Annotated in this window: 48 protein-coding genes and 1 tRNA gene (1 of these 49 running past the window's edge); 11 read left to right on the forward strand and 38 right to left on the reverse strand. The window is 44.3% G+C overall.

The features are described from left to right. Positions 1–93: 93 nt before the first annotated feature. Complete coding sequence (locus ITG09_11600; protein ID UPR51339.1) at positions 94–969, forward strand: LysR family transcriptional regulator; 876 nt, start codon at positions 94–96, stop codon at positions 967–969. 79 nt (positions 970–1048) lie between these two features. On the opposite strand, the gene purF is transcribed toward ITG09_11600, so the two are convergent. From purF to fabB, 10 genes are all read right to left on the reverse strand, one after another. Then, entirely contained in the window at positions 1049–2563 is a 1515-nt protein-coding gene (gene purF / locus ITG09_11605; GenBank protein ID UPR51340.1) for an amidophosphoribosyltransferase, read from the reverse strand. A 34-nt stretch (positions 2564–2597) separates the two neighbouring features. Beyond that, positions 2598–3089 carry a CvpA family protein gene (locus ITG09_11610; GenBank protein UPR51341.1) on the reverse strand — a complete coding sequence of 164 codons (492 nt, stop codon included), beginning with the start codon at positions 3087–3089 and terminating at the stop codon, positions 2598–2600. A 61-nt stretch (positions 3090–3150) separates the two neighbouring features. Then, positions 3151–3723: an SPOR domain-containing protein gene (locus ITG09_11615; GenBank protein ID UPR51342.1), complete on the reverse strand. Its 573-nt coding sequence runs from the start codon at positions 3721–3723 to the stop codon at positions 3151–3153. Next, positions 3724–4986, reverse strand: coding sequence for a bifunctional tetrahydrofolate synthase/dihydrofolate synthase (folC, locus tag ITG09_11620; GenBank protein UPR51343.1), 1263 nt, complete (start codon positions 4984–4986; stop codon positions 3724–3726). 42 nt (positions 4987–5028) lie between these two features. Next, positions 5029–5955: an acetyl-CoA carboxylase carboxyltransferase subunit beta gene (locus tag ITG09_11625; GenBank protein UPR51344.1), complete on the reverse strand. Its 927-nt coding sequence runs from the start codon at positions 5953–5955 to the stop codon at positions 5029–5031. A gap of 176 nt (positions 5956–6131) precedes the next feature. Beyond that, complete coding sequence (gene truA / locus ITG09_11630) at positions 6132–6926, reverse strand: tRNA pseudouridine(38-40) synthase TruA (protein ID UPR51345.1); 795 nt, start codon at positions 6924–6926, stop codon at positions 6132–6134. Between the two features lie 194 nt (positions 6927–7120). Next, positions 7121–11932, reverse strand: a complete 4812-nt coding sequence (locus ITG09_11635; protein UPR51346.1) for an ATPase — start codon at positions 11930–11932, stop codon at positions 7121–7123. Between the two features lie 207 nt (positions 11933–12139). After that, positions 12140–13153: an aspartate-semialdehyde dehydrogenase gene (locus ITG09_11640; protein UPR51347.1), complete on the reverse strand. Its 1014-nt coding sequence runs from the start codon at positions 13151–13153 to the stop codon at positions 12140–12142. Positions 13154–13165: 12 nt separating this feature from the next. Continuing rightward, positions 13166–14299 (reverse strand): 4-phosphoerythronate dehydrogenase, encoded by a 1134-nt coding sequence (locus ITG09_11645; GenBank protein UPR51348.1) that lies wholly within the window; start codon positions 14297–14299, stop codon positions 13166–13168. 466 nt (positions 14300–14765) lie between these two features. Further along, positions 14766–15977: a beta-ketoacyl-ACP synthase I gene (fabB, locus tag ITG09_11650; protein UPR51349.1), complete on the reverse strand. Its 1212-nt coding sequence runs from the start codon at positions 15975–15977 to the stop codon at positions 14766–14768. A 128-nt stretch (positions 15978–16105) separates the two neighbouring features. Here fabB and mnmC point away from each other — a divergent pair, with 128 nt between their 5' ends. Continuing rightward, the gene (gene mnmC / locus ITG09_11655) at positions 16106–18190 is read left to right on the forward strand and encodes a bifunctional tRNA (5-methylaminomethyl-2-thiouridine)(34)-methyltransferase MnmD/FAD-dependent 5-carboxymethylaminomethyl-2-thiouridine(34) oxidoreductase MnmC (GenBank protein UPR51350.1); all 2085 of its coding nucleotides are present in this window, start codon (positions 16106–16108) and stop codon (positions 18188–18190) included. Between the two features lie 140 nt (positions 18191–18330). Here the strand turns inward: mnmC and ITG09_11660 are convergent, their stop codons facing one another. The 3 genes from ITG09_11660 to ITG09_11670 all read right to left on the reverse strand — a co-directional run bounded on the left by ITG09_11660 (position 18331) and on the right by ITG09_11670 (position 19831). Beyond that, the gene (locus tag ITG09_11660; GenBank protein ID UPR51351.1) at positions 18331–18852 is read right to left on the reverse strand and encodes an NAD(P)H-dependent oxidoreductase; all 522 of its coding nucleotides are present in this window, start codon (positions 18850–18852) and stop codon (positions 18331–18333) included. Positions 18853–19027: 175 nt separating this feature from the next. After that, positions 19028–19291, reverse strand: a complete 264-nt coding sequence (locus ITG09_11665) for a YfcL family protein (protein ID UPR51352.1) — start codon at positions 19289–19291, stop codon at positions 19028–19030. 9 nt (positions 19292–19300) lie between these two features. Then, a complete protein-coding gene (locus tag ITG09_11670; protein UPR53634.1) occupies positions 19301–19831 on the reverse strand; it encodes an elongation factor P hydroxylase in 531 nt (176 codons plus the stop codon). Between the two features lie 299 nt (positions 19832–20130). Between ITG09_11670 and ITG09_11675 the strand changes: the two genes are divergently transcribed. Next, on the forward strand, positions 20131–20754 hold the full coding sequence (locus tag ITG09_11675; GenBank protein UPR51353.1) for a trimeric intracellular cation channel family protein: 624 nt from the start codon (positions 20131–20133) through the stop codon (positions 20752–20754). 108 nt (positions 20755–20862) lie between these two features. On the opposite strand, the gene aroC is transcribed toward ITG09_11675, so the two are convergent. The 6 genes from aroC to ITG09_11705 form a co-directional block, all read right to left on the reverse strand. Next, positions 20863–21948, reverse strand: coding sequence for a chorismate synthase (aroC, locus tag ITG09_11680; GenBank protein UPR51354.1), 1086 nt, complete (start codon positions 21946–21948; stop codon positions 20863–20865). 240 nt (positions 21949–22188) lie between these two features. Continuing rightward, positions 22189–24369, reverse strand: coding sequence for a hypothetical protein (locus ITG09_11685; protein ID UPR51355.1), 2181 nt, complete (start codon positions 24367–24369; stop codon positions 22189–22191). Positions 24370–24535: 166 nt separating this feature from the next. Beyond that, positions 24536–24841 (reverse strand): hypothetical protein, encoded by a 306-nt coding sequence (locus ITG09_11690; GenBank protein ID UPR51356.1) that lies wholly within the window; start codon positions 24839–24841, stop codon positions 24536–24538. 14 nt (positions 24842–24855) lie between these two features. Continuing rightward, positions 24856–25131 (reverse strand): hypothetical protein, encoded by a 276-nt coding sequence (locus tag ITG09_11695; GenBank protein ID UPR51357.1) that lies wholly within the window; start codon positions 25129–25131, stop codon positions 24856–24858. A gap of 12 nt (positions 25132–25143) precedes the next feature. After that, positions 25144–26493: a serine/threonine protein kinase gene (locus ITG09_11700; protein ID UPR51358.1), complete on the reverse strand. Its 1350-nt coding sequence runs from the start codon at positions 26491–26493 to the stop codon at positions 25144–25146. Positions 26494–26723: 230 nt separating this feature from the next. After that, positions 26724–26800: transfer RNA gene (locus tag ITG09_11705), tRNA-Arg, on the reverse strand. Between the two features lie 211 nt (positions 26801–27011). Here ITG09_11705 and folD point away from each other — a divergent pair. Beyond that, positions 27012–27869: a bifunctional methylenetetrahydrofolate dehydrogenase/methenyltetrahydrofolate cyclohydrolase FolD gene (gene folD, locus ITG09_11710; protein UPR51359.1), complete on the forward strand. Its 858-nt coding sequence runs from the start codon at positions 27012–27014 to the stop codon at positions 27867–27869. 120 nt (positions 27870–27989) lie between these two features. Here folD and ITG09_11715 read toward each other — a convergent pair whose 3' ends face one another. The 5 genes from ITG09_11715 to ITG09_11735 all read right to left on the reverse strand — a co-directional run bounded on the left by ITG09_11715 (position 27990) and on the right by ITG09_11735 (position 33787). Next, positions 27990–29804, reverse strand: a complete 1815-nt coding sequence (locus tag ITG09_11715) for a sodium:proton antiporter (protein ID UPR51360.1) — start codon at positions 29802–29804, stop codon at positions 27990–27992. 184 nt (positions 29805–29988) lie between these two features. Then, positions 29989–31188: a NupC/NupG family nucleoside CNT transporter gene (locus tag ITG09_11720; protein ID UPR51361.1), complete on the reverse strand. Its 1200-nt coding sequence runs from the start codon at positions 31186–31188 to the stop codon at positions 29989–29991. A gap of 205 nt (positions 31189–31393) precedes the next feature. Beyond that, positions 31394–32314 (reverse strand): LysR family transcriptional regulator, encoded by a 921-nt coding sequence (locus ITG09_11725; protein ID UPR53635.1) that lies wholly within the window; start codon positions 32312–32314, stop codon positions 31394–31396. Between the two features lie 153 nt (positions 32315–32467). Further along, positions 32468–33466: a lytic murein transglycosylase gene (locus ITG09_11730; protein ID UPR51362.1), complete on the reverse strand. Its 999-nt coding sequence runs from the start codon at positions 33464–33466 to the stop codon at positions 32468–32470. A 30-nt stretch (positions 33467–33496) separates the two neighbouring features. Next, complete coding sequence (locus ITG09_11735; protein UPR51363.1) at positions 33497–33787, reverse strand: YcgL domain-containing protein; 291 nt, start codon at positions 33785–33787, stop codon at positions 33497–33499. A 220-nt stretch (positions 33788–34007) separates the two neighbouring features. Here ITG09_11735 and minC point away from each other — a divergent pair, with 220 nt between their 5' ends. The 3 genes from minC to minE are packed head-to-tail and all read left to right on the forward strand — an operon-like array spanning position 34008 to position 35774. Further along, complete coding sequence (minC, locus tag ITG09_11740) at positions 34008–34670, forward strand: septum site-determining protein MinC (GenBank protein ID UPR51364.1); 663 nt, start codon at positions 34008–34010, stop codon at positions 34668–34670. A 21-nt stretch (positions 34671–34691) separates the two neighbouring features. Further along, on the forward strand, positions 34692–35504 hold the full coding sequence (gene minD / locus ITG09_11745) for a septum site-determining protein MinD (GenBank protein ID UPR51365.1): 813 nt from the start codon (positions 34692–34694) through the stop codon (positions 35502–35504). 6 nt (positions 35505–35510) lie between these two features. Then, a complete protein-coding gene (gene minE / locus ITG09_11750) occupies positions 35511–35774 on the forward strand; it encodes a cell division topological specificity factor MinE (protein ID UPR51366.1) in 264 nt (87 codons plus the stop codon). Between the two features lie 128 nt (positions 35775–35902). Here minE and rnd read toward each other — a convergent pair whose 3' ends face one another. The 8 genes from rnd to ITG09_11790 form a co-directional block, all read right to left on the reverse strand. Next, a complete protein-coding gene (rnd, locus tag ITG09_11755; protein ID UPR51367.1) occupies positions 35903–37021 on the reverse strand; it encodes a ribonuclease D in 1119 nt (372 codons plus the stop codon). A 143-nt stretch (positions 37022–37164) separates the two neighbouring features. Beyond that, positions 37165–38859 (reverse strand): long-chain-fatty-acid--CoA ligase FadD, encoded by a 1695-nt coding sequence (gene fadD / locus ITG09_11760; protein ID UPR51368.1) that lies wholly within the window; start codon positions 38857–38859, stop codon positions 37165–37167. A 106-nt stretch (positions 38860–38965) separates the two neighbouring features. After that, positions 38966–39817: an alpha/beta hydrolase gene (locus ITG09_11765; protein UPR53636.1), complete on the reverse strand. Its 852-nt coding sequence runs from the start codon at positions 39815–39817 to the stop codon at positions 38966–38968. Between the two features lie 49 nt (positions 39818–39866). After that, positions 39867–40427: a Slp family lipoprotein gene (locus tag ITG09_11770; GenBank protein ID UPR51369.1), complete on the reverse strand. Its 561-nt coding sequence runs from the start codon at positions 40425–40427 to the stop codon at positions 39867–39869. Positions 40428–40462: 35 nt separating this feature from the next. Continuing rightward, positions 40463–40768 (reverse strand): chromosome partitioning protein ParA, encoded by a 306-nt coding sequence (locus tag ITG09_11775; protein ID UPR51370.1) that lies wholly within the window; start codon positions 40766–40768, stop codon positions 40463–40465. Positions 40769–40840: 72 nt separating this feature from the next. After that, complete coding sequence (tsaB, locus tag ITG09_11780) at positions 40841–41542, reverse strand: tRNA (adenosine(37)-N6)-threonylcarbamoyltransferase complex dimerization subunit type 1 TsaB (protein UPR51371.1); 702 nt, start codon at positions 41540–41542, stop codon at positions 40841–40843. Between the two features lie 59 nt (positions 41543–41601). Continuing rightward, positions 41602–43530: an ATP-dependent DNA helicase gene (locus ITG09_11785; protein UPR51372.1), complete on the reverse strand. Its 1929-nt coding sequence runs from the start codon at positions 43528–43530 to the stop codon at positions 41602–41604. Positions 43531–43690: 160 nt separating this feature from the next. Then, positions 43691–43891 (reverse strand): hypothetical protein, encoded by a 201-nt coding sequence (locus ITG09_11790; GenBank protein ID UPR51373.1) that lies wholly within the window; start codon positions 43889–43891, stop codon positions 43691–43693. Between the two features lie 283 nt (positions 43892–44174). On the opposite strand from ITG09_11790, the gene purU reads away from it, so the two are divergent. Next, a complete protein-coding gene (gene purU, locus ITG09_11795; GenBank protein UPR51374.1) occupies positions 44175–45008 on the forward strand; it encodes a formyltetrahydrofolate deformylase in 834 nt (277 codons plus the stop codon). A gap of 316 nt (positions 45009–45324) precedes the next feature. Here purU and ITG09_11800 read toward each other — a convergent pair whose 3' ends face one another. Continuing rightward, entirely contained in the window at positions 45325–45921 is a 597-nt protein-coding gene (locus ITG09_11800) for a VOC family protein (protein UPR51375.1), read from the reverse strand. A 349-nt stretch (positions 45922–46270) separates the two neighbouring features. On the opposite strand from ITG09_11800, the gene argS reads away from it, so the two are divergent. Together argS and ITG09_11810 are read left to right on the forward strand one after the other, a co-directional pair. Beyond that, entirely contained in the window at positions 46271–48004 is a 1734-nt protein-coding gene (gene argS / locus ITG09_11805; GenBank protein ID UPR51376.1) for an arginine--tRNA ligase, read from the forward strand. Positions 48005–48110: 106 nt separating this feature from the next. Beyond that, the gene (locus tag ITG09_11810) at positions 48111–48539 is read left to right on the forward strand and encodes an HIT domain-containing protein (GenBank protein ID UPR51377.1); all 429 of its coding nucleotides are present in this window, start codon (positions 48111–48113) and stop codon (positions 48537–48539) included. A 137-nt stretch (positions 48540–48676) separates the two neighbouring features. On the opposite strand, the gene ITG09_11815 is transcribed toward ITG09_11810, so the two are convergent. The 3 genes from ITG09_11815 to ITG09_11825 are packed head-to-tail and all read right to left on the reverse strand — an operon-like array spanning position 48677 to position 51399. Continuing rightward, positions 48677–48907 (reverse strand): iron transporter FeoC, encoded by a 231-nt coding sequence (locus tag ITG09_11815; protein ID UPR51378.1) that lies wholly within the window; start codon positions 48905–48907, stop codon positions 48677–48679. After that, the gene (gene feoB / locus ITG09_11820; GenBank protein UPR51379.1) at positions 48904–51177 is read right to left on the reverse strand and encodes a Fe(2+) transporter permease subunit FeoB; all 2274 of its coding nucleotides are present in this window, start codon (positions 51175–51177) and stop codon (positions 48904–48906) included. The genes ITG09_11815 and feoB overlap by 4 nt, the downstream gene beginning before the upstream one ends. After that, positions 51178–51399: a ferrous iron transport protein A gene (locus ITG09_11825; protein UPR51380.1), complete on the reverse strand. Its 222-nt coding sequence runs from the start codon at positions 51397–51399 to the stop codon at positions 51178–51180. It lies immediately after the preceding gene. Between the two features lie 537 nt (positions 51400–51936). On the opposite strand from ITG09_11825, the gene ITG09_11830 reads away from it, so the two are divergent. Continuing rightward, a protein-coding gene (locus tag ITG09_11830; protein ID UPR51381.1) for an IS3 family transposase occupies positions 51937–53111 on the forward strand; the annotation gives its coding sequence in 2 pieces (ribosomal slippage) (positions 51937–52222 and positions 52222–53111; 1176 coding nt in all). Between the two features lie 173 nt (positions 53112–53284). Here ITG09_11830 and ITG09_11835 read toward each other — a convergent pair. Together ITG09_11835 and znuA are read right to left on the reverse strand one after the other, a co-directional pair. Then, positions 53285–56668: a helix-turn-helix domain-containing protein gene (locus tag ITG09_11835; protein UPR51382.1), complete on the reverse strand. Its 3384-nt coding sequence runs from the start codon at positions 56666–56668 to the stop codon at positions 53285–53287. Between the two features lie 246 nt (positions 56669–56914). Further along, positions 56915–57671 carry the 3' portion of a zinc ABC transporter substrate-binding protein ZnuA gene (gene znuA, locus ITG09_11840; GenBank protein UPR51383.1) on the reverse strand. The gene runs 134 nt beyond the window's last position, so the window shows 757 of its 891 coding nt (coding positions 135–891); its start codon lies off the right edge, out of view; it ends in the stop codon at positions 56915–56917.

Consider the following 57671-nt stretch of genomic DNA (forward strand, 5'->3'; position numbering starts at 1 on the left):
TGGTAAATAGTGCAACGAGTTGACGTAACGCAAACATTGATCTCACTGTTACGTATAAATTAGATGAGATTGTAAACAAATGTGTCTGGATTTATGAAATTAGATGATTTAAACCTCTTTCGACTCGTCGTTGAAAATGGGAGCTACACCGCAACATCGCGCAAGACTATGATTCCGGTTGCGACCATCACACGACGCATCCAAGCCTTAGAAGATTCTTTGAACCTTAGGCTTCTTAATAGACACGCGCGTAAACTTTCTTTAACAGAGGCCGGCGAACGTTTCTTCAATGAATGCTCTCCGCTGTTGCAACGTCTCTCTTCTACTGCAGAAGAGTTAACTGACGTGTGCAAAGGCGCTTCCGGTAAGATTCGTATTACGGCACCCTCAAACCTGACCAAGCGCATGATGATGCCAATGTTCAGTGAATTCATGACTCAATACCCTGATATCAATATTGAGCTGATGATGAACAACCAAGCGGATCAGCTGGATCCAACTGAGTGGGACGTCATTTTCAGAGTCGGTCCACAACGTGACTCAAGCCTAATCGCTCGCAAAATCAGTGAAGTCAAAGATATTCTTATCGCCAGCCCTGAGTACTTAGCGAAGAACCCAGCTCCAAGCCATGCTGAAGAGCTAGCAAACCATTCACTACTCAAAGGCTACCCGCTGATTAAGTGGCAGCTGAGTAATTCGAATGAAGAGACTGTGGTAAATAGCGAGAAAGGTCGTTTCAATGCGAATGCGCTTAATGTCGTGAGACAAGCCTGTTCTGAAGGCCTAGGTATCACCCTAATGCCTGATGTAATGATCCGTGAATACATTGAAGATGGCAGCTTAGTGCAGGTCTTAGAAGACTGGAGTGCTAACCCTCGTGATATTTACATGCTTTATAACCACAAAGACCACCTGCCAGAGAAGGTTAGATTGTTTATCGATTTTGTGATCGCATACCACATTCACTAAGATTCAATCCCCCTTCTCTATAAACAAAAAAACCAGAGCCGATGCTCTGGTTTTTTATTACTCATGTTTTATGAGTACGCTAAGCGCCTTCGTTATGTAACTCTAGGTTAGCAAGATCTTGTTGAATCTCACGCTCAACCTTTGAATCGTCATTACGTAAAGAGTCTAGGAAATCCAGGTACGCTTGGTCGATATCGCCTGTTACATACTCGCCGTTGAATACTGAAGTATCAAAACGAGAGATGTCTTGATTACCCATACCTACAGCAGAGATTAAGTCTGGTAGCGTTTGGAAGATCAAAGCATCTGCGCCAATCTGTTTACAAATCGTTTCGTTGTCACGGCCATGAGCAATAAGCTCAGTCGCGCTTGGCATATCGATGCCGTAAACGTTCGGGAAACGAACCTCAGGAGCAGCAGAAACCATGAAGACTTTACTTGCACCAGAATCACGAGCCATCTCAATAATCTGCTCTGATGTTGTACCACGAACAATCGAGTCATCAACCAATAGAACGTTCTTACCTTTAAACTCAGAACGAATCGCGTTGAGTTTACGGCGAACCGACTTCTTACGTTGTTGCTGACCAGGCATAATAAACGTGCGACCAACGTAGCGGTTTTTCACGAAACCTTGACGATATGGCTTATCAATTGCTTGAGCAATTCGTAGCGCGATATCATTTGATGTTTCAGGAATTGGAATAACCACGTCAATGTCTAGGTCTGCGTACTCTTCTTTAATACGCTTACCTAGCATCTCACCCATCTCAACGCGAGCGCTGTAAACCGAGATTTTGTCGATGAATGAATCAGGACGAGCAAAATAAACAAATTCAAAAATACATGGGTTTAGTTGTGGGTTGTCTGCACATTGTTTAGTGAAAAGCTCACCATCGAATGTTGCGTAGATAGCTTCACCAGGAGCAACGTCGCGCATAAAATCAAAACCAACAGCGTCTAACGCTACTGACTCAGACGCAACCATGTACTCTGTTTTACCTTCAACTTCACGCTTGCCAAGACACAGTGGACGAATGCCATGTGGGTCACGGAATGCGATCATACCGTGGCCGATGATCATTGCCGTTACTGCGTAAGCACCACGAATCGTGCGGTGTACATTAGATACAGCACGGAAAACATCATCAGAAGTCACGTTACCTTTAACGGTATCGATCTCATGAGCCAATACGTTCAGTAGAACTTCAGAGTCAGACGTTGTGTTTACATGACGACGGTCTTTTTCGAACAACTTCTCACGAACTTCGTTTGCGTTCGTTAGGTTGCCGTTGTGAGCCAATGTGATGCCAAAAGGCGAGTTTACGTAGAAAGGCTGAGCTTCCGACGCGCTTGAGCTACCTGCTGTCGGGTAACGAACATGGCCAATACCAACGTTACCTTGGAGGCGTTGCATGTGTTTTGCTTCAAAAACATCTTTTACTAAACCGTTCGCCTTACGTAGACGGAAACGATTGCTTTCTATGGTACAAATACCAGCGGCATCTTGGCCACGATGCTGCAATACCGTTAAAGCGTCATAAATAGACTGGTTTACAGGTGTTGAACCCACGATTCCAACAATACCACACATGTCCTAATCCTCGATTTTTCGACATTAACTGGCGCTAGAGCGCGCCAGATAAGAAACTAGATGTTGCTTGTAAATGCTCGAAGAATGGCGCAATGATTCGGCTAAACTCCGGAACCAACTGCGAATTCTCCCACCACTCAGAACTTGGGAATGCAGTAAACGCATCCATGAAAAACAACACTGCTGAGACAATCAGAACACCACGTAAACCGCCAAAGACGACACCAAGGATTCTGTCTGTACCCGACAGGCCTGTTTTCTGAACTAGTTGACCGATGACATAGTTAACTAAGGCACCAACAACTAACGTTGCAACAAACAATGCTGCTATCGCAGTTCCGTTTCGAAACATCTCATCTTCGATATTGGTGAAGTACATCGCTAATTTAGCGTAGTACTGGCTAGCAATGAAAAATGCTCCAAACCAAATTACGAGTGACAAGGCTTCTTTAGCGAAACCACGAACTAAACTGATCACGGCAGAGAAGCCGATCACGCCTAAAATGACAAAATCTAACCAATTCATGAATTCTTCATCTTAAGTTGGCGCGCATTTTAACAGAAAAAATGCTGACGCAAACGTTTTCTTATGGATTTAACGGTTTAAATTTGAGCAATTGACCTTTTGAACCCGTAATTTTTTCTAATTCCTTAATTTGTCGCTCAAGTTTGGATTTAGACACATCCGGGCCAATAATTACTCGCGTAAAAGTTTTTTCTTGCTTGGTGTGAGCTTGATAACCACGCTTCTGTAAATCCTTAACAACGTTTTTAGCGTTGTCAGCATTCTTTAAAGCCATCAATTGAATGATCCAAGCGCTGTCTTGGTATTCATTTTTTTCCGTTACTGGCTTAACCACCACTGCTACTTTGTCTGCTTCTTTTTCAGAAACCGACGCCGTTTGCGTATCTGAATTATCATCGACACCGCTTTCGACCACTCGCTCAACCGGGGAGTCCGGTAGCGCTATCTGATCTTCAACGGGATCGAGTACTTCAAACACTTCAACATTACTATCAAGCTCAGGCTTAATCGGAATGCTTGCAAACTCTTCTTTATAGTGGAGCTTCTTACCATCTAGCACATCGGGTAATACAATCACGCCAATGGCCACTAAAATGATGGTGCCGACTAATCGGCTTTGGAATTTACTTGCCATTTAGTTTCCTTTTTTCTGCCAATGCTCCAACACTTCACCCACGGTATGGAAAGAACCGACAACCAACACAACATCGTCGCCTTTAACAGAAGCCAAAGCCGCTTCAAACGCTGCGACAGGGTTTGAATGCTGCTCTACGCCTTCGGGTAGGCTTTGACACAGTTCAGCGGCTGTCGCTGCGCGTGGCCCTTGCAATGAAGCTGGATACCAATGAGTTGCGATTGGCGCTAATACTTCCAATGTCGCTGGGATATCTTTGTCATGAAGCATGGCGACTACAACGTGTAAATTTTTACCTGCATACTTCTTCGTAACTTGCTGCGCAAAGTATTCAGCAGAATGCGGGTTGTGCGCCACATCAAGCACAATCACGGGTTGTTCGCTAATTTGCTGCATACGCCCTGGAAGCTGCGCACTCTTCATGCCGTTAACCACGTTCACATCGCTAATACTAAGCTCTGATGTGCCCAATGCCATCAACGCTGTTGCAGCGTTAGGTAACGGCAGGCTTGGAATAGGCAGCGACTCTAGTTGGAATGCACCACTGCGCCAGTTCCACGTATCACCGTCAACATCATAAGTGTATTGAATACCGACTTGGTAGAACTCAGCCTTAATGTCATCAGCGTGCGCTGCAACCGTAGCCGGTGGCTTGGGTTGACCACAGATAGCGGGTTTACCGCTACGATAAATGCCCGCTTTCTCAAAGCCAATCACATTGATGTCATCACCTAGCCAGTCAACATGGTCGACAGCTAAACTAGTAATTACAGAAACATCATGCTCAACGATATTGGTCGCGTCTAAACGCCCGCCCAAACCCACTTCTAAAAGCACAACATCTACCGCTTCCGTTTGAAATGCGCGTAATGCGGCTAAGGTGCCGTATTCGAAAAAGCTAAGACTGATTTCGCCACGTTCTTTCTCAATAAAATCGAAAGACTGAACCATCTTCTCATCAGAGAGATCTTGGCCGTTGATACGAACACGTTCGTTATAGCGAATTAAGTGAGGAGAGCTGTAGACACCAACAGAATAACCGGCGTCCAATAGAATCGCTTCCATCAGTGCACATGTTGAGCCTTTGCCATTGGTTCCGGCAACAGTAATAACATGTTGAGCAGGTTTGGTGAGGTTTGCCTTGGAGGCGACGGCCTGAACTCGGTCTAATCCAAGATCAATAGCGCTTGTGTGGATGTTTGATAAATAATCAAGCCACATCTCCAAAGAGGATGTGGCTTGAGGAATAGGTTGTTGACTCATCTAACTCATAACCATAATAAAGTTGGTTTGTTAGAAGGTACTTTACCCTTTTTCTGGCGCTTCTGGTACTTCATAAGTAGCTTCATTCGGTGAATCGTTCACAGAAACTACTAATGGTGAAGGCTGGTTGGTCATTTTAGCAACAAGGCTTGCAACGCGCTGACGCATCTCACGACGGTCAACGATCATGTCGATAGCACCGTGGTCTAGTAGGAACTCACTGCGTTGGAAACCTTCAGGAAGGTCTTCACGTACCGTTTGTTCGATTACACGACGTCCAGCAAAACCGATCAGTGCTTTTGGTTCACCAATGTTGATATCGCCAAGCATTGCCAAACTTGCAGAAACACCACCCATTGTTGGATCAGTCATGACTGAAACAAACGGTAGGCCTTTCGCAGATAAACGCTCAAGCGCAGCACTGGTTTTCGCCATTTGCATTAGAGACATAAGCGCCTCTTGCATACGTGCACCACCACTTGCAGAGAAACACACTAAACCACAGTTGTTTTCAATAGCTGCATCTACTGCTTTCACAAAGCGAGCACCAACAACAGAACCCATTGAACCGCCCATGAATGAGAATTCAAAAGCACACGCTACGATAGGTAAACCAAGCAGTTCGCCTTTCATTGCAACTAATGCATCTGTCTCACCACTGTTCTTTTGAGCAGTAGAGATACGTTCTTTGTAACGCTTAGAGTCTTTAAACTTCAGTTTGTCTTGTGGCTCAAGATCAGCACCTAGTTCAACACGCTCACCTTTGTCTAGGAATGTATCCAGACGACGACGTGCTTTCATGCGCATGTGATGGTCACATTTTGGACATACTTCTAGGTTACGCTCTAGTTCAGCATGGTACAGAACCTGCTCACAAGAAGTACATTTAGTCCAAACACCCTCAGGGATAGACGCTTTACGAGATGTTACGATGTTGCTTTTTTCTAAAATCTTTTCAAGCCAACTCATGGAAGACCTTTTTGTTTCGATTCTTCCGCTTGATTACGAAAGAAATAAATTTGGGAATTATGCGTGGGAATTAAAGCACATAAAACAGCGACTGTAGATAAAAAACTGGTTGTACCTATTTCCTGGGACTATCTTACGCACTAAACCGTAATAATTTTTGAACCTAAGTCTCACATTTAGTTCAAATTATCCGGTAAAAATAGAGGACCAATTGGCTCTCGTGGTAGCTCAAAATGTTCAGGATAATCAACATCCACCAGATACAAACCTTCCGCTTTTGCAGTTGCGCCAGCTACTTTTCGATCTTTAGCTTCTAAAAGCCACTGGATCCACTCTGGTTTCTGCTCACCTTTACCTACGGCAATAAGGCTACCAGTAATATTCCTCACCATGTGGTGAACAAACGCATTCGCTTTAATATCGATCACAATGTAGTGTCCATGACGAGTCACGTTCAAGTGAATCATGTTTCTCCATGGGCTACGAGATTGACAATGTGTTGCCCTAAACGAAGTGAAGTCATTCTCACCAAGTAAGTACTGACCCGCTTCATGCATTTTTTTCTCATCAAGATGACCATGATAATGGCTCACACCTGAATTCAAAATACCTGGGCGTAGTGCATGGTTAAAGATAATGTAGCGATAACGGCGGGCAGTAGCAGAGAAACGAGCATGGAAATCCTCATTCACTTCTGTCGCCCAACGAACCGCAATATCTTTGGGCATGTTGGCATTCGCGCCCATTGTCCATGCCACCATTTTACGATCGACATTAGTTTCAAAGTGAACGACTTGTCCCGTACCGTGAACACCGGCATCTGTACGACCTGCGCACATAACTTCTACAGGGTGATTCGCGACAACTGAAAGAGCCTTTTCCAATTCTTCTTGGACACTTTTCACGTCTCGTTGGCGCTGCCAACCAAAGTAGTGGGTACCGTTATATTCAATACCTAAAGCAATTTTCATGTTCTTGTTCTCTTTGAAAATGGGCGAGAAGTATATACGGAAATCAGTGCTAGCCCAAATAGGATGGGGCTAAAACTTCAATAAACAATCAGCATCGACCGAGACGATGCTTATGAAAAACCAAATCAAACAATAGCGCTCTGTATCGTCTTAAAATAAAGGGTAGCCCACGCTACCCTTTCTGGTTTGTTAATTTATCGACCGTTTAACGTATCGATAAGATTTTTTGCCTCTCGACGAATATCATCGCTGCCGTCAACAATTGCCTCTTCTAGAAGCTTAATAGCCCCTTGCGAGTCACTCATCTCGATGTAGATTTTGGCCAAATCAAGCTTACCTGCAGCTTCTGCATTGCTGTCGACATCATAATTGCCAATATCACCGATAACATCAGGGAATTCGTTTAGACCAACATCCAGTTTAAGCTCTTCATCGTCTGGATTAATGACTTCTTCACCTTCTTGCTCGACTTGAGCCATCAGTTCATCAATCGTCATGTATTGCTTGTCACGACCGTTGCCTGATTCGGTTAGGTTGTCTTGCTGCCCCCAATTCTCTTCTTTGATCTTCGGTTCAGCTTGCTGTTCAGCCGACGCCCAAATCTCTTGTTGATCATCAGGCACATCATTATGCATGCTCGATTGTTGCTCTGGCGCTAGGTTAAAGCCTTTCCAGTCTTCACCGCCAACTTCAAGCATGGCATCAATATCTAGCCCTGCACTATCAATCGATGTTGCATCCAGTGGCTTATCGAACATGTTGTCGACAGAGTCTTGAACATCTTCAGAAAGTAACTCAGCTAGTGCTGTCTCATCAAAGTCATCAAAGCCTTCTAATGGCTCGTCTTGAATCACTGCAGGCGCTGAGTTTGGCTCTGAAGCCGCGCTCAGTGATTGTTCTGGCTGTGTAAAACCAGCCGGTTCAGAATCTTCTGCATTCGAGAAGTCATCAACCTGACTATAGCTCTGCGGATTTGAGAACAAATCATGCAACGCATCTTGCTCTTCGCCTTGTGGGCTGAAAGAAGTCAGTGGTGTCGGTTTCTCTGCAAATGCATCGGAGATCGCTTCGTCTTCACCGTATTCCGGCAAATCAAACTCATCAAACTCTACGCCTTGATCTTCCGCCACCGGCTCAGCATTGCTTTGCTCAATATCATCTAAAACAGAGTCCGCTTTGGCGCTTTCTTCATCGTACTCTGGAAGGTCAAGGTCATCGAACTCGAACTTCTCGGTGTCAGGTGCTAAGTCTTGCTCTAGCTGCGCTTCATCAGGCCCATTCACCACTTCAGCTAACGCATCCTCTTCACCAAACTCTGGAAGCTCGAAGTCATCGAATGAGAACTCCTCTTCGCTTTCTGGTTTCGCAGTTTCAGCCTGTGGTGCAGCATCTAGTTGAGGCTCAGCGGTTGGTTGCGATTCAACACTTGGTTGAGAATCAATAGCTGGCGTTACTGGCTCTATTGTAGATTCAGCATCAGCTAGTGCATCTTCTTCGCCAAACTCAGGTAAATCAAAGTCGTCAAACGAGAATTCCTCTGCACTTTCTTGTTCCGCTATTTCTGCTTGTGGTGCAGAAGCTTCCGCTAGTGCATCTTCTTCATTAAACTCTGGCAATTCGAAGTCATCAAACGAGAATTCTTCTTCGCCTTCTTGTCCTAGAACTTCAGCTTGTTCTGCTACTTCCGTTTGTGGTGTAGCTTCAACTTGCGGTTCAACGTCTAATTTAGGTTCAACAACAGGTGCTACTGGCTCTGGTGTTACGTCAGTTTCTGCTAATGCTTCTGGTCCAGACGCCTCATCTTCAATCAGCCAATCATCGTCTTGCGGCACACCAAATTCATTCGGAATGATCTCAGGCATGTTTGCAGCACGAACTGGCTCTGGCTCTGGCTCTGGCTCTGGCTCTGGCTCTGGCTCTGGCTCTGGCTCTGGCTCTGGCTCTGGCTCTGGCAAGGATTCAACGACATCTTCAAGCTGATCGCTACCTTGGATTTTCGGTTCAAAGTCAAAATCAGAGGTAACGTTCGCAGGCGACTCTACATCGTCGATGGCTTCAGCCAACCAGTCTTCAACCGTCTCTTCATCATCTTCAGAGATATCATTTAAAGAGGATGACAAAGCTTGCTCTTGTATGTCGGCTTCTTTTGGTTCTTGTGGTGCGGTTTCTTCTTGAACTTGCTCTTCAAAAGCTGGTTTGTCAAAATCAGAATTCTCAGATAACAGCGAGTCGATATCCAATTCATCATCTTCAACCGATGATGCGCTTTCTTGCGCTGATACTTCGTTGCTGCAGGAAAGAGACGCTTGCTCAGGTTCAACCGTATTTTCAATTGATGGTTCAACAGGCTCTTCTGTCGCTGACAACAAATCACTATCATCAGACGTCATTAACTCATCAATCAACGCTTCGTCTGTTGTTTCTAGCGAGTCATCAAGCAGAACATCCGTTGCCGGTGCGACACCGAACAAATCATCGATAAAGTCATCACGATTAAAGGCTTCATCATTTTCTGGCTTAACGTCAGCGCTGTCTTGGATCAGTTGCGAATCTAACGATTTATCACTAACGACTTCAGGTTGTGGTGTTTCACTAATGTCCGATGCTTGCTCAGGCTCAACTTCGGATGTTTCAGAGGTTAACGGAGTAAGCTCAACGTCTGAGTCATTTTCAGGCTCATCGTTGACGTTGTTGAAACCAATGGCTGCGTCTAACTCTTTATCAAACGCCTTCTCTTCAGATTCAAGCTCGTCTTCAATGCCACTTGTCAGTAAGTCATCAAACGGGTCTAGAGATTCTGGTTTTGGTGCATCTGCTGAAAGCTCATCATCTGACAATTCACTATCAAGGAAATCATCCAGTAAGTCGGTACTTTCGGCGTCGAGTTCGAAATCGTCATCGTCATCGTCAGAATCACCTATCAATTCATCCAAGGTTTCCGTGCTGTCTTCTGTGATGTTGAGGTCATCATCTGTCGATAAACCAGAAAGCTCTTCCAGCTCAGATAAAGAATCAAAGCCTAAAGGCTCACTTTCAGACTCATCACCCGATTCGTCTTCCAACATTTCATCAAGAAGGTCTGTCGAGTTACTTAGATCAACATCATCGCCTGCCAATTGCTCATCGAGCAGATCAACGCTGTCTTGAACATCTTCGTCTACGATTGGCTTATCGAACTGAGACAAAATGTTTTCGATATCATCATCAGACGCCAAACCACTGTTCAAGTCTTTGGTAACTTCATCATCGCTATCAAGATTGAAAGGGTCGTTTTGACCATTTTGAGCGGCAACCTGAGCAAAGATGTCATCAATATCATCATTCGCTGTCGGTGAAGCTGGCTGAGGGGACTGTTGTTCAGAGATTAGAGCATCAATATCAAAATCGTCATTGCTCAAATCAGCAGGCTTAGTCTCACTTTGTTGCTCAGAGATAAGCGCATCAATGTCAAAATCATCGCTTAATGGTGTTTCAGTGTTAGAAGGCGAATCACTTTGCTCTTCCGAAATCAGAGCATCAATATCGAAGCTGTCGTCATCTTCGTCATCAAGAGCAAACAGGTCATCTAATAAAGATTGGTCTAGCTCGTTGGAACCGAGATCTTCAGTTTCAGACTCTTGAGATAGTAAAGCTTCAATATCATCAGCAGACATTGCGTTATCATCAGAAAGGTCGAAGTCGACATCATCAGTATCGACGGCGCTTTCCGCTGTTTTGTCTAGCGCACGCTCCATTTCTTCAAGACCCAGAGCTTTCTCTTCGCCATTAACACTAATGCCGTTGCTGCTGTCTAAGTCTAGATCGTCGAAGTTCGTGTCTAAATCACCGTTTTCGCCAATGCTGGCAAACGGGTCATCGTCTTCACCATCTAGATTAAAATCGAGATCAGATTCATCTAAACCAGCAAATACATCGTCTTCTTCAGCTAGCGCTTGATCGTCAAACAACTTGTTGGCGTCATCTTCCGTACCAAACAAGTCATCATCTAAAGACAGCTCATTAAGGTCGTCCATCTCGTCGCCCAATGTAATAGGTGCAACGGTACTTGGTTCTGGCTGGAGCGGTTGTTCTTGAGTCGTCTGCTGTTGCTCATCATTTTTAGAACGACGGCCTAACAGCATCACAACGATCAAACCAATGAGCAGACCTGGAATAATCGCAAGAGCCGCCACTAACCAACCATTCGATAACAGTTCGTCCATGGCACTTGGTGCCATCTTTTCAATTTCGGCGTTCTTTCTGCGCTCTTCATCAAGCAGCTTTTCTACTTCACTACGAATGCGGTCTTCATCGCTGAGCTCAGTTTTTAGCTCATCAACTTCCGATTGAACATTCGATAACATCAAACGAAGTTGGTGGTTTTTCTCTTCAAGTGACAGAAGTTCGGTTTCTGAAAGCTCTAGCTGCTTCTCTAGCTTGTTCATCTCTTGGGTTGGAGCAGATTGAGCTAGAGAAGATGGAGTTGGAGACAATGGCTTTTTAGCGGTTTCTGTAGTGCTTACTTGCTTAGCAGGAGCAACATTTTTTGCATCAGAACTCGACGCTTTTGGTTTTGAAGCGACAGGCTTACTTGCGGGAGCATCAAGCTTCGCTAGGTGCGAATTCATGATATTGATGGCTTGCTGCGTCGAGCTAGCACGTGTTTGCTCTAAAGAAGGAACACGTAAATTACTGGCAGGCAATAAGCTGTGGATATTCTGGTTTTCAAACGCTTGTGGGTTTAAGCGGTAAATAGCCAACAGGGTTTGTTGGACTGACACGGAGTTATCAGGGCGTAACTTTGAAGCAATAGACCACAATGTTTCTGAGCCGCGAGTTGGACCATAGAAACGAGAAGGCTCAGCGCTGTTTAACTGCGCTCTTGAGAGAGGTTCTGAAAACGTAGGCGCTGATTGTATTTGGCCATCAGGCCCAACAACTCGAATGGAATCTGCACGAACAACGGAAATCTGAGTCGCAATGATAACGGCAAAAGGCATTAACCACTGCTTGAAAATTTGAAACATAAAAGGCTCAGCTAGGTGCTTAAATTCGGAAAAGTGATGATCTATTAAATATATCGGATAAATGACGTAAAACTATAGAGATGAAAACAAAAAATGTGTTGCAGCGACAATATTCGCAGCAATTTCACACAATTTGACTAACAATATTTTCAATCGATTAAAAAAGCCCCACTAAAGAGTGAGGCTTGTTTATCAAAACAGTAAAACTTAGAAGTAATCGCGAATCAGAACTTCAGCGATTTGCACTGCGTTTGTCGCTGCGCCTTTACGAACGTTATCAGCAACCACCCACATGTTTACGCCGCTGTGATGGCTGATGTCGTTACGAATACGACCAACCATTACGTGGTCTTTACCACCAGCATCACGAACCTGAGTTGGGAAGTCTAACGCTTGGAAAACTTCAACGCCTTCTGTGTTCTCAAGAAGCTGAACCACTTGCTCTGCACCGATTGGCGAGCGAGTTTCAATGTGTAGAGATTCAGCGTGACCGTAGAATACTGGTACGCGAACACACGTCGGGTTCACTGTGATTGAAGAATCAGCAAAGATTTTCTGAGTTTCCCAAACCATCTTCATCTCTTCACGCGTGTAGCCGTTCTCAGTAAACTCATCGATTTGAGGAATACAGTTGAACGCGATCTGCTGTGAGAACGCTGAATTTTCAGCTGGCATGCCGTTAAGAAGCTTAGCCGTTTGACCTGCTAGTTCATCGATACCTGGCTTACCTGCACCAGACACAGATTGGTAAGTTGAAACGTTAATACGCTCAAGACCAACTTCATCGTGAATTGGTTTTAGTGCTACAACCATTTGGATAGTAGAACAGTTAGGGTTCGCAATGATGTTGCGGTTACGGAACTCAGCAATCGCTTCAGGGTTCACTTCTGGCACAACCAGCGGAACATCGTATTCGTAGCGGAAGCGTGATGTGTTATCGATAACAACCACACCTTCATCCGCAGCGATTGGAGCCCAACGCTCTGAAAGTTCGCTACCTGCAGAGAAAAACGCAATATGTACTTGAGACCAATCGAAGTCTTCTACGTTTTGTACTTGTATTGTTTTGCCGTTAAAACGGGAAGTTTTGCCTTCACTACGTTCACTTGCTAGTAAGTGCAGTTCACCGACAGGGAATTTACGCTCTTTAAGTACTTCAAGAATGGTTTCACCAACCGCACCAGTCGCACCTAAAATAGCAATATTAAATTCTTGGCTCATTGTTTCTCTCTTTTATAAAGTTGGCTTTACCATAAAACCGAGTTTAGATAACGGCGTTAAATTACAAGATTCGTCGCCCGTTAACTCGACAGCACTGTACTCTCTGCGGTCCCAATATTCTTTACGCATCTTGTCAAAAGAACCCGGCGTAGAGATATTGCGACGGAATAAGGCGTCGTCTTTGCGCACATCATAGATCAACTGAGTCAAATTGTGCAGTGTTGCTTCGTCCCAAGCTCTATCTAATTTCATTTGAGGCACTGGTGCCGTCGGCAGAAGATCGCTTGCATAAGCACGTTGTTCAGTACCCAAGAACTCACAGTAGCTGTTGAAGATCATCGTCGTACCGCGCGCTTTGCCCTCTAGACCGTAGCCCGCTACGTGAGGTGTTGCGAAAGCAAGCAGTGGAAGTAATTCCATGTCAACTTCAGGTTCAAACTCAAACACGTCAAGAACGGCAGTGAAACCATCGGCTTTTTGCAAGCGAGCTTTTAACGCTTGGTTATCAACAACAGGACCACGAGCCGCATTAATCAGAATTTGATCAGGACGTAAATTTTCCAGTACTTGCTCATTAATCAAGTGATGCGTTGGGAACTCACCCGCCTTAGTGATTGGCGTATGCAGAGTGATTACGTCTGACTGTTCAAGCAGTGTCTCTAATTCAGTAAACTCGCGAGTATCACCCTCTTGTTGTTTTAGAGGATCGTTCAGCAATACTTTAATGCCAATGCCTTCGAGGCACTTAGCTAAGTAACTGCCCACTTGGCCACAGCCAATAATACCGACCGTTTTTTCGAATACAGAGAAACCTTGTTGCTGAGCCAACACCATCATCGCGCTGAACGCATACTCAGCAACACCCACCTTGTTACAGCCAGGAGCTGCGGTGAAGAAAATGCCACGCTCTTTCATCAATTCTTGGTCAACGTGATCCATACCAGCCGTTGCGGTTCCAACAAACTTAAGCTTGTTCGCTTTACTGATCAGCGCTTCATTGACCTTAGTCACCGAGCGAATCATCAGAGCATCTACGTCAACAAGATCGTCAGCGGTTAGCGTTCGACCGGACTTCATTGTCACTTCACCTAGCTGGCTAAAAAGCGCTTCAGCATAAGGCATATTTTCATCGATTAAGATTTTCATTGGGAAGGTACTTTCGTTGGGGTCTGTCGACCTTAAATGTGAATTAAAATGATTGTGCAAAATTCCACACACGGTGTCGAGTCGCAATTGGAATACATTATAAATAAAGGGCTGAATCGCCTAGTCTGCACAAACAAGAGCAGAAATATAAGCCAATACCTAAAATCAAAAGACAGAAGACTAAAACGAAAAATGCCCGATTGAATAAACAATCGGGCAAACATCCAGAACAAAAGGATCCTATCTCGCTCTCCAGGAGACAGAGTCTTGCGTCTGTTCAACCAGTACTAACTAAGTTACTACTGATCAAGCTCTGGAAACCTTTCAACTTTTAAACTTAGATTTAAAATCCATGTTTAAAAAGCTTTGTTCTGTGGTTCATTATTAATGAGCTACCTGTGCGTGTTGAATCTACACTCGCGTAACCCATTAACGATTAACCTTTATCTCTCTAACTCAAGCCTAATTAAGCTTGGTATTTTTTGATTACTAGCGTTGCGTTCGTACCACCGAAACCAAAGCTGTTAGACATAACCGTTGTTAGCTCTTGTTCACGAGCTTCCGTTACGATGTCTAGGCCTGCGCCTGCTTCGTCTAGGTTTGCAACGTTAATGCTTGGTGCGATAAAACCGTTATCAAGCATTAGTGTTGAGTAAATTGCTTCGTGTACACCAGCCGCACCTAGAGCGTGACCTGTCATCGCTTTAGTTGCTGAGATTGCAGGGCTGTTGCCGCCAAAGACTTCTTGGATTGCGCCAAGTTCTTTAACATCACCAACAGGAGTTGAAGTACCGTGAGTGTTCACGTAGTCAACACCATCAACGTTTTGCATTGCCATCTTCATACAACGAACCGCGCCTTCACCAGAAGGAGCAACCATGTCGTAGCCATCTGAAGTTGCGCCGTAACCCACGATCTCGCCGTAGATTTTTGCGCCACGAGCAACTGCGTGCTCAAGTTCTTCGATAACTAGCATGCCGCCGCCACCAGAGATAACAAAACCGTCACGGTCTGCATCGTAGGTACGAGAAGCCAATTCTGGAGTGTCGTTGTACTTAGTAGAAAGTGCGCCCATTGCGTCGAACATCATAGTCAGAGACCAATCCAGTTCTTCACCGCCACCAGCGAATACAACGTCTTGTTTACCCAGTTGGATAAGCTCCATAGCGTGACCAATACAGTGTGCAGATGTCGCACATGCAGAACTCATAGAGTAGTTCACGCCACGGATTTTGAATGGTGTAGCAAGACAAGCCGAAACCGTAGAAGCCATTGTACGTGGAACCATGTATGGACCAACGCGCTTAACGCCTTTTTCACGGATGATGTCTACTGCGTTAACTTGGTTTAGAGATGAAGCACCACCTGAACCCGCAACGATACCAGTGCGGTCATTAGATACTTGATCTTCAGTTAAACCAGAGTCAGCAATTGCTTGCTCCATTGAAAGATAAGCGAATGCCGCTGCATCACCCATAAAGCGCATTTTTTTGCGATCGATATGGTCAGCAGGGTTCATTTTCAGGTTACCCCAAACTTGAGAGCGCAAGCCATTTTCCTTGAACTGCTCTGAAGCGGTAATACCTGATTTACCCTCTTTCAGTGATGCTAAAACTTCTTCGACGTTGTTACCGATACTTGAAACAATACCCATACCGGTGATTACGACTCGTTTCATGTGACATTCCTATAATTCTAAATTCAGCTAGATGATAACTAAGAAGCCTAACAAAAGTGGTCAGCTTTCCTAGAAATTCGTACAATCCCTACCAACATATCGCTTCAAATCACAAAATGATAGATTTTATGACTTCAATTACTAATGCAGAACTGGAATGGAATGAGTCTGGCACGCCAGTTTCAGACCAATTTGACGACGTTTACTTCTCTAATGTTAACGGTTTAGAAGAAACTCGCTACGTCTTTTTAAAACAAAACCACCTTCCAGAGCGTTGGGTTGAACATCAACAACGCCGTTTTGTGATTGCTGAAACCGGTTTTGGTACGGGTTTAAACTTTCTCGCAGTCTGGCAATGGTTCGATGCTTTTCTTAAAGATAACCCACAAGCGATGACCAAAGAGTTACATTTCATCAGTTTTGAAAAATATCCTTTAAATAAAGAGGATCTGATCAAAGCGCACCAATCTTGGCCAGAATTAGCCCAGTACGCGACGCAACTCCAAGAACACTATCCGATTGCACTACCTGAATGTCACCGCATTGTGTTGGGCGATGGCGCGATCACACTCGATTTATGGTTTGGTGATATTAAAGATTGTATGCCTAACGTACCAACCCCACGTGAAGGTTTGGTTGACGCTTGGTTCTTAGATGGCTTTGCGCCAAGTAAGAACCCAGAAATGTGGAATCAAAACCTATTCAACGGAATGGCCAAACTGGCAAAACAAGATTGTAGCTGTGCAACGTTTACCGCTGCCGGTTTTGTTCGACGCGGTTTAATCGAAGCTGGTTTTGCGATGAAAAAAGTTAAAGGTTTTGGTACTAAGCGGGAAATGATTGCCGGCCGACTTGATGAGAAGCACGCTCACACCAACATCAAACCTTGGTATGGCCTAGCTCAACACAGTGATTCACAAGATATCGCCATTATCGGTGGTGGTGTTGCCAGTGCTGCGCTTGCAAAAACATTAAGCCGACGCGGTAAAGACATCACGCTTTATTGTGAACACCAACAAGCCGCAGGAAATGCCTCGGGTAACAACCAAGGTGCAATTTACCCCTTGTTAAGCGAAGCGACATCGAACGTTTCTCGCGTGTTTGGCCCTGGCTTACTGTTTGCTCGCCAGTTCATCAATCAGGCGGCGCAATCTATTCAGTTTGACCACAGCTGGTGTGGCGTGAACATTCTGATGTGGGATGAAGGCTCCACTAAAAAGCTCAACCGCATGTTGGAAGGCAATTTCCATACAGATTTGATTCAGCGTTTATCGCCAGAACAAGCGAATGAAAAGATTGGCCTACCGGTTGATAAAGAGAGTGTTTACTTCCCACTGGGTGGTTGGTTAAGCCCTCTACAACTGACACAAGGCTTGATCGGAAAGTTAGAAGAGACCAATCAAGTGAACGCTCACTATCAACATCAAGTGACTCAACTTGAGTGGCTCGAAGCTGAACAACAATGGCAACTCACTATTGAGACACCACAAGGTGAGATTCAAACTAAACATGACCAAGTGGTTGTTGCGAACGGCCACAAGTTCACCCAGTTTGAACAAACTCGTCCCGTGCCTCTTACACCAGTGAAAGGGCAAGTGAGTCATATCCCGACTACAGAGAATCTCAGCCAGCTAAAAACGGTGTTGTGTTTTGATGGCTACCTGACGCCTCAGAATCCCAATAACGGCAACCACTGTATTGGCGCGAATTACGATAAAACCAATATCGACCAAGAGTTTGATATTGAGGTTCAGCAACATAATGGCGAGCGCTTACACGGGTCGCTACCAGAACAAGCGTGGACCAAAGATGTCGATACCAGTGACAACTTAGCGCGCCAAGGAATCCGAAGCGTAAGCCGTGACCACCTTCCTTTTGTCGGAACCGTTGGTGACTTTGAAGCCATTAAGGATCAGTACCAAGGCCTGCACAACTTCAACCCTCAGAGAGATTCGGTTGAGGATGTTCAAACGGTAACGAGCTTCCCTAACCTTTATTGCTTTATTGGACTAGGCTCACGCGGCTTAAGCTCTGCGCCATTATTGGCTGAAGTGTTAGCATCACAAATTTGTGGCGAACCACTGCCCTTGCCTGTTGATGTGCTTGAGGCGATTCACCCAAGTCGAATGTGGGTTCGCAGGCTGCGTAAAGGTAAAGCATTAACCGCTGGCTGGGTTTCAGATAAACACTCAAAAACAACCAATAATTTCTAGTTCAACGATTCTGAACATCTGAAATAGCTAAAAATTGGAAATACCCGAAACTAAAAGCTAAAAAGCCCGAGCGACATTATGTCCCTCGGGCTTTTTGTTGTTAGTGTTGACCGAAACTGATGTTCTAAACGGAGCAGTATTTACAACTTAGCAACCGCGTCTTTAATCTGTAGAGCGATCTCTTCGTTGCTGATAGAACCAGACTCAAAATCAAAGTTATCGTAGAAACTTGGTACTGAAACTGACGCTTGCACGTTGCCACCAAAGTAAGGTGCAGAACCTGTCGCTGCGCCAAGTACTGTTTGTGCGCCGCCAGGGCCTGGTGATGTCGCTAGGTAAACCGCAGGCTTCTCACCAAACACTGAACGTTCAATACGTGTCGCCCAATCAAATAGGTTTTTGTACGCCGCAGGATAGTGGCCATTGTGCTCAGCGAAAGAGATAACAAATGCGTCCGCTTCTGCTAGGTCACGCAAAAATGCTTGAGCGCCTTCCGCTTGGCCGATCTCTTTTTCAGTGTCTTCACTGAACATAGGAACATTGTAATCGTTGATGTCTAGGACTTTAACTTCAGCACCTTCAATCAAGTTAGCTGCGTAAGTTGCTAGAGTTTTGTTGATAGAGGTAGAGCTTGTGCTTGCGCCGAATGCGATAACTTTCATGATGTGACCTTTTCTGTAATTCCGTTAAGTGGGATTAGAATAACGTAGTCAGAAAATTGAACCATCACAAGGATTGAACGGACTCATTCAAAAATTTCGAATGAGTCTCAAACTATTCACTGCTCAGTAAAATGGAAAGGAAGGGACTGAGCGGATAATGATAAATAACCAGCGATTAAGCTTGGTTTTGTAGCTCAACCCAAAGGTCATTCACGATGGTGCGGTCTGCAGGCGTTAGTTCAGAGCGAGCGTCTTCTAGGCTCTTCTCAATACGCAATTTAACTTCTGCTACGTCTTCAATGCCGTCTTCTTCACATGAAGCCACTGACAGAGAAATATGACCACGTAAGTAACCACCAGCAAACAGTTCATCATCTGATGCGTTTTCAATGCGAGCATCAATTACTTCAAGTAGTTTTTCTTCAAATTCGATAATCATAATATTCTCTTATTTCACAATAAATTGGCTAGCACATAAAGGTTCTACATCGTAGAAGCTGCGCAATGCTTCAGAGAGCATTTTTACGCGAGGCGGAAGGCCAACTTCAAAGATACCCATGACTTCGCTGTGTACTTTATTCATAAAGGCCAAACGATCTGGCTCAAAATCGCCGTGTAGATTGTCACAGCTGACATTAAAAGGAAAGCCTGCGCTCGTCGCAATGATCCATTCATACGCTTGTGGGCGAATTTCTACTTTTTCAAACTCAGCTTGAACCGACTCAGTGCGTCCATCAGGCTCGTACCAATAGCCAAAATCTTCCAATAAACGACGTTCAGGGCCAGCAACACACCAGTGCGCTATTTCGTGCAGCGCAGAAGCGTAAAAGCCACGTGCGAAGACAATTCTGTGATGTGGGATATCATCATCGGCAGGTAAGTAGATAGGCTCGTCAGCGCCTAGCTCCAATTTAGTATTAAAGCTGCCATAAAAAGTCTGATTAAAAATATCGATAATGTCGGAATATTGGTGTGTCATAAAATCAAATTTAAGTAAAAAGAACTGGGGCATTTTGCGTTTTTTTAAGCGCTCGGTAAAGCCCTATCAAGCGTAATGACATCGGGTTCGCCATTATACTTTGCAGTGACAATCGATTGCCATTCCCAGATTACACCACTTTAAGGTGAATGATTAGTTTAGCTAATCTGAAACGGTCATTCACGGTACAAATATTCATTCGTCAACATGCATTTTTACTACTACACTCGCGCTTCATTTTTATATCCCTAAGGCCTATAAGACTCGAATTTATAGACCTAAATTATAGAGCTACAGCAATGCTACTAAGTGTTTTGTATATCATTGGCATCACGGCAGAAGCCATGACCGGCGCTCTCAGCGCTGGCAAACAAAAAATGGATTGGTTTGGTGTAATGTTGGTTGCAAGTGCAACGGCAATTGGCGGCGGTACAGTACGAGACATCTTACTTGGCCACTACCCTTTAGGTTGGGTTGAAAACCCGCAATATCTGGCAATCACCTGTATCGCGGGTGTTATCACAACAGGACTGGCTAAATGGGTAATCAAGCTAAAAGGTTTGTTCATTCGTTTGGATGCGTTGGGGCTTATCGTATTCAGTATCATTGGTACTAAAGTGGCGATGACCATGGGCTTGCACCCAATGATTTGCATGGTGTCTGCATTGGTGACTGGCGTGTTTGGTGGCCTGCTGCGTGACCTTATCTGCCGTCAAACACCATTAGTGCTGCATGAAGAGCTGTACGCGTCTGTTGCCCTTGTCGCTTCAGGTTTATACCTAGGTTTGCTTGAGCTTGGCATTAACGACGTAACAGCAACGATTGTTACGCTTGTGGTTGGCTACTTGCTGCGTATGGCTGCCGTAAGATTCAAATGGCGCTTGCCTTCGTTCCAGCTTGATCCGGAAAGCTCTGTACATTAGATATTCTCAATGACGCAGAATATAAAAAGGGTTGCTTCATTACGAAGCAACCCTTTTTTGTTTCTATCAAATCAGTTTCAATTCTGTTTTGAATAAAACGAAACAGAACTAGATTTTTGGCGTTTCTGTTGTTACACCAAAGTTTTGACCACGATGACGTAGCAAGTGATCAAGCAATACAATCGCTAACATCGCTTCTGCGATAGGCACTGCACGAATACCAACACATGGATCGTGACGACCTTTCGTGATTAGCTGCGTTGCTTCACCATCTTTAGTGATGGTGTCACCAGGAACTGTAATGCTTGATGTCGGCTTAAGTGCAATACTTGCCACAATATCTTGGCCAGTAGAGATACCACCTAAGATACCGCCAGCATGGTTGCTGCTGAAACCTTCTGGAGTTAATGGATCACGGTGTTCACTACCGCGTTGATTAACAACATCGAAGCCATCACCAATCTCAACACCTTTCACCGCATTAATGCTCATTAGAGCGTGCGCGATGTCAGCATCTAGACGATCAAAGATTGGCTCACCAAGGCCTACAGGCACTTTAGTCGCAACCACTTGAATCTTCGCACCGATCGAGTTGCCTTCTTTTAGCAAGTCACGAATCAGTTGATCAAATTCTGGTACTTTGTCGGCATCAGGACAGAAGAAAGCGTTGTTTTCAATCTCGTTCCAATCCACTTTATCAATTGAGATATCACCCATTTGAGAAAGGTAAGCTTGAATCTCAACACCAAATTCTTGTTTTAGGTATTTCTTCGCAATTGCACCTGCAGCAACACGCATTGCAGTTTCACGAGCTGAAGATCGACCACCACCTCGGTAATCACGCACACCGTACTTTTGATGGTACGTATAATCAGCGTGGCCAGGGCGGAACTTGTCTTTAATTTCGGAATAGTCTTTAGAGCGTTGGTCTGTATTTTCAATCAATAGACCAATAGAAGTACCCGTAGTTTGGCCTTCAAATACACCGGATAAAATCTTTACTTCATCCGCTTCACGGCGAGCCGTTGTATAACGAGAAGTACCGGGGCGACGACGATCCAAATCTCTTTGAAGGTCTGCTTCGGTAATTTCTAATCCTGGTGGGCACCCATCTACGATACATCCTAGTGCGATACCGTGACTTTCTCCGAACGTAGTCACGCGGAAATGTTGTCCGATACTGTTTCCTGCCATTACTTCCTCTAAATCAGCTATTGAGCAGAAGGTTTGATTCCTAAACCAACCAACTAATAGCTTTACTTGTCTATTCTTCGTGAATTCATAGTGGCTTTATTACTAAATGATGTAAACCCCAAAAAACGAACAATTGTCAGTTTCTCGAAAAATAAAAAAGGAAGCCCATCACTAGGCTTCCTTGTTTCAATATATTTGATTTGCTTCGCATTCAACATGCGACTAATTCAAACGTTCAAATTAATCGTCGTTCGATGAACCATCCCACACCATATTATAGTTCACATCGGTAATGTACTGACTCCACCCATCACTGATTTTGCCAATGATGCTGTAGTTTTCATCTAATTCAAGTGAATGGCCATTATTCAACCCAAACAGGAATGAAAGTACCGCATTCGGTGTATCACCTTCATATACATCGTCACAAAATTGTGGGTGTAAAGCATAGCCGTTGTTTGCTGAAATGGATTCAGACGTCACAGTGAACCTTTCAAAAATAGCCGCATCGCCATTGTGCGAATTCAACAATCCATCACAGCTAATACCATTCATCCAGACCTTAATATAGTCGTGTGAGTTACCAGTTGAAAGTTCTGCTGTACTCATCTGTAGTGAGGTCGAAATTAACTCGTATTGGTGATCTTGTTCACCAGGCCAATATAGGTAAGCATCTCGTAACTCAGGGCCGTCACTTGATTTCAGTTGGATACGCTTTTCTGCATCAGCCTTGTTACTAAATCCAACATAACGACTTGATTCCCCTTCCTCAGTCCAGAGCATAGTCAACGCACCTTGTGAAATTAGGTTAGTATCATAATCGTTGGTGACATCATAACGCATGGTCATCGTTTCTTCGTCATCGACAAATGAACCCACTAGCGTGTCACCTTCAATAACGTACGTACCAACTTTCAAAGTCGCCTCTGTCGTACATTCCATTTTATTACTCAGGTCACGGTCATTGTAGAAGATCTCACCATCTTCAAAACGCACTGTGTCACACCAAACTTGAGCGTAATTCGTTCCATTTGAGCCTCGCTCTAGGAAATACCATGTATTGTCTTCAAGTGGGTGTCCATCAACTGGTGGCAATGGTGATTCTTCGATAACCGGGAAGCTCAGCGTTGCTGCAACCCAATCACTGTTAACGCCATCATTGACTGAGACTGTCAGTGTTTCTGCACCGGCTGCCGCAGGGCGCGGAAGTAAACCAGAGAAACTAACAACACCCTCTTCGCTTACTAGAGCGTTAAAGCCTGTACGTGCAGCTGTCGATAGAGTCGTTTCCACTTTGTAGTTTAGGGCGTCACCATCTTGATCTGTGAACAAAGCACTTACATCCAGCGGCTCCGTCAGCGACTCGCCTTCTGTTAGCATCCATGTATTCATTGTTAACTGCAAGTTTGCCAGCTCGTTCTCATCAACAACTGGCGGCTTGTTATCAGTTAACACCGTCACTTCAAAGTTCAGCGGGTATGAGCGAGCATCGTGAGCATCGGTCGCAAAAATATGATAAGTAAAGTCACCAGCCTCTTTTGGCTCGCCAGTAATAAGGCCCGTTGCAGAATCAATTTTCAGACCATTGCTTTCAGTTGTGCCTACGACTTCCATCGTAAAGGTCATTTCATCACCTTCAGCATCTTGGAACTTGTCACTAACATTGTATGGGTGCCACGCTTCACCCAACGTCAGTTCGACTGGTTCAGTGGTTCCTACAACTTTTGGTCGAGTATTTGGCTTAATGATGATGTCTCCACCACCCGGTGGGATATTAATAATTGGCGAGTAGTCATCGAGTGAGTCTCCGGCATCGATGATTTCTTGAGTCGCTTCCGCCATCGCCTGTGCAAGCTTCAGCTTGGTTTCGATATCGTGGTCGGATTTATCAACCAGCACTTCACCAATTAGGTTAAGTGCTTCTGCTTGTTCTGTGTTCTCTGCAATGTAGTCACCAAAAATCAGTGATTGCGACACCTCTAAGCCCGCATCACCGGTGATCGCGGCAACCACTTGCTCCTCTGCCTCTGCCAAAGTGAGTTCAGAGTCTGCAGCTAACAGTTTGTTCACCATGTTAGTCATTGGGTTGATAACTGCTCCGCTGCCCGCATTAGCCAGCGTGTAGTCGTGTTGCACTAAACCACGGTTACTGTCTACCGTTTGTCCAGCGACCGCATCTACACATACCACTGCATTGCGGTATTCCAAGCTCAAGCTTGCTTGGCCTTTATCGTCAGTCATGCCTTGAGATAAGTTACACACGCCATCTTGAGTACTGTCCACCAAAACATTAGCATTCGCTAAATAACCATCAATGGCCGTGATAGAAAACGTCGTTGGGTTACTCGACGAATCGCTGTCTGAACCACACCCAACCAGAGCCATTGCAATTGACGCTGCGAGCAAGCCTTGCTTTTTCATTATTATTCCTTGTTAAACCTATTCAATGAGTTTTCATACAGCCAACGTCAGTAGGCCGTGATAATTAAAACATCACTATTTTTAGAGGTTTACTTGGAACTCGCAAGGCACAGGGAATAATGGAAAACTCGTAAAATAATTTCTGAATTTTTCCAATTATGAGAAGTTAAGCTGCCAATTTATCGTGGAGCCAACTCTTAGCAAATTTGAGGTCTTTATCAATCAAACTGTTGCTGCAACCTAATAGTTCACTGATCTCTTGATGCTTTAGACCAATGTAGTATTTTAGTTTTAGTACGTTGGATTGACGGGGGTAGTGATGAGTGAAATCCATCAAGGACTTTTCTAACTCTACACGCTTATCAAGAGATAAATACTCGATTGACAATGCGTTTTCAACGAACATTAAATTGTCTTCCTGACGTTTATCAGCCTTCAACGCCCAAGAGTCATTAATGAGAATATGCTGCATCGCTTTAACTGCCATTAAAAAAAATCACGCGTACCTTCTATTTCACCTTTTCTTATAGACCCCACCTTTAAATACGCTTCATGAGTCAATATGGTCGCAGTACAGCTTGTATCATCAAGAGGCTTGTTAAATACCTTTGCGCTTTTATAACGACGTAATTGAGCTAACTCTTTGAGCCTAGAGTAAGCCAAACGGTACAATTCAGCTTCAGATTCTTTACAACCATGTTGCCATTGAGAAATGAGCTCAGTAAGACCTTCTTGCATCTGCGGGTTGTTTGATTTCGACACAATTAATCACCTTTAAACAATCGGAGGATGAGTAAGAACTAGAGACCCAATAGGCTCAATATCACCAGTTGCAATCCAAGAGTCGTATAATGTCTCATTTAATAACTCCCCATTAACTTCGAGATTAATCCCTTCACTATAAGCATCTACATCAACGACAATGCTATTTCGCGATCGAATAATTTCGTCCCAATCCAGCAAGGAATTATTCAACGGGTAAGCCATCGATGTTGCGTCATATATGATCGAATCAAGCTGCAACTTTTGACGACTAATACTTTTAGCCTCTATTGAAAGAGCGACTAAGGCTGTAGTCAAAATTGCAATAAAAAAAGAGGCATAAGTAGTGCTGGCGGGATAACGCTGAATAAACTTAGTTGCCCTATAAAGGCAATGTTGGTTGCGATAATTTAATGGATAGCAACACCTTACATTCTCTATATCATTGGCTAGGTCACGAACACTTTGATATCGATGAGTACGGTTCAAGTTGGTAGCATATTGATATACTCGAACTAAATCTCTAGGTGCTGTATCGTTAGGAAACATCTCTTGTAAAATTCGGCCTAAAGAGAACACATCAGACCTTTCATCTAAGCTATCGCCTGTGATTTGTTCTGGACTAGCATAAATTCGACTGACCGCCTTAATAGAATCTGATGCCTCATCACGGGAGCAGGTAAGGTTTTGAGTAAGGTTGAAATCAATGACCTTGGGTTCCCCATGTGTATTAATGAGTATATTTTCAGGTTTTAAGTCAGCATGTAGAACGTTCAACTCATGCGCATATTCAATAGCAAGGCAGATATCTCGAAATAACGTAAGCTTTTGGTCACAAGAGAGTGAATTAGTAGACAGGTATTCATCAAGTAAACAGCCATCAACGTACTCCATTACTATATAAGCAACTCCATTGTGCAGACCCGCATCATAAACCTTCGTAATGTTGGAATGATTGAGGTTTGCCATGATTTGAGCTTCACTGAAAAGTTTGTCTTTGCCTAAAATATTAAATGCTTCGGCGTTAAAAAACTTAATAGCATAGTTATGCTCAAACAAATGGTCACGCCTAGACGCAAAGTAAACCACCCCAAAGCCGCCTTTACCTAGTTCATGTCCAATAAGATAACGATCATCAACTATCTCGTTTTTAAATGATTGAAGCACGGGCATCGAAGAGGATAAATGAATATCTAACAATTGAGTCAAACACTGTTGCTCATATGCCAAAAGCAAATCGGAGACTCTTCGAGCCACTTGTGGTGAGGTGATGCTTAGTTCCGAGAGTTTTGATCGCCACTCTTTCGGATCTGTATCAATCATGTGATAAAAAAATTGGGTACTACTGAGATCAGGATTCATTTCTAGTGCCAGTAACAATTGCTACTCACCTTATATAATACAATACGAACCTACTTACATAGCCTAGAAATGAATTGATACAATTCGCAAGTATCAGAGATAAATTAACAACAAATACATTGAGAGTAAAAATGCTTATGAAATTAATGTATCGTAGTTCTATAAGAAAAGAGAGCTCCGAAATGCAAAAAACCCGACAACTCAGAGAGTTATCGGGTTTCTTTAAATAGTGGTACGCCCTGAAGGATTCGAACCTTCGACCACCTCCTTAGAAGGGAGGTGCTCTATCCAGCTGAGCTAAGGGCGCGCTACAGGAAAGGATTATACGAATTCGAATCAGTAAAGCAACGGCTTTGTGTAACATTCTGATCTAAGTGAGTAAAAAAAGGGCAACAAACATATAAGTGTTGGAAAATAGACCAAAGCAAACGTTTGCTTGATGGTAATCAAAAAGATTTTCTGGAATAATGCGCCAAAAACATCAGCCACTAACTTGAATATCAATACTAAGGAAATTCATGACTGCTCAAAATATTGATGGAAAGCTAATTTCTCAAACGGTTCGCTCCGAAGTTGCTGCACGTGTAAAAGCTCGTACTGAAGCTGGATTACGCGCTCCGGGCCTAGCGGTTGTTTTAGTGGGTGAAGACCCTGCTTCTCAAGTTTACGTTGGAAGTAAGCGTAAAGCGTGTGAAGAAGTTGGCTTCGTATCTAAATCTTACGACTTGCCAGCCACTGCAACAGAAGATGAATTGTTAACATTAGTAGACCAACTGAACGACGATCCAGAGATCGATGGCATTCTTGTTCAACTGCCTCTACCAGCTGGTATTGATAGCACTCACGTTCTTGAGCGTATCACGCCAGAGAAAGACGTTGATGGCTTCCACCCATACAATGTTGGCCGTTTGGCTCAGCGTATGCCTAAGCTTCGCTCTTGCACGCCAAAAGGTATCATCACGCTGCTTGACCGTTACAACATCGACTTACGTGGTAATCACGCGGTTGTTGTTGGTGCATCAAACATCGTAGGCCGTCCAATGACCCTAGAATTGCTTCTAGCGGGTTGTACAACAACGACATGTCACCGTTTCACCAAAGACCTTGAAGGACACGTGCGTCAAGCAGACGTTGTTGTGGTTGCCGTTGGTAAACCTAACTTCATTCCAGGTGCGTGGATTAAGAAAGGTGCCGTTGTGGTCGATGTTGGTATCAACCGTTTAGAATCTGGCAAGTTAGTGGGTGACGTTGAATACGACGTAGCGAAAGAAAGCGCAAGCTTCATCACGCCAGTACCGGGCGGTGTTGGTCCAATGACAGTTGCGAGCCTAATCGAAAACACCATGATCGCTTGTGAGCAATTTCACTCTAAATAATCTGCGAACGACAGTATAAACAGAATTAGAAAGCCGCAATGTGAAGAACGTTGCGGCTTTTTTGATATTAAGCTATTCGTTTTAGATACAAAACTAATCGCTTTTGATAAAGATCACTCGCTATTTGTCTGGAGTCTCAACTTTTTCTGTCTGGTCTGACGGTGGCAACAAACTGATGATCTCGCATTCCGTTGATATCAGTTTTTCCAGCTCAGAACCTTGTGTAATTAAGCGAAAGTCACCGTTAGTAATCACACCGAGTAGAATCGCTTTCGGGTACAACCCATTAAACTCACTCAGATCAAATGCCTCTGTTAACCCTGTGCTCTTAATTTGACTGCCTTGAGCCATCAACGAATTAAGCTTGGAATAAGTAATCCCTTCCGAAAACAAACTTCGATTACCATCGCGACTCACTTGATGCCTTTCATGCTTAGTCTCTGATGATTCAAGCTCAAACACCTTATTGGCGCCAAACTCATCTTGGTAGTGCATGCTGACTAGCGGGTTGGTTTGACGATAAGGTGAGACGATCATTGCGCGCCCTATCCCGTCCAATTCCAAATTGTTTTCCGCGTGGCTTGAGGCTGGGTTACCAAAATAGACATTCAGGTTATCCATACGCGCCAAACGAATGCTTTCCCAGTTGGTATCGGCAAGCACACTGTTGATATTATGTGTCGCCAGCACTTTGGCAAACTGGCGTGAAAACTGAGTCGCGCCAAAGAAGACAACGCCTTGCGCTTTCTCTTGCGTCACACCTAACCTTCTTGCCCACCAACTTGCGGTAAGGCTCTGAATCACAACCGTGCCTATGATGACCAAGAACACCATTGGAACCAGTAGATCAGCCCCATCAATCAATTGCTTCTCTTGAAGCTTGATTGCAAACAGAGAAGAAACTGCGGCAGCGACGATCCCGCGAGGCGCCATCCAACTCAAAAACCATTTATCTGCCGAGGTAAGATCCGTGCCGATCCCGCTGATCCACACACTCAGAGGACGAGCCACCAGCATAACGACCGCTAATAAGCCAATACCGCCCCAACCTATCGAGAAGAAAGTCCCCGAATCGAGTCGACTGGCTAGCAAAATAAACAACGCAGAAATGAGTAACACGGTCAGAGTTTCTTTGAATTCGATGATGTCTTCGAGATCCAAGCCTTTTACGTTGGCGAGCCATATCCCCATGATGGTCACGGTTAACAAACCCGATTCTTCACTCAAGTCATTGGAAAACGAGAAGGCCGCCAACATTAGCGTCAGTACCGCCACATTACGTAGATAGTGAGGTACCCAATGCCCTTGCAGCATCTTGGCAATCAAATGGCCACCGATGATCCCTAAGCCTAAACCTATGACTAGCGTCAGGCCCAGAGCTGACAGAACATGTCCGGTAGGGTCGGCAGAAGAAACAATGTACTCGTAGACAAGAACCGCAAACAGAGCTCCTATCGGGTCGATAACGATTCCCTCCCATCGCAAGATACTGCCTAACGAAGATTTAGGCTGAATACTGCGAAGCATGGGTACGATCACCGTAGGGCCCGTTACCACGACTAATGCACCGAATAGCGCCGCTAATGGCCAACTGAAATCCACAAAGTAGTAAGCACCAACAACAATGCATGCCCATGTAATCAACATGCCGAAACTCACGAGGTGAGTCACCATGCGACCGTGGCCTCTAATTTCCTTAAAGTTCAGGGTTAATGCCCCTTCAAATAGGATGATGGCAACGCCTAAGGAAATCATAGGAAACAGCACATCACCAAAAATGGCATCAGGATTTAGGACATTCAGGCCAGGACCTAACAACAGGCCAACGATGAGAAGAGGGAGAATTGCGGGAAGACGCAAACGCCAACCGAGCAGCTGACAAGCTAAAGACAAGAGTCCAATTAACGCCAAAGAAGAAGTAATCGACAAATCCATTTGTGCCCCTAAAAATTTGTACCACACCCTGTGACACAAACCTATTTGCTGAAACAAGAAAGCCTACATCATTAAACTATAGGCTCTGTTTTTCGTGCTAACCGAATATTAATGTGATTAATCAGTCACTTTACTATAGGGGAAATAAAGTGACTGACTCATCCACTCGGTACTTATCATCTAACTACAGAGAAAGCACCACGCCAGCAATCGCTGCGCTCATTAAGTTGGCAAGCACACCTGCACAAATCGCTTTAAAACCGTATTGTGAGATGAAAGAACGACGCTCTGGTACCAAGCTGCCCAAGCCACCGATTAGAATCGCCATGGTTGAGATGTTAGCAAAACCACATAGAGCAAAAGTCACGATCGCTTGTGAGTGTTCACTTAGCGCTTCTTTAGCATCCATTAGCTGGATGAAAGCCACGAACTCGTTCACGACAATCTTGTTACCGATCAATGAGCCGGCAACCACAGCCTCAGACCATGGCACACCGATCAGCCATGCAACGGGTGCGAACACATAACCTAGGATTAGCTCGAAGCTTAGGTTTACGCCAAACCAGCCACCAACAATACCTAATAAGCCATTCAGCATAGCAATCACACTGATAAAGGCTAGAAGTGTCGCACCCACCGCAACGGCAATACGAAGTCCAGACATAGCCCCATCTGCCATTGCCTCAACTACGTTTGTTGCTCGTGGAATTTCTACATCAGACTCAATATTTTCTTGAGCGTCATCTGGGCTACCAGGAACTAAGATTTTAGCCATCAATAGACCGGCTGGTGCAGACATGAATGCCGCAGCGATCAGAAAGTTTAGGTCAACACCTAGCGATGCATAACCCACTAGCGTGCCACCAGCGACAGAAGCCAAGCCACACACCATCACAGCAAACAGTTGTGAATCCGTCATGTGCTTTAGGTAAGGCTTAACCACCAATGGCGCTTCAATCATGCCAACAAAGATGTTGGCAGTCGCAGACAGTGACTCTGCACGACCTGTGCCCAAGAACTTCTGCAGCGCGCCACCGATAAGGTTGATCACCTTTGGCATAAAGCCGATGTGGTACAAACCCGAGATCAGTGCAGAGAAAAAGATAATGATGCCTAGAACGTTAATCGCGAAAACGAAACCGTTATTCGTAAGGCCACCAAATAGGAAGTTGATCCCCTCTTGACCGTAGTTGATCAAGCTAGATACCGCACCTGTGGCTGCATTCAACGCTTCTTTACCCATTGGTACATACAGAACCAACAGCGCGAATGAGATTTGTAATAAGAAAGCCAAAGAGACTGTTCTTAGTGGAATATTTTTTCTGTCCGTAGATAGTAACCAAGCGGCAACTAAAATAGTGATAATTCCAAGTAGCGAAGCCATGTGCATCAACCTAAAAGTTGTAGATAGGAAAGGCGACGCATTCTATAGAGGAAATCGTTTGCGGCAAGTGGCGGTTGTTAACGTGATGTTGGGGTAATCACCTTTGAGTAATGATATAAATTAAGTTATTGAATTTTAATAATTAAGTTTGATTAAAAACCATACTTTTTCCATATGGAAATTATATTTATAGATTTGGAAACAGTTAACGATGCAGTTCAACGCAAGTTTTCAGGTTTTCATCCCAGTATGTCGGCGATCCAATATGATCTTTGATGAACTCAATCACCGCAGAAAGCTTCTTCGGCATGTTCTTTCGACTCGGATACACGGCATAAAATGGCATTAATTGGCTAGCTCGCCATTCCGGCAAAACTTGGATTAATTTGCCCGTTCTAAACTCTTCCTTCACAAGGTAAGTTGCCAGATAAGCAACGCCCCACCCTGACACGGCTGCGTCTCGCACTGCCTCAGCTAAATCCACCGAGTAATCACCCGCCACTTTAACACTGAGGTTTTCTTGGCCATTATCAAATGCCCAAGATGTGTAATCTCGCTCTCGGCTGCGATAGATAAGGCAGTTATGGTCTATCAGATCAGAAGGTACATGTGGAGTCCCAGCTTTAATCAGATAATCCGGCGATGCTGCCACCACAAACTGACTGTCTGCCAATCGCTGCGCAATATAACCTTCGGGCAAATCTTCGTTATTGGTGATCCAGAGATCCAATCGCTCTTCAATCATATCCACTTTGTAGTCAAACAAATGCACTTCAATTCTGAGCTGAGGATAAAGCTGCCTGAGCTGATCAATCGCAGGAATGATGTGCAAAGTACCAAATGACTGCGACAACCCAACTCGCAATATTCCAGAGATGTCATCACGCTGGCTGTCCATATCCATTTGAGCCGCTTTTACCGTGTTAAACAGCTGCTCACAGTGCTGATAGAACACTTCTCCGGCTTCGGTCAACGTTAAGCTACGTGTGGTTCGTTGTACCAACTTGATGCCGATTGAGTCTTCAAGCAAAGCAACTTGCTTACTGATATGAGACACCGAAACGTTCAAGCTTTTTGCAGCACTGGTAAAGCCTTCATGCTTAATTAACGCATGGAATATCACCATCTGTGCAGCTCTATCTGTTAGCACAAGGCCACCTTCTTAAAATCTCTGAAATATAAAATCAAAAAGGACTCCGAAGAGTCCTTTAGTTCGTTCTGCCTATGGTAGGCCAAATGCTATCAAAGCAAGCCATACCGACTAATAAAATTAAGCCTACTAATCAAACTTAATTCTGTCTGCTAAGTGGCTAACTGCCAAAGCAAAGTAGTAAGAACGATTCCACTTCATTAACACATTGTAGTTGTTGTAAATGAGGTACGAACGACCCGCTTCGTCATCCGGCATAATCAACCAAGCTTTAATGTCTTCATCAAGCGTCGGCAGTGGGCGATCGTCGTAGCGCTTAATACCAAGTTCAGACCACTCTTTTAGGTACTTCGCTTTGTCTTCAGTTCGGCCTTGTAAATCAATAGACACGGTTGACGGTACGTGAACCTGACGGCCCCAAGTGTACTTATCATCCCAACCTGATTGGCTAAGGTAATTGGCTGCCGAAGCAAACACATCTTCTTCAGTGCCCCAAATGTCTTTCTTACCGTCGCCATTACCATCAGCGGCAAACGCTAAGAATGAGCTTGGCATAAACTGAGGTTGCCCCATCGCCCCAGCCCAAGAGCCTTTCATCTCTTTTGGTGCAATATGGCCTTGATCAAGAATCTTCAACGCCGCCATTGCTTCGCTACGGAAAAACGCTTCTCTGCGACCTTCGTAAGCCATAGTCGTTAGAGCATCGATAACACTGTAGTTACCGGTGAACTTACCAAAGTTACTCTCAACACCCCATAGTGCGACAATGAATCTTGGTTGAACGCCATATTCATCACCAATACGCTTTAACGAAGTGTAATGCTTCTTATAAAGTGATCTGGCTTGCTTCACTTTCCAATCTGGTACCGCTCGTGGAATGTATTCATCCAGAGTCAGCTTCTTCTCAGGTTGGTTTTTGTCGGCTTTCACCGCTCTTGGCTTAAACGTTACACCATCAAAGGCTTCATCAATGATCGCTTCAGAAACGCCTTCTTCACGGCCTTGTTGCTTTAGTTTTTCTACATATTGTTCGAAGCTCAATTCTTCAGCGTGTACTGAGCTAATGGTCAGACTATTACCCAAAAGTAATGCCGACACAGCCAATATGGTTTTCGAAAATTTACTCAACGATCATTCCTCCTTGAATTGAGGTGGATATCACTCTTCGTCTTGAGATTTCTGTTGGGCTTTACGCTCTTTATGAAGCTCAAGTTCGTTAACTGGTGGTGGCGGAACCTGCAAAAAGAAACCATCAGTATTCAGTGATTCTTTCACTTTTTCGATGTTTACTTGAGCCAGTTTACGGCCATCCATTTTAATTACCATTACAAAACTAGGTTTACCAAACATTTGCATCAATGCGTCAGGAACTTGTGAAAAATCATCCTTCTTAGGGATATAAAGGTATGTTCCTTCTTTCTTTGAGCTTTTATATATAGAACACAGCATGACAAACCTTTTTAATTGATTATGACTACAAAACTCTCACTTGCGAGATCAATAGTTTATGTTAGGGAAATATTGAGAACAAAACGTCCATTTGACAACAAGATTACTTGCTGTGCTTGGTTTGGGAATATAACATGATAAACCTAGTTTCAGGCAATGCCCTTTATTTTATTGATAAAGAAATTGTACCAATTCGCTATTGAGGTCCTGTAGTTTTTCGATGTCTAGTAACCCAGATCTAAAAGGTAGCAGCTTTACGCTATCTGTTTTGCACTTATCCGATGATCAAGTCGAAAATGCAGTGTCTTTTCTTCAAGAGAAGGTAGACCAAGCACCCACGTTTTTCGCAGCTGCGCCTGTTGTTATCAACATCAGCAAAGTCGCAGGCGATATCGATTTTGTGCAACTGAAAAATGGTATCTCTCAAGCGGGTATGATCCCGGTTGGCGTGGCTGGCTGCTCTGATAAGCGTATGCAAAATCTCGCGAAAGAAGCGGGCTTTGCTGTCATGACGGCAAGCAAGTCTCCGTCGCAAGCTCCAGCGAAGATGGCACCGATCAAGGTGATAAGGACCCCTATTCGTTCTGGTCAGCAGGTTTATGCGAAAGATGGCGATCTATTGATACTCAGCCATGTGAGTGCAGGCGCAGAAGTGATTGCCGATGGCAGCATCCATATTCATGGCACATTACGCGGCCGTGCGATTGCAGGTGCAAGTGGTCAAACTGAAGCAAAAATAATTTGTAATGATTTACAAGCCGAGCTGGTGTCCATTGCTGGAAATTACTGGCTCAGCGATCAAATTGAAAGCGAGTACTGGCAGAAGAAAACCATGTTCAGTATGGCAAGCGATGTATTACACGTTGACGTCCTCGCAATATAAGAGAAATAAAAGGAAAAAATAATGGCACGCATTATCGTTGTAACGTCAGGTAAAGGCGGGGTAGGCAAAACGACCTCTAGTGCAGCTATTGCCTCAGGTCTGGCTTTAAAAGGGAAGAAAACCGCAGTTATCGACTTTGATATCGGTCTGCGTAACCTAGATTTAATCATGGGTTGTGAGCGTCGTGTTGTTTACGATTTCGTTAACGTTATCAATGGTGAAGCAACGCTGAACCAAGCGATGATCAAAGACAAGCGCACAGAAAACCTATTCATTCTCCCGGCTTCTCAAACTCGTGATAAAGACGCACTAACCAAAGACGGTGTTCGTCGCGTATTTGATGAATTGGATGAGATGGGCTTTGATTTCATCATCTGTGATTCTCCTGCGGGTATCGAGCAAGGCGCTCTAATGGCGTTGTACTTTGCTGATGAAGCGATTGTAACGACCAACCCTGAAGTCTCTTCTGTACGCGACTCAGACCGCATTCTAGGTATTCTTGACTCTAAATCTCGTCGTTCTGAAGACGGTTTAGAGCCAGTGAAAACTCACCTTCTACTGACTCGCTACAACCCAGCACGCGTAACTCAAGGTGAGATGCTGAGTGTAGAAGACGTTGAAGAGATCCTACACATCTCTCTACTGGGCGTGATTCCAGAGAGCCAAGCGGTACTGAACGCATCGAACAAGGGTGTTCCAGTTATCTTTGACGAAGCAACCGACGCAGGTATGGCTTACAATGATACTGTAGAGCGACTACTAGGTAGCCAAGTGGACTTCCGTTTCTTAACGGAGCAGAAGAAAGGCATCTTCAAAAGACTGTTCGGGGGCTAATACGCAATGTCATTACTAGAGTTTTTCAGACCACAGAAAAAGACAACTGCAAACCTAGCCAAAGAACGTTTGCAGATCATTGTTGCAGAGCGACGCAGTCATGACGACCCAGCGCCGTCTTACCTGCCGCAACTAAAAGAAGACATCTTGAAGTGTATTGCCAAGTACGTTGAGGTCGATCCATCAATGGTTGATCTGACTTTCGAACACAAAGATGATGACATCTCAGTACTAGAGCTGAATGTTAAGCTTCCAGAAGAAGATCGATAGCCTTTCTTAACAAGATAGACAGGCATACGCTTGCTTATATTGATCGAATAAAAAAAGAGAGCCTAGGCTCTCTTTTTTTATCTGCAGTTTATAGCTGTAACTAAGTTAGATTTTATAACAGCAAGCGGTTATTTGATCGCTTTACTCAGCTTTTCGCCAACCACATCTAAACGCCAGCCTTGCATAACATCAGGTAGCTTTTCAGGGTTACGTTGGTGTTTCCAAACCCAGCTTAACACTTGATTAAGTTGCTTCTTCGATGCCAAAAACTCGGTCGCTAAACCGCTATGTTGTGATGCTGTTTTCACTTCATCTTTCAACACCTTGAAAAGCTGCTTGTAGCCAGGAAAATCCATTAGACGTTCCACTGGTGCTGGGTACTCTTCTTCTGGTGTATGTTCAGCTAATTTAACGATTGAGCTGATCTTCGCACCATGGCGACGAACAGAGCGGTAATCGAAACCTTCCTGTTCCATGTGCTTAGGATCTTTCATCGCGAAACGCGCCACAGCCCATAAGTCTTGCTCTTTGAAGACAAAATTCAGTGCTAAATCGCGCTTGATTGCTTCTTTTAGACGCCAAGTTGCTAGCGGTCGTAAGATCGCTAGCTGCTTAGGTTTAAGCTGCCACGCCCCTTTAATATCAAGGTAGGCAGTGTCTGGGTTTACTTTACGAATGCGTTTGGCAACTTGTAAATCAGACTCTTGTTGAGCCGCTTCCCACCAGCCAGCTTCCATCACTTTTTCTAGAAGCTTGTTGTACATTGGCATTAGGTAATGCACGTCTGCCGCTGCGTAGTCCAATTGCTTTTGAGAAAGCGGACGCGCCAGCCAGTCGGTGCGAGATTCACTCTTATCGAGATCGACACCGACAAACTCTGAAACCAGAGCAGCAAAGCCCGTTGATAAGCCATGACCTAAGAAAGCCGCCATGATCTGAGTATCAACCATTGGTGTTGGTGTACAGCCAAATGCGTTTTGGAACACTTCCAAATCTTCGCCGCAAGCGTGCAGCACTTTCAGAACAGAGGTGTCTTTCAACAATCCAACAAATGGTGTCATTTCACCAAGAGCAATAGGGTCAATCAGTGACAGCGTTTCACCATCAAATAACTGAATCAAGCCTAATTGAGGGTAATAGGTTCTTGTACGAACAAACTCCGTATCAAGCATAACGACATCGGCTTCACGTGCTTGTTGGCAAACTCGCTCAAGGTCTTTCAATTGGGTAATGATTTGATAATCCACAAAAACTCTCACAGGTTTCTATTTGATCGCCGGATACAAAAATGCCGACATTAACTGTCGGCATTCTAACACCATTTTTCAGCGCTCGCTTAGTTTAAGCGCCTCAATGGTTATGGTGTAGTACTTTCTCGTCAACGAGCTAATTATTCGCTAGCGCGTTTCGCAAGTTCTGCATCGTTTTCTTCACGCAGTACGCGTCGTAAGATCTTACCTACGTTAGTCTTTGGAAGATCATCTCTGAACTCGACTAATTTAGGGATCTTGTAACCCGTTAGGTGCTCACGACAGTGCGCGATAATATCTTCTTTGGTCAGGCTAGGGTCACGCTTAACCACGTAGATCTTAACCAACTCACCAGACACTTCGTGAGGTTGACCGATAGCCGCCACTTCTAACACTTTGCCATGCAGAGCCACGACGTCTTCAATCTCGTTCGGGTAGACGTTGAATCCAGACACAAGAATCATGTCTTTCTTACGGTCAACGATGTATAGCAAGCCTTCTTCGTCAAACTTGACGATGTCACCTGTCGATAACCAACCGTCTTGATCGATCACTTCTTTAGTCGCTTCAGGGCGCTGCCAGTAACCTTGCATCACTTGAGGTCCACGAACTTGTAGCTCGCCCACTTGGTCATTAGCAATAACCTTGCCTTCATCATCAACAATACGAACCTCTGTCGATGGTACTGGTAGGCCGATAGCACCAGTGTAGTCTTTGAGGTCGTATGGGTTACCTGTTACCAATGGTGAGCATTCGGTTAAGCCATAGCCTTCCAATAGGTGAATGCCTGTTGCTTTCTTCCATTGCTCAGCAACAGCGCGTTGAACCGCCATGCCACCGCCAACAGATAGGCGTAGGTTACTGAAATCCAATTCGTGGAAATCTTCGTTATTAACTAGCGCATTAAACAGTGTGTTTACACCGGTAATCGCGGTAAACGGCACCTTTTGCAGCTCTTTAATAAAGCCAGGAATATCACGAGGGTTAGTAATTAAAAGGTTACGACCACCCATCTCAACAAACAGTAAGCAGTTTACCGTCAGTGCAAATACGTGGTAAAGCGGTAATGCCGTTACAACCAACTCGCGGCCTTCTTGCAGAACAGGACCGTAAGCCCCTTTAGCTTGAAGTACGTTCGCAATCATATTGCGGTGCGTTAGGATTGCGCCCTTCGCTACACCCGTTGTTCCACCCGTGTACTGAAGGAACGCAATGTCATCACCCGCCATGAACGGCTTCACATATTGAAGACGACGACCTTTGTGCAGCGCTTTTCTGAATGAGATAGCACCCGGCAGATCATACTTAGGCACCATGCCTTTTACGTATTTCACTACGAAGTCGACAATTGTACCTTTCGCGCGTGGCAGCATTTGCCCTAGGCTAGTTAGAACTACGTGTTTAACCGGCGTGTTATCAACGACTTTCTCTAGCGTGCTCGCAAAATTAGATACGATAACAATCGCCTTTGCACCAGAATCGTTCAGTTGATGTTCAAGCTCACGAGGTGTGTACAGTGGGTTGACGTTCACTGCAATCATACCGGCACGCAATACACCAAACAGTGCAATTGGGTATTGCAGTAGGTTTGGCATCATTAGCGCGACGCGATCGCCCTTCTTCAGTTTCAAGTCATTCTGTAGGTAAGCAGCGAAAGCACGGCTGCGCTCTTCAAGCTTACGGAATGTCATAATCGAGCCCATGTTCTCGAATGCAGGTTGGTCCGCGTACTTCTGTACCGACTGTTCAAACATTTCTACAAGAGATGGGTACTGATCTGGGTTGATCGTTTCTGGTACGTCACTTGGATAACGTGAAAGCCAAGGTTTATCCACGATGTTACTCCTCGTTTATCAGCTGACGACTGCTTCGCCGCTTTTTATCATTGCGGTATTACAGCACAGCTTTAGTGCATGAGCACTAAAAGGCTCAAACACTTGTTTAAATTTTGTTAACTACACCAAGAATTAGCTCTGAAACTAGCTCTGGGCTCTCTAAATGACAATGATGTCCGCCAGGAACAGTCTCTATATGCAGAGGACTATGCACTGATTTGTAGCGATTATGCTGCAAATGTCGGAATCCATCATTCCCTAGGATTATTAATTGAGGGCATTCAATAGCCGCCATAATCACTTCAGCGTGCGCCTGTGACATTCGATATAACGAGTCACATTTTAGATTAGGGTCGCATCGCCATTGCCAAGAGTTCTCAAACTCGACAATACCTCGCTCAACAATAGGAGCGATTAATTCAGCATTAATTTGGTTGGCGTGAGCTCTCAGCTTAATAGCATCCTCAAGGCTTGCCAGAGGACGTGAAGGCTTTCTTCGCTGTCGAAGACGACTGAGTACCCCATCCCTCAAGCGAGAGACTGTTTCGTGGGGAGCTTCAGAAAGAGGTCCGTGACCTTCAATTTGAATTAATCCTGACACCTTTTCAGGAAAGGCGGCACTATAGCAACTTGCGATCAATGCACCAAGTGAATGTCCTACTAGTACCAGTCTGTTTGGCGATAATTTAATCACCAACTGATGCAAGTCATCAATATAATCATGAAATGGGTAGTAACTTCCCGATTTGTGGGAAGAGAAACCGTGTCCGAAGAGATCAATAGCAACAAGGTGAGCATTGGGAGCAAGCTTGGCTACTTGCTGTAAAATCTGATTAAAACTGGATGAATTATCCAACCACCCATGAATAAAAACGACCGTCGTTGCGGTCGTTTGTGGGTTACCAATTTGTTGTGTTGCAAGCGTCCCGCAGGCAAGGGAATATGACTTTTCAATCATCAAACATCTAATTCCGTCTAGTTGTGCAATAAACGTTTAATAAAGTTAATTACTCTACGTCTTTTATCACTCGACCTTGTCTTGGCATCGTTTGAAAACTGCGACAATGTAGACTTCTGCAAGAGTAATAAGTTGGTGCAAAATCGTTAACAACAACTCGTTCCGTAATGTTCCACAGTCGTTGGTTGTCCACTTTCATTACAGGGAAAGTGTAAGGGTATTCCCCTATTTTTCCATCTTCACTACCATTGGATTGACCAACTAATGTAATCAAACGGCCTTCTGCAAAACTTAGAGGCTCAACATACCCTTCAATGTAACCAACAAAACGTCCGCTTGGCTCTGCGTCTAGATCTGGCTTACCGCTACTCGAAATCGGCATATTAGCGACTTCGATTCGAGTCTTATCTTTCAAGTTTGTTACTTTAGATATCACGCCACCTAATCGAACACTTTGCGCATCCGGTAGTTGGTCGACCCATTGCTGGTAATCGCTAATCACAGGCTCTGATTTTGCTTCAAGCTCGCTAGGGAGTGATGAACACCCGGCAAGTACCACGACACCAAGAGAAACGGCGATTAAGCGTAATTTAGAGAGATAGTTTGACATGGTTCTGGTCCTTAAACAGGCATTAATAAGAAGCTCTAGATGTAGATATCGACACCGATAAGCTTTGCAAGTTCTTCTTTCTTCGCCTGATTCATTACATCCATATACTCTTCCATAGCCTTACGTCCTCGGCCTTCTGGAAGATCATACTGGATTTGAGCCTTGTGTAGTTCAGACTCTTTAACTTGGCGAATAGAGTGAGAAACAGCATTAGCCACCTTAGTCGGTTGCCCAACCGCAGTGCTAGCATCAGATTTTTTTGCCTGCTCCTTCTTTTTAATTCGATTAGGCTTAGACGCACTGCCTATCGAAGAAGGAGGTAAGTTGTTAATTGATACCATGACTAAATATCTGCCCTCTCAAATCTAAATAATACGCATTTAGATCTAATTTGCATCAGAACCTTGTAAAAATTATTCGCGACCTGGCAGTTTCTTCCAAGTCACTTTATCACGAAGATAAACTGGCTCAGACTCTTCAGCTGCAACCGCTTTGCCTTCTGCGTAAGCAAATTGAGCAAGGAACGCCATATCTTGAGCTTCTGGGAATAAAACCTCACACGCTTTGGTGTTGATCGCTAGAGTATCCATATGTTCTGCGTACGCTTCCCAACCTGTGCCGACTTTTGCCCATGTTTCAGAGCCTGCTTCTAACTGCGAAGCCAATTCGCTTGGTGGTGTAACACATTCAGCATCAACTGCTGTCCAGCGACCGTCTTGTTCACGGCTATAACGAGCCCAGTACACTTCACTCATACGCGCATCAATCGCTGTTGCTACATGAGTTTCACCAAATTTACGGTAGCTGCCTTGCGCCATCGCTGCCAGCGTAGAGACACCGATCATTGGTAAATCCGCACCAAAAGCCAAGCCTTGAGCAATACCAATACCAATACGTAAACCAGTGAAACTGCCTGGGCCTTGGCCAAACGCGATAGCATCGATATCGGTTAAAGCGACATTCGCTTCTTTCAGTACTTCATCAACCATAGGTAGAATTTTTTTCGTATGGTCTCGAGGAGCCTCTTCGCTACGTGCGAACACCTGGTCACCGATTACTAATGCAACTGAACAATTTTCAGTTGCGGTATCTACTGCAAGAATTTTCGCGCTCATTTGTGTCTCAAATATCTGTTATCTAATCTAAAAATAATGGCTAAACTCAACAATGCCACTTAATCAGCAGCGGTTGAATGGTCTTTAGCTAAGAATTCTTTAATGACCCCTAAGTCACGGGTACGTGGAATGGGCGGTAAACTCGCCAAAAATATGCCACCGTAATCGCGAGTCACCAATCGGTTATCGCAAATAATCAAAGCGCCATTATCGCGCTTGTCACGTATCAATCGGCCGACACCTTGTTTCAAGGTAATCACAGCGTCTGGCAACTGTACTTGTGCAAAAGGATCACCCCCTTTTAGCTTACAATCCTCGATTCGAGCCTTAAGTAAAGGGTCATCAGGGGCCGTAAAGGGCAATTTGTCGATGATAACACAGCTTAATGCGTCGCCCCTAACATCTATCCCTTCCCAAAAAGCGCCTGTCGCCACGAGCAATGCGTTACCCAATTCCATGAACTCGGCTAAAGTTTTTTGCTTACTTGTCTCACCTTGCAATAGAACGGGAACCGTGAGGGTTTCTCGGAATCGCTCGCCCAACTCTTTCATCATGCTGTGTGAAGTACACAAGAAGAAACAGCGACCTTGGTTTTGCTCGATCACAGGAGTCAGCATTTTAACTAGCTTATCCGCCAACCCCGGACTATTCGGTTCTGGAAGATAACGAGGCACACACAATCGCGCCTGATTCGGGTAATCAAATGGGCTCGGCAATGAAAACTGTGCAGACGGCTTTAATCCAAGTCGAGATGTGAAGTGGTCGAAATCATCCGACACCGCTAGCGTTGCTGAGGTAAACACCCACGCGCCCGGCTTCAGCTCAATCTGCTCGTAGAATTTATCGGCGACTGAAAGCGGTGTGATGTGCAAAGCGAATTGCCTTGGTGTTGTGTCATACCAATAGGAGTACCCCGTAATCGACACATCGCACACACGCTCAATACGTGACTTAATCATGTTTGCGCGCTCGAAGGCAGTGTCTAACAGCTGGCTTCGACCCAATGCTAATTTCAATACATCAACGGCCAGTTGCAACGCATCTTGTAGACGAACAAGTTCTCGTGCAATCGATTCGGATTTCAATGCTTCACGCCAGTTACCACGAAAGCCGGTATCACCGAGTACGATACGCAGATCGGCTGACGATTGAATGAGCCTCTCGCCAACTTTTTGTAGCTGACGCATGTCTTTAGCTTCAGTGCGGTAAGCGATTTCAATGTCTTTGGCTAGTTCTTGGATTTGTCGGCTTGATACTGATTGTCCAAAGTACTGACTGGCAATATCGGGAAGCTGATGCGCTTCATCGAAAATAAACACATCGGCTTCAGGAATCAGCTCACCGAATCCGGTCTCTTTAATCGCTAAATCCGCTAAGAACAAGTGGTGGTTCACTACAACCACATCAGAGTCCATCGCTTTTTTACGCGCTTTCAACACAAAGCAATCGGTGTAGCTTGGGCACTCTTTACCTAAGCAGTTGTCGTTAGTTGAGGTAATAGTTGGAATAACTGGGCTATCTTCAGCAATGTCATCGCAATCGCCTAAGTCACCCGTTTGAGTCGCCGAAGACCAACTGCGCACTTTCACCAACTGCGCTAACAATGTTGGGTCGGTATGAGTGCCATGACTTTCGATCATCTGGCGGCTCAAGCGGTCCAAACACAAATAGTTTGAACGTCCTTTGAGTAACGCAACCTGACCATAAAAGCCAAGCGCATCGACCATTAATGGCAAATCTCTGTGAAAAAGCTGTTCTTGGAGGTTTTTAGACCCCGTACTAATGATGGTTTTCTTGCCACTAAGGAGCGCTGGCACTAAGTAAGCAAAGGTCTTACCGGTACCCGTTCCCGCTTCAACAACTAACTGGCTTTGTTTCTCAATAGCTTGTGAAACCGCTTCAGCCATGTCTAACTGAGCTTGTCTTGGTTGAAACCCTGGGATTGCTTTGCCCAGAGCGCCATCAGCAGAAAACGTTTTAGATATCATAGAGTACGTGGTTTAGAAAAATAGAAGGCGAATTATGGCAGGTTTATTGAGCCGGTGCGAATCAAGTATGACTTCGCACCGGAGGTGTCTATCGAATAGAACATGACAGGCTAAGTCCTTCTTACCGACCTAGCCCAAAACAAATGAAAGGGTTGTTTAACTACTTACGATTCAAATAACGAGACAACCAAGGTGCACCAGTAAAGTCAGTGTCACTTGATTGCATGGCTTTAGCAGCATCAGTCGGAGAGGCCTTGCTTTCCCACATTTCATCAAGAACGTTGCCGTCCACCTGAACATCACCAACTAATGAATTTACACGCTTACAATATAACTTTTTCGCTAGTAACTCTTTATCCATAAATGATCACCTATGCATGGCTGAAAATGTTGGCTTGCTCTAGTGGGACTTGACCGAGAATGTCGGTTAAACCGTCAGAAATCTAACCTCTACCTGAATTTATTAAGCCTCTCAATTTATTAATCCCCTAAATGAACGGTAGATTTTGTTGAAACCAAATTGATAATAGATTAATTATAACGGTGATATTGCGGCTCAGTTCACCGTTCGACGGCCTGCATTAAATTTTGAAAAATCCCGATTTCATATAATAAGTGCAACATTTCATGGAAGTAAGATGCAAATGGAAAGAAAAACTTTATTAACACATTGTACTGATGCCCCAGGCCTCATATCAAAGATCACCAACATTTGTTACAAGCACCAACTCAATATTATTCACAACAACGAGTTCGTTGATAACACTAGTGGCCACTTCTTTATGCGCACTGAGCTTGAAGGGTATTTCAATGATGAAACCTTACTTGCCGATTTAGACCAAGCCCTACCAGAAAAGACAAAACGTAAGCTTGTTGATTCATCTCGTAAGCGTGTCGTGATACTCGTGACTAAAGAAGCGCATTGCCTTGGCGATATTCTGATGAAGAACTTCGATGGCAGTTTGGATGTAGAAATTGCCGCTGTAGTTGGCAACTACGATACTCTGCAAAGCTTAACCGAGCGTTTTGATATTCCTTATCATCATGTTTCTCACGAGGGATTAAACCGTGAAGAACATGAGAAGAAGATGCTTGAAGTGATTGACCAGTATGAGGCGGACTATCTGGTTCTTGCTAAATACATGCGAGTACTGACTCCGGGTTTTGTTGAGAAGTACAACCACAAAATCATCAACATCCACCACAGCTTCTTGCCAGCATTCATTGGTGCTAAACCATACCAGCAAGCTTATGAACGCGGCGTAAAAATCATTGGTGCAACGGCGCACTTCGTGACAAACGATCTCGATGAAGGCCCAATCATCAAGCAAGATGTTATCCCAGTGGATCACAACTTCAGCGCGAAAGACATGGCTCAAGCGGGTCGTGATGTTGAGAAGAACGTATTGAGTAAGGCGCTAAACAAGGTGATCAATGATCATGTGTTTGTTTACGGCAACAAGACCGTGATTTTGTAAGTCGGGTCTTAAAAGCGATTTACAGTAAGACTTCCAGTTAGAACCCAATAAAAAACGCGCAACAGGGTTAACCCATTACGCGTTTTTTGTATCTGGTTATCAGACTAACTTTTAGAAATTCCCGACTGCGCTCCTTCGTCGCTATCGGGAATCACGAACTCGGTGATGAATCTTTTAGCTATAGGCTCCAACATCCGCCCTCCAACGCTCAGTCAGCACCTAAAGATAGACTTTGGCAAACACGATTAAACACTCCGTCATTCCGACGAGTTTAAGCGAGATCAGGAATCTCTTTCCTGTTAACTATCGACTGAGACTAAGCTTGCTCTGACTCCACAATCTTCTTCAACGAATGTGGGTGCAACTTGATGCAAATCCCTTGATGCTTGAATGCGACCGTTGGGTTATTCAAACGTTCACCCTCACCTTTCGGGCTAGAGAGTTTGATCTTAACGCCTTGCTCAGCCAAAGTTTCAAACTTAACGGCGAACTGTGGGTAGGTTTCTTTAAGATCCGCTAAATACTCATCGGCCGTTTGCGCGTGAGAAGGAATCACGAACTCAACATGCTCCCAGTCTTGAGACGGGTAAATTTTACCTTCTGCAGGGTACGGAAGCTCTAAACACTCAATCTTCCAACCAAGACTTTGCAATGGTTCATCGAAAGCCAACACCACAATGGGACGACCGTTAATCATCGCTTCTGAAATCGTAGAACCGTATTCAGACCATGCTTGATGTGCTGATTTCGCAAGCTCAGTTTCATTGATTCTTAATGCAATATGATCCGCTTGAGCAAAGCTTAAATCCAAACCCAATGTATTCCCTAGGTTCTCAATTTTCGCCATAAACGTATCAAGGCGCGCAATCATTTGTTGTGGTTCTAGTTCGGCTTGCTTCAGGCTCATCGTCATTATCTTTGTTCTCCAAATAATGGCTGCATGGTATCAGTTTTACTTTCAGCAACAAGCGTTGCTTTTGCAAAAAACATGTAATTAACACCCTATCTCAACAACCTAAATGGACAAACTCAGCTTATCAAAAGTTGTTTGTCAAAAACCCCTCAGGAAATGTGAATTTTCTATCAATCCGGCCTATAAGAAAGCTCTCAAAATTGGTATGATTACCGCCATTTTTGTGAACTTAAACAGAGTCTGTTGTTCATTTCAGCATTAAATCGTTAACTAGACGCATAATTAGCCAAATTTAATGCCCACGAAATAACGGCCACTCTTATTCATCCTTGAATTGAAGGAAACGCGTGTGAATATCCAAGCACTGATTAATGACAAAGTATCTCAGGCTCTAGAAGCCGCTGGCGCACCTGTAGGCTCTCCTGCGGCTGTTCGCCAATCTGCAAAACCACAATTTGGTGACTACCAAGCAAACGGCATTATGGGTGTTGCTAAACGACTAGGCACTAACCCTCGAGAATTTGCTCAAAAAGTATTGGACGTTCTAAACCTAGACGGTATCGCTTCTAAAGTTGAAATCGCAGGTCCAGGTTTCCTAAACATCTTCCTAGATGAGGCATTCCTAGCACAACAAGCAGACGCAGCACTGGCTGATTCTCGCCTTGGTGTTGCAGCAGCTGAAGCGCAAACCATTGTTGCTGACTACTCTGCACCAAACGTTGCAAAAGAAATGCACGTTGGTCACCTACGTTCAACGATCATCGGTGATGCTGTTGTTCGTACACTTGAGTTCTTAGGTCACAAAGTTATCCGTGCTAACCACATTGGTGACTGGGGTACTCAATTCGGTATGCTTATCGCAAACCTTGAGCGTATCCAAGCTGAAACGGGCGAAGTTTCAATGGAGCTTTCAGATCTTGAACAGTTCTACCGTGAATCTAAAAAGCTTTACGACGAAGACGAAGAATTCGCAGTAAAAGCACGTGGCTACGTAGTGAAACTGCAAAGCGGCGACGCATACTGCGCTGAAATGTGGAAAAAACTGGTTGACGTAACCATGGTTCAAAACCAACGTAACTACGATCGCCTAAACGTATCACTGACACGTGATGATGTAATGGGTGAAAGTATGTACAACCATATGCTTTCAAACATCGTTGCTGATCTACAAGCACAAGGCCTAGCAAAAGAGTCTGACGGCGCACAAGTTGTATTCCTAGACGAATACAAAAACAAAGACGGCGACCCGATGGGCGTTATCGTGCAAAAGCGTGACGGTGGCTTCCTATACACCACAACCGATATTGCATGTGCTAAATACCGTTTTGAAGAACTGGGCGCAGACCGCGTACTTTACTTCATCGACTCTCGTCAGCACCAACACCTAATGCAAGCTTGGACTATCGTTCGTAAAGCGGGTTATGTTCCTGAGTCTGTATCTCTTGAGCACCACGCATTCGGCATGATGCTAGGTAAAGATGGTAAGCCATTTAAAACTCGTGCAGGCGGCACAGTACGTCTTGCTGATCTTCTGGACGAAGCAGAAGTACGTGCAACTCAGCTGATCGAATCTAAAAACCCTGAGCTAGCAGAAGACGAGAAGAAAACCATCGCGAACACAGTAGCAATGGCGGCTGTTAAATACGCAGACCTTTCTAAGCACCGTACCACGGATTACGTGTTCGACTGGGAAAACATGCTGGCATTTGAAGGCAACACAGCACCGTACATGCAGTACGCGTACACTCGTGTCGCTTCAATCTTTGCTAAAGCAGGCATTTCTATGGACTCTCTTGAAGGTGAAATCAAAATCACTGAAGAGAAAGAGAAAGCACTTATCGCGAAACTTCTACAATTTGAAGAAGCGGTACAGTCTGTTGCTCGTGAAGGTCAACCGCACATCATGTGTAGCTACCTATTCGAACTTGCTGGTCAATTCTCTAGCTTCTACGAAGCATGCCCTATCCTTGTGGCTGAAGACGAAACCGTTAAACAGAGCCGCCTGAAGCTTGCTGCACTGACAGCTAAGACAATCAAGCAAGGTCTGTCACTTCTAGGTATCGAAACTCTAGAGCGTATGTAATTCCCTCCGGGTTACAATGAATAAATACAAAGGTTGATGTGAGAGCATCAACCTTTTGTTTTATCTAACGTATACTGAATTCAAGAAATCGAAATGGATAATAATAATGAGCTTTGAACTTCACCCACAGTTAGCAAAAGACACCACGCTTATCGGCGAATTTCCACTAAGCTTGGCACTGCTAAGCAAAGACAGCGCCGTGCCTTGGGTTATCTTGGTACCAAAACGTGCCAACCTAAAAGAACTGCACCATCTGCCAATGAAAGAGCAACAGCAGTTCTTGCTTGAATCTCAAGCGGTAAGCCAAGCATTAGAAGCGACATTCCAACCAGACAAGCTAAACCTAGGCGCACTGGGTAACATGGTGCCACAGCTACACATTCACCATATTGCACGCTTCAAAAACGACATAGCATGGCCAGGCCCGGTATGGGGTAATACCAAAGGTGAACAACGTAGTGAAGAAGAACAAGCAGCAATCCATACTCGCATCCAGAATGTTCTGTCATTGAGCTCTATCTTCAAGAAAGCGTAGTTCGAGTTCATCTCATTACGCTTTAAAGTAAGACAGCTCAGGAAAGACACATAACAAAAAGCCGCTCATCTAAAAATAGTTGAGCGGCCTTTTTATTGTCTAATCTCGCTGTTTTCAACGAGAGTATGAAACCAAAACTACATCATCACATTAAGTGACAAACCATCTTGTTTGCTGATGGTGTAACGAATACGTGTTGTATGCCCATGCTTGTTGGTATCGACCAAACGGGAAACTTTCCCTTTCTTGACCCACACACTCAGCATCGCATCGACACCGTCTTCGCTCATACCAAATTTAGACGCAAGTTCACTGCGAGCTGCAACGCCCTCGTTATCAATGTATTGATGAAGTTCAGTTAAAATCATACTACTTGCACCTCTAGTGCTTTCTGCTTATTGCCAACTTTCTTGAAGACGCGATACGTCACCACAAAACCACCAGCAATCGCCACCATCCATACTGCACTTGTCACTGGATGTGCAGCAAAGTTTGCCGCTTGGTAGTAGAAGGTCGCACCAAAGTACCCAAGAGCCATCGTCCAAACCGCGATGAAGCGTGCAAACACCTGACCAAATTCACGAACATAAGCCCCCATCGCTGCTACACAAGGCGTGTAAAGCAGGATAAGAATCAAGTAAGCAAATGCGGCATGGCCAGAAACAAATTTGTCTTTCAGATTACCAAAGATAGACGAATCAACTTCTTGGTCTGCAGCAACAGAGCCAGAATCCGATAAGTCACCCACTTCAATACCTAGCGGATCTGAATAGCTCAAGCCAGATAGGTTTTCAGGGATAGTCATTACTGCTTCTTGCAAGCTTGCAGTTAAGTCAAATTCAGCGGGTTCTTCATCGGAAGGCGTTGTGTACAGGCTATTTAATGTACCGACAACGGCTTCTTTCGCAAAAATACCGGTAATGATACCAACCGTTGCTGGCCAGTTCTCTTCAGTAATACCAATCGGTTGGAATACAGGTGTTACAACTTGAGCCGCTTTAGACAGTACTGAATTTTCGCTGTCTTCATTACCAAAGCTTCCGTCCATACCTAGAGAGTTTAGGAAGCTAAGAATAGCCACAACCATCACGATTGTTTTACCTGCACCAAGTACGAAACGCTTCAGCTTCTGCCAAGTTTTTAGCATTACGTTTTGCACTGTCGGCAATTCGTAATCTGGCATTTCCATCACTAAGCTATCGCTGCTACCAGGGTAGATCGTATTTTTCAGGAACAGCCCCGTAAATACAGAAGCAACGATACCCATGATGTACAGAGCGAACACTACGTTTTGTCCCGCGCCAGGAAAGAATGCCGCTGCGAACAGTGCGTATACCGGTAAACGAGCACCACATGACATAAACGGCGCCATTGATGCTGCCAATTTACGTTCGCGCTCTTGGTCAAGAGTACGAGTTGCCATGATTGAAGGCACGTTACAACCAAAGCCCAGTACAAGTGGGACAAATGCTTTGCCCGGTAAGCCAATCTTCTGCATCACTTTATCAAGTACGAATGCAGCACGAGCCATGTAGCCTGAGCTTTCTAATACCGCTAAGAATAGGTAAAGCGCTGCGATAACTGGAATAAAGGTCGCAACCGTTTGAATACCACCGCCAATACCATCAGCAAGTATAGTGACTAACCAAACCGGTAAATGGCCATCTAATAAGTGGTGTCCGCCATCAACTAATATTGCCCCAACACCAATATCAAAGAAGTCGATAAACGCACTACCGATATTGATAGAGAACATGAACATTAGGTACATGATGACGAAGAAGAAAGGAATACCGACCCATTTGTTCAAAATGAATTGGTCTGCTTTCTCTGTAAAGTTACGGCTTAGTTTACCTTCGCTTCGACGAACACGTTTACAAAGGTCATGTAAGAAAGTGTATTTAGCGTCAGCAACAGCAAGGTCAATATCGAAATCGGCACCAAGACGCACGCTATCAATTTGAGTACGAGTATGTGGAGCCAGTCCATTCAATACCAAGTAATCATTTTCTAAAGCACGAATCGCGAGCGCTCGATGAGACACGTCAGCATCATCAAATTGTGACTCAACTGAAGGGATTAGTGCTTCTAATGCTGCGTCGTAATCGATAGAGATAGGGTCAAGGCTCACACCTTGAACGAGTAACTTGTGAAGGCGTTCTTTAAAGCGAACCACTTGGCCTTTGTCGTTTGCAGACAAACTTAGGACTGGGCAACCTAACTCTTTCTCGAGCGCTTTAAGGTTAATCACCTGACGTTCACGCTTTAATACGTCCATTTTGTTCAACACAACGATCATTGGGCGACCCAATTCACGTAACTGTAATGTCATGTATAAGCTTCGTTCTAAACAGCTAGCGTCGACAACATTGATAATAACGTCTGCTGGATGAGTTAAAACAGCGCGAGACGCGATAGATTCATCGATGCTGTTCGCATCATTACCACTGTCTAGTGCGTAGATACCCGGTAAGTCCGTTAGTTGAAACTTGTCACCTGCGTGCGAGTATAAACCCGTTTTCTTTTCTACAGTCACACCCACCCAGTTGCCAACATGCTGCTTGGCACCAGTCAATGCGTTAAACAGTGTTGTTTTACCACTATTCGGGTTACCAACGGTAAGAACTTGATAATCCATTTAGATAACCTCGATTTGGTCTGCAATGCTTTCACGAATGGCGATAGAAACACCTCTCACTTCAACTTGAAGCGGGTCACCCATAGGTGCACGGCGAATCAACGTCACCTCGGTTTTTGGCAACATACCCATGACCATAAGTTTTTTCCTTACGTCTGGTGTTAAACCTGTTAGTGCAACAATAGAAGCCGCTTTGCCTTGCTCTAGTTGTGAGAGTTTCATAAATACCCAATTCGTGACTGATAATGAGAAAGATTGTTATTAACGCTATGATACACATAGATGCCCACAATTCTATTGTGTGAAATCAATGTTTTCGAAAATACATTCTCGTAAATTTCGTTAAAAAGGTTTACGTCAAAAACGTCACTTTCAACAACTATCTAGAACTACACTACTAGTACAAAATAGCCCCACCAATAATAAATCAATGTTTATCAGTGACTTAAAACAATGTCGGTTTTCTCATAGGCATCTGTCGTTAATTTTATAAGTAAAATAAGTGCCTGGACGTATAGTTACTCCATCGAAGAGAAACTGCTTCTCTTTAATTTTATTCCAGAGGTGATATAGCTTTGTTATATCACTCCGGCAGCAAGCGAAGGTGTCATTGGCACCCGTGGTATAGTCCCCCCGGCTATGCCACGATATTTTTTTTCTTCCCTTTGTTTTACCCCAACAACCTTTTAAACTCTCCATTTATCTCGTATCTGATGTGACCCCCTAAAAGTAGACACTTAATACAGAGCATTGAGTGTCATGAAAGTAAAATCACAAAGGCAATATACAGACGAATTTAAACGAGAAGCTGTTCAGCGATCTCTCGATTCTTCTGACACCGTTAAGTCAGTAGCACTATCCTTAGGAATATCGCCGGTGCTACTTTCTAAATGGAGATGCCAAATGACGTCGAAGAAGACTAATAACTCCCTCCCAATACCTAACCACGGTCCCGAAAAATCCGTTGCACAACTGGAGAAAGAGATCCGTCAATTGAAAAAGAAGCTTGAGATGGCAGAGCTGGAGAATGATTTCTTAAAGGAAGCGAAGGCTTTCTTCGACAGCCAAAAAGAATAAGGTTCGAGTATATCCTTAAGAAGGCCAGTGTGAAGTTTCCTGTCATTCGACTATGCAAATGGTTAGGCGTTTCTAAAGCGGGTTATTACAAGTGGCTAACAAGGAAACCATCGAAGCGAGAGACAGACAATGAGTCTTTAAGTCACTACTTGAGGAGAGAAAGCAAAGCTCAGTATTGTATTCCAGGCTATCGAAAGCTTTGGGAAGCAGCAGTCGCTAACGGCTTTATTTGCAATAAGAAGCGAGTACAGAGGCTTCTACAGAATATGGGCTATCGCTCTTGCGCGAGTAAGAGGCGATATGGACGAGCGCCAAGACAAAATGCTCTTATACCAGCCTATAACATTCTTGCCCGTCAATTTAAGGTGGATAAACCCGATCGAGTTTGGGTGTCTGATATAACTCAGGTGCGCTGTACGGATGGCTGGCAATACCTGTGCGTCGTCTTAGATTTGTTTTCACGCAAAGTGATTGGTTGGTCAACAAGTCGCATTAATAACGCAAAGTTAGTGCTAAGAAGCCTGGATAAGGCTTGGGAACAAAGGCAGCCCTTAGGTCACAAGCTTTTGTTTCACTCCGATCAAGGTATACAGTATCGAGCGTTGGAGACGATCCGTTGGCACCGTAAACGAAAGATTAAAGTCAGTATGTCGAGAAAAGGAAACTGTTGGGATAACGCTTGTTCCGAAAGCTTCTTTGCGCAATATAAGAAAGAGTGGGTGAATAACTTAGATCAGCTTTCACGACAAGAAATGACGATGCAGAGTCGCATTTATATCGATACCTATTATAATCCAGTAAGAAGACATGGGACTCTAGGTGGAGTGAGTCCCATGGACTTTGAACTAATCAACTAAACCCCTGTGTCTACTTTTTAGGGGCCATATCAATCTCGTATCTCGTATCTCGTATCTCGTATCTCGTATCTCGTATCTCGTATCTCGTATCTCGTAGAAGCATAAAAAAGCCCCAACACGAATGTCGAGGCTAAAGTATCTTTATTTATGTTCTAGCAGAGTATCTTCTGGCGCTAGTCTTCGTTGTTTTCCGCAAACTTAGATGGTGATATACCAAAGTGATGCTTAAACCTTTGACTGAAATAGGAAGGGTCGTTAAAGCCCGAATCAAACGCCACATCAGAGATCTTCTCTCCAGCAAGTAAGCGCTCGCACGCATGCTCCAGACGGACTTCATTCAAGTGCTCTTTGAAGGTCTTATTGTAAGCCGATTTAAAGCGTCTCTGTAAGCTTCTTTCAGACATAAACAAATACTTAGCAGCAGTTGCTGTACTGAACTCGGCATCAGCGTAGTTTTCACTCACAAGTTGCGACACTCTGTTCTTCCACTCTTGTTCCGCAGTCAGTTTTTGTTGCTCCGGCGTTGAAGCCGCAAGCTTAATGGTTTCAATCTGTTCAATTGTGCTGGCTTCGAGATTGTCGAGTACTTGATACTCAATTGGCCACGAAAGCTGAACCTTATTTTGAGACTCCGAAACAAAGGCGTTAAGCTCGCCACCACTTTGATTCATCAATAGAGGCAACTTTTCGATATTGAGGTCGATCGACTTTCCAGTATTGTCACTCATACTTGATGCTAGTTTAGGGAAAGGCATACCATGATCTCGAATGGTTACAACAAGATGCTCCTTAACCTCTTCAACCAGAACCACCATACTCTGCGACTTAAAGTTTCTCTTGATTATGCTCGCAACCAAGCTATTGAAGATAATATCGAGATTAAAATACAGCAAAGAGACATATCTTTGTTTTGTTTCGACTTTAATGTCCAGTTCAATACCGGCTTTCGCTAAGTCATCCTGCCAAGCTTTGAGTACCGCTTCTAAGATTAAAATTATATCGTAACAAACTTGCCCTTCTCCTTGAGGGATACTACTTAATTGCGATAAGCCATTTTTCAAAGTCAGAATTGGCGACTTCCCGTGCTCGTCATTCCAATTCGGGAGCATCGCAGCAATATGATTCACTTCAGAAGAGAGTTCATTGGCAGTGTGAGACACAAGCGCATTCTTAACGGATAGCTGCTTTTTAAGCTGTTGATTAGTTGCAAGTAAGATCCGGCTTTGGTGCCTCAATTGATCCGTCTTCAATGCAACTTGTGCTTTTAAGTGCCTGTTAGCAAAAGTGACATAACGAGAACGCCAAAAGACCAAGATAATCACAACACCAACCAGTAACATCAGAGAGCTTGCTGCAGCCCAATTTGTCAGATACCAAGGCTCTGCAATCGAAAAGCTTTGATTCGTTGACACAAAGCGATAATGGGAGTCTTTAACCGGCTTCACTTCAAGTGTGTAATCCCCAGGGAGAAGATGGTCGAGCGTTAACAATCCCCCTTCAAACTCACTCCAAGGTTCATCGTCGCTCAGTCGATACTCCATCGCAGGCGCGAACGTTGTTGGTAAGATGCCTAGCTTAAACCCCATCGATGAGCCATAAGGAATCTCATCCAGTTCAGCCGTTTTTCCGCCAAGTGATACCGTTTTTTGGTCGACACTTATCTTACTCAACAGGGCGCGGCTATGAGGTGTTGTTGATACCAGTAACTCGTTAGACAACGCGCTGACTACGCCATACTTTGAGCCGAAAACAAGCCTCGAAGATTGACCCTCTTCGCTGTAAAAAAGAGCACATGCACCCGCCGCCAATTCATTGGTGATCAAACCAAATGGCGAACCGATGTGTTTATGCAGTTGCCCATCCAATCCGTAATAACTGATGCCTTTCGAAGAGCCTAACCAAACACCATTGTCATCGCTTATCAGGCAGTTGGGGCGAATATTGTCTTCAACAAGAGTGATTTCTTGAATAATAGAGCTGTCATCAGGGATTCGATATACGCCATAACTGCTCGCAAACCACTGCGCACCATCCTTCGCTTTTTCAATATCGACAACTTTGCCGAAACGTTCGCTTGAACGACTAAAGCTAATTCGTTTATCAATGAACGAGTAAAAACCATGATCTGTTCCTATATAGATGTGACCTAGCAAGCCTACATTGAGATCGGTGATCTTCGCAGGCAAAAACTTGTCTACTAGCCAGTCAGTACCATAGCTCGTCAGTTTCATGGTTTCGATAGATAACGAATAGAGGCTTTGCCCAGAGGTCATCCAAAGTACGTTATCAGCTTGAAACGCAAAGTTCTCAACGTGCACTCCGTCAATCAGCCTTGGTAAATCAAGGGCTTCAGGTTGTAGCGTTTCCGTATTTAGACTAATGATGCCTTCTTCGGTCGCCAACCAAATGGAAGAACCAAAGATCTCAAAATCATTAACAGGGTTAGGGTAAACACGAACTGGATTCTCTTCACTTTCAGAGTCAACCAAGTAAAGCCCCATTGAGGACGCGACCCAAGATACCTGGTCACTTACGGGCAATATTTTATTGATCACCACACTACTCGAATGCATGCCCATTCCAGTTAAAGGGGTTCTCGAGAAAGTTTTGCTGAACAGTGAGAAATATCGGATACCGTTGTTTGTCGCAATCCACATGCCACCAGCATGATCGTTTATCAACGAGTATATTTTCTCACCCGGTAACGAGAAGTCTTGATTAGCGGCTTGTTCGAATCGAGTAATTTGTCCCGTAATAAAGTTATAGCTAATCAAGCCGTGCTCGGTGCCAATCCAATATTGGTCTGAAGTTTCAGCCAGTGAAAGAACATGAGAACCACTGACTTTTACCTCTTTTTCTGGATTCGCGAGATCGACAATCACCGCGCCCTTCAAAGTGCCAATCAATAACTCACGTCGAGCATTCGAAAAATAAACTGTCTCAATATGATTTTTTTCGGATGCTGTGACATGAGTAAACTCTTGATTCTCTGAAAGGTAAACGCCAGAACTGGTCGCCAGCACCCACTTTGACAATACCCATTCTGCGTCGTTAATCGCAATGTCGCTGCTGTTATTGTACCGGTACAGCTTGAGTAGAGAGTAAGTGTTAAATTCTAGAGATTGAGTGTTGTAGGTATAGAAATTACCGCCGTCAGTGACCCAAATATAATCGCCTGATGCACCGATATTGGTTATTTCAGCGCCGGGACTTAGGCTAAACGCCAATTCGTTGCCAATTCCAGGGTTATGTCTATACACCTCGTTATCGAAAAATGTCCAAAACTCATCGTTCAGAAACGCAACTCTTTCTGAAGAAAATTGCAGTAAGCTACCCTTTCGAGGGAATAGAGTTCGGCCATCGTAAAAGAGTACTTTTCCATGTACATCATGAACCCAGAGCCCGCCTCCCACACCTAAATACAAGTTTTTGGCCGCAAGAAAATTCCCTTGCGCTTGAACGGGCAAAGGGTAGAAAACGGAGGGTGATGTATTTACCGCTAGAACGCTAAATGAAATGCTCATTAACATGAACATTTTGAAGATAATTCGATACAACTCTTAATCCTGAACAGCAACAAAGCATGAAATTTTGGTTACCACAACGTCTTATGTTGTTTGACCAAAAACTGAGTTTTTTTGTGCTTATTATTATCTTTCTATTTTAGCGGAAATTAGAAAAGGAGAAAGGAGGTTTGTTATTTGTTGAGAGGTTTTATCTTAGCGGTCACGAAAATGCCGCAAAAAGCGGCATGATTCATAAATTAACGAGAGCAAAGTAGAGTAAAGAATACTCGTTATGACTTATTTCCCGCTTAAGCAACTTGTGTAGCTGTCCGTAAGTTGCTGAAGAAAATCAAAATAACTTCCGCTCTTCACTTCAACTGTTGAGCCGATTGGATCCAGTTGACCTTGCTTCGCGTTACTTCCGCGCGTCACTGATTCAATCACAGCGGGTGTAAATTGAGGCTCAGAAAACACACATTGAACGTTTTCACGTACTATCGTTTTCTTAATGGCGATCAGGCTTTTTGCACCAGGCTTACGCTCTGGACTCACAGTAAAATGACCTAAATTATTTAGTTCAAACTCTTGCTCAAAGTAACCATACGCATCATGAAAAACGTAGTAACCGTTGTCTTTCACAGGTGCTAGTTGCTCTCGAATAGACTGTTGCTTCTCTTTCAATGTAATCAGGAATGAATCTAGATTCTCTTGGTACGCCATCGTATTGTCTGGGTCAGATTCAATTAACTTAGCCGATATATATTTTGCGGCTACTTCAACTTGATCGATACCTAACCAAAAATGCGGGTCATGGCTACCGTGGTTGTGGCCTTCATGTGCATCGTGGTCATGCTCTTCGTGTCCGAACTCTCGCAAATTAATGTCAGGGATCTCACTGATCTGGATAACGTTCTCTTTTGAACCAATCACTTTCGTCAAGAAGGCTTCTAGGTCAGGACCGAACCAAACCACCATGTCTGCACTGTGAACTTTTTTCACATCAGATGGCTTAAGCGCATAATCGTGCGGCGAAGCATTGCTGTTCATCAACACA

The sequence above is a fragment of the Vibrio cyclitrophicus genome (genome assembly GCA_023206055.1).
Taxonomy (GTDB): domain Bacteria; phylum Pseudomonadota; class Gammaproteobacteria; order Enterobacterales; family Vibrionaceae; genus Vibrio; species Vibrio cyclitrophicus_A.

Coding starts and splice junctions, on each gene's coding strand:
- minC (UPR51364.1), top strand. CDS start 34,008: ATGTCTAGTAACCCAGATCTAAAAGGTAGCAGCTTTACGCTATCTGTT.
- ITG09_11660 (UPR51351.1), bottom strand. CDS start 18,852: ATGAAAGTTATCGCATTCGGCGCAAGCACAAGCTCTACCTCTATCAAC.
- purF (UPR51340.1), bottom strand. CDS start 2,563: ATGTGTGGTATTGTTGGAATCGTGGGTTCAACACCTGTAAACCAGTCT.
- ITG09_11810 (UPR51377.1), top strand. CDS start 48,111: ATGAGCTTTGAACTTCACCCACAGTTAGCAAAAGACACCACGCTTATC.
- ITG09_11720 (UPR51361.1), bottom strand. CDS start 31,188: ATGGCTTCGCTACTTGGAATTATCACTATTTTAGTTGCCGCTTGGTTA.
- ITG09_11615 (UPR51342.1), bottom strand. CDS start 3,723: ATGGCAAGTAAATTCCAAAGCCGATTAGTCGGCACCATCATTTTAGTG.
- ITG09_11635 (UPR51346.1), bottom strand. CDS start 11,932: ATGTTTCAAATTTTCAAGCAGTGGTTAATGCCTTTTGCCGTTATCATT.
- folD (UPR51359.1), top strand. CDS start 27,012: ATGACTGCTCAAAATATTGATGGAAAGCTAATTTCTCAAACGGTTCGC.
- feoB (UPR51379.1), bottom strand. CDS start 51,177: ATGGATTATCAAGTTCTTACCGTTGGTAACCCGAATAGTGGTAAAACA.
- minD (UPR51365.1), top strand. CDS start 34,692: ATGGCACGCATTATCGTTGTAACGTCAGGTAAAGGCGGGGTAGGCAAA.
- ITG09_11640 (UPR51347.1), bottom strand. CDS start 13,153: ATGAGCCAAGAATTTAATATTGCTATTTTAGGTGCGACTGGTGCGGTT.
- ITG09_11685 (UPR51355.1), bottom strand. CDS start 24,369: ATGAAAAAGCAAGGCTTGCTCGCAGCGTCAATTGCAATGGCTCTGGTT.
- truA (UPR51345.1), bottom strand. CDS start 6,926: ATGAAAATTGCTTTAGGTATTGAATATAACGGTACCCACTACTTTGGT.
- ITG09_11715 (UPR51360.1), bottom strand. CDS start 29,804: ATGGATTTGTCGATTACTTCTTCTTTGGCGTTAATTGGACTCTTGTCT.
- ITG09_11675 (UPR51353.1), top strand. CDS start 20,131: ATGCTACTAAGTGTTTTGTATATCATTGGCATCACGGCAGAAGCCATG.
- ITG09_11775 (UPR51370.1), bottom strand. CDS start 40,768: ATGGTATCAATTAACAACTTACCTCCTTCTTCGATAGGCAGTGCGTCT.
- ITG09_11600 (UPR51339.1), top strand. CDS start 94: ATGAAATTAGATGATTTAAACCTCTTTCGACTCGTCGTTGAAAATGGG.
- ITG09_11665 (UPR51352.1), bottom strand. CDS start 19,291: ATGATTATCGAATTTGAAGAAAAACTACTTGAAGTAATTGATGCTCGC.
- tsaB (UPR51371.1), bottom strand. CDS start 41,542: ATGAGCGCGAAAATTCTTGCAGTAGATACCGCAACTGAAAATTGTTCA.
- minE (UPR51366.1), top strand. CDS start 35,511: ATGTCATTACTAGAGTTTTTCAGACCACAGAAAAAGACAACTGCAAAC.
- fabB (UPR51349.1), bottom strand. CDS start 15,977: ATGAAACGAGTCGTAATCACCGGTATGGGTATTGTTTCAAGTATCGGT.
- ITG09_11645 (UPR51348.1), bottom strand. CDS start 14,299: ATGAAAATCTTAATCGATGAAAATATGCCTTATGCTGAAGCGCTTTTT.
- aroC (UPR51354.1), bottom strand. CDS start 21,948: ATGGCAGGAAACAGTATCGGACAACATTTCCGCGTGACTACGTTCGGA.
- ITG09_11610 (UPR51341.1), bottom strand. CDS start 3,089: ATGAATTGGTTAGATTTTGTCATTTTAGGCGTGATCGGCTTCTCTGCC.
- mnmC (UPR51350.1), top strand. CDS start 16,106: ATGACTTCAATTACTAATGCAGAACTGGAATGGAATGAGTCTGGCACG.
- ITG09_11825 (UPR51380.1), bottom strand. CDS start 51,399: ATGAAACTCTCACAACTAGAGCAAGGCAAAGCGGCTTCTATTGTTGCA.
- ITG09_11700 (UPR51358.1), bottom strand. CDS start 26,493: ATGAATCCTGATCTCAGTAGTACCCAATTTTTTTATCACATGATTGAT.
- purU (UPR51374.1), top strand. CDS start 44,175: ATGGAAAGAAAAACTTTATTAACACATTGTACTGATGCCCCAGGCCTC.
- ITG09_11725 (UPR53635.1), bottom strand. CDS start 32,314: ATGGTGATATTCCATGCGTTAATTAAGCATGAAGGCTTTACCAGTGCT.
- ITG09_11815 (UPR51378.1), bottom strand. CDS start 48,907: ATGATTTTAACTGAACTTCATCAATACATTGATAACGAGGGCGTTGCA.
- ITG09_11690 (UPR51356.1), bottom strand. CDS start 24,841: ATGCAGCATATTCTCATTAATGACTCTTGGGCGTTGAAGGCTGATAAA.
- ITG09_11670 (UPR53634.1), bottom strand. CDS start 19,831: ATGACACACCAATATTCCGACATTATCGATATTTTTAATCAGACTTTT.
- ITG09_11770 (UPR51369.1), bottom strand. CDS start 40,427: ATGTCAAACTATCTCTCTAAATTACGCTTAATCGCCGTTTCTCTTGGT.
- ITG09_11625 (UPR51344.1), bottom strand. CDS start 5,955: ATGAGTTGGCTTGAAAAGATTTTAGAAAAAAGCAACATCGTAACATCT.
- ITG09_11800 (UPR51375.1), bottom strand. CDS start 45,921: ATGACGATGAGCCTGAAGCAAGCCGAACTAGAACCACAACAAATGATT.
- ITG09_11790 (UPR51373.1), bottom strand. CDS start 43,891: ATGGATAAAGAGTTACTAGCGAAAAAGTTATATTGTAAGCGTGTAAAT.
- ITG09_11785 (UPR51372.1), bottom strand. CDS start 43,530: ATGATATCTAAAACGTTTTCTGCTGATGGCGCTCTGGGCAAAGCAATC.
- ITG09_11735 (UPR51363.1), bottom strand. CDS start 33,787: ATGCTGTGTTCTATATATAAAAGCTCAAAGAAAGAAGGAACATACCTT.
- ITG09_11765 (UPR53636.1), bottom strand. CDS start 39,817: ATGATTGAAAAGTCATATTCCCTTGCCTGCGGGACGCTTGCAACACAA.
- folC (UPR51343.1), bottom strand. CDS start 4,986: ATGAGTCAACAACCTATTCCTCAAGCCACATCCTCTTTGGAGATGTGG.